The 55,413-nt window shown below is 64.2% G+C and carries 57 protein-coding genes and 3 pseudogenes (2 of these 60 running past the window's edge); 23 read left to right on the top strand and 37 right to left on the bottom strand.

The features are described 5' to 3' along the window. The 10 genes and pseudogenes from AC0L27_RS14610 to AC0L27_RS14565 all read right to left on the bottom strand — a co-directional run. Positions 1 to 324, bottom strand: partial view of a hypothetical protein gene (locus AC0L27_RS14610; RefSeq protein WP_354209777.1) — the 5' portion only. The gene continues 144 nt to the left of window position 1, outside the view; 324 of the gene's 468 nt are visible here — the first part of the coding sequence; it begins with the start codon at positions 322 to 324; its stop codon lies beyond the left edge, outside the window. A gap of 109 nt (positions 325 to 433) precedes the next feature. Continuing rightward, positions 434 to 718: a magnesium chelatase subunit ChlI family protein gene (locus AC0L27_RS14605; RefSeq protein WP_473319603.1), complete on the bottom strand. Its 285-nt coding sequence runs from the start codon at positions 716 to 718 to the stop codon at positions 434 to 436. Continuing rightward, a pseudogene (locus AC0L27_RS14600) lies at positions 703 to 1,342 on the bottom strand (ATP-binding protein); the annotation flags it as partial. The pseudogene AC0L27_RS14600 and the gene AC0L27_RS14605, both read right to left, overlap by 16 nt. A 125-nt stretch (positions 1,343 to 1,467) precedes the next feature. Beyond that, positions 1,468 to 2,085 carry a hypothetical protein gene (locus AC0L27_RS14595; RefSeq protein ID WP_473319553.1) on the bottom strand — a complete coding sequence of 206 codons (618 nt, stop codon included), beginning with the start codon at positions 2,083 to 2,085 and terminating at the stop codon, positions 1,468 to 1,470. A 452-nt stretch (positions 2,086 to 2,537) separates the two neighbouring features. Continuing rightward, a complete protein-coding gene (locus AC0L27_RS14590; protein ID WP_473319551.1) occupies positions 2,538 to 3,767 on the bottom strand; it encodes a hypothetical protein in 1,230 nt (409 codons plus the stop codon). Positions 3,768 to 4,077: 310 nt separating this feature from the next. Continuing rightward, positions 4,078 to 4,323, bottom strand: coding sequence for a hypothetical protein (locus tag AC0L27_RS14585; protein ID WP_085395250.1), 246 nt, complete (start codon positions 4,321 to 4,323; stop codon positions 4,078 to 4,080). Then, positions 4,320 to 6,410, bottom strand: coding sequence for an AAA family ATPase (locus AC0L27_RS14580; protein ID WP_473319549.1), 2,091 nt, complete (start codon positions 6,408 to 6,410; stop codon positions 4,320 to 4,322). The genes AC0L27_RS14585 and AC0L27_RS14580 overlap by 4 nt, the downstream gene beginning before the upstream one ends. Continuing rightward, positions 6,407 to 6,994 carry a hypothetical protein gene (locus AC0L27_RS14575; protein WP_473319547.1) on the bottom strand — a complete coding sequence of 196 codons (588 nt, stop codon included), beginning with the start codon at positions 6,992 to 6,994 and terminating at the stop codon, positions 6,407 to 6,409. Before AC0L27_RS14575 ends, AC0L27_RS14580 begins: the two co-directional genes overlap by 4 nt. A 70-nt stretch (positions 6,995 to 7,064) precedes the next feature. After that, positions 7,065 to 7,631 (bottom strand): hypothetical protein, encoded by a 567-nt coding sequence (locus AC0L27_RS14570; protein ID WP_473319545.1) that lies wholly within the window; start codon positions 7,629 to 7,631, stop codon positions 7,065 to 7,067. A gap of 2 nt (positions 7,632 to 7,633) precedes the next feature. After that, positions 7,634 to 8,170: a hypothetical protein gene (locus AC0L27_RS14565; protein ID WP_473319543.1), complete on the bottom strand. Its 537-nt coding sequence runs from the start codon at positions 8,168 to 8,170 to the stop codon at positions 7,634 to 7,636. Between the two features lie 369 nt (positions 8,171 to 8,539). On the opposite strand from AC0L27_RS14565, the gene AC0L27_RS14560 reads away from it, so the two are divergent. The 5 genes from AC0L27_RS14560 to AC0L27_RS14540 are packed head-to-tail and all read left to right on the top strand — an operon-like array spanning position 8,540 to position 17,999. Then, positions 8,540 to 8,662: a hypothetical protein gene (locus AC0L27_RS14560; RefSeq protein ID WP_283808821.1), complete on the top strand. Its 123-nt coding sequence runs from the start codon at positions 8,540 to 8,542 to the stop codon at positions 8,660 to 8,662. A 35-nt stretch (positions 8,663 to 8,697) separates the two neighbouring features. Then, complete coding sequence (locus AC0L27_RS14555) at positions 8,698 to 11,823, top strand: anti-phage-associated DUF499 domain-containing protein (protein ID WP_473319541.1); 3,126 nt, start codon at positions 8,698 to 8,700, stop codon at positions 11,821 to 11,823. Then, complete coding sequence (locus AC0L27_RS14550; protein WP_473319540.1) at positions 11,820 to 12,404, top strand: anti-phage-associated DUF3780 domain-containing protein; 585 nt, start codon at positions 11,820 to 11,822, stop codon at positions 12,402 to 12,404. The genes AC0L27_RS14555 and AC0L27_RS14550 overlap by 4 nt, the downstream gene beginning before the upstream one ends. 1 nt (position 12,405) lies before the next feature. After that, positions 12,406 to 15,240: an anti-phage-associated DUF1156 domain-containing protein gene (locus AC0L27_RS14545; protein WP_473319538.1), complete on the top strand. Its 2,835-nt coding sequence runs from the start codon at positions 12,406 to 12,408 to the stop codon at positions 15,238 to 15,240. A gap of 8 nt (positions 15,241 to 15,248) precedes the next feature. Further along, positions 15,249 to 17,999 (top strand): phospholipase D-like domain-containing anti-phage protein, encoded by a 2,751-nt coding sequence (locus AC0L27_RS14540; RefSeq protein ID WP_473319536.1) that lies wholly within the window; start codon positions 15,249 to 15,251, stop codon positions 17,997 to 17,999. Between the two features lies 1 nt (position 18,000). Here the strand turns inward: AC0L27_RS14540 and AC0L27_RS14535 are convergent, their stop codons facing one another. From AC0L27_RS14535 to AC0L27_RS14520, 4 genes are all read right to left on the bottom strand, one after another. Next, positions 18,001 to 18,798: a hypothetical protein gene (locus AC0L27_RS14535; RefSeq protein WP_473319534.1), complete on the bottom strand. Its 798-nt coding sequence runs from the start codon at positions 18,796 to 18,798 to the stop codon at positions 18,001 to 18,003. Further along, entirely contained in the window at positions 18,791 to 19,843 is a 1,053-nt protein-coding gene (locus AC0L27_RS14530) for a hypothetical protein (RefSeq protein ID WP_473319532.1), read from the bottom strand. The genes AC0L27_RS14535 and AC0L27_RS14530 overlap by 8 nt, the downstream gene beginning before the upstream one ends. Positions 19,844 to 19,917: 74 nt before the next feature. Then, entirely contained in the window at positions 19,918 to 20,280 is a 363-nt protein-coding gene (locus tag AC0L27_RS14525) for a hypothetical protein (RefSeq protein ID WP_473319531.1), read from the bottom strand. 3 nt (positions 20,281 to 20,283) lie between these two features. Beyond that, positions 20,284 to 20,850 carry a hypothetical protein gene (locus tag AC0L27_RS14520; RefSeq protein ID WP_473319529.1) on the bottom strand — a complete coding sequence of 189 codons (567 nt, stop codon included), beginning with the start codon at positions 20,848 to 20,850 and terminating at the stop codon, positions 20,284 to 20,286. Positions 20,851 to 20,979: 129 nt separating this feature from the next. On the opposite strand from AC0L27_RS14520, the gene AC0L27_RS14515 reads away from it, so the two are divergent. The 11 genes and pseudogenes from AC0L27_RS14515 to AC0L27_RS14465 all read left to right on the top strand — a co-directional run bounded on the left by AC0L27_RS14515 (position 20,980) and on the right by AC0L27_RS14465 (position 28,977). Continuing rightward, complete coding sequence (locus tag AC0L27_RS14515; protein WP_473319601.1) at positions 20,980 to 21,387, top strand: hypothetical protein; 408 nt, start codon at positions 20,980 to 20,982, stop codon at positions 21,385 to 21,387. Positions 21,388 to 21,405: 18 nt separating this feature from the next. Beyond that, a pseudogene (locus tag AC0L27_RS14510) lies at positions 21,406 to 21,854 on the top strand (hypothetical protein). A 4-nt stretch (positions 21,855 to 21,858) separates the two neighbouring features. Beyond that, entirely contained in the window at positions 21,859 to 22,581 is a 723-nt protein-coding gene (locus tag AC0L27_RS14505) for an SOS response-associated peptidase (protein ID WP_473319525.1), read from the top strand. An 81-nt stretch (positions 22,582 to 22,662) separates the two neighbouring features. Then, positions 22,663 to 23,703, top strand: a complete 1,041-nt coding sequence (locus AC0L27_RS14500; protein WP_473319522.1) for a hypothetical protein — start codon at positions 22,663 to 22,665, stop codon at positions 23,701 to 23,703. Further along, a complete protein-coding gene (locus tag AC0L27_RS14495) occupies positions 23,678 to 24,316 on the top strand; it encodes a GTP pyrophosphokinase (protein ID WP_473319520.1) in 639 nt (212 codons plus the stop codon). Before AC0L27_RS14500 ends, AC0L27_RS14495 begins: the two co-directional genes overlap by 26 nt. Before the next feature lie 8 nt (positions 24,317 to 24,324). After that, positions 24,325 to 25,473, top strand: a complete 1,149-nt coding sequence (locus tag AC0L27_RS14490; RefSeq protein ID WP_473319518.1) for a hypothetical protein — start codon at positions 24,325 to 24,327, stop codon at positions 25,471 to 25,473. A gap of 20 nt (positions 25,474 to 25,493) precedes the next feature. Then, the gene (locus tag AC0L27_RS14485) at positions 25,494 to 26,054 is read left to right on the top strand and encodes a hypothetical protein (RefSeq protein WP_473319515.1); all 561 of its coding nucleotides are present in this window, start codon (positions 25,494 to 25,496) and stop codon (positions 26,052 to 26,054) included. Positions 26,055 to 26,219: 165 nt separating this feature from the next. Further along, entirely contained in the window at positions 26,220 to 26,486 is a 267-nt protein-coding gene (locus AC0L27_RS14480) for a hypothetical protein (RefSeq protein ID WP_473319599.1), read from the top strand. 88 nt (positions 26,487 to 26,574) lie between these two features. Next, positions 26,575 to 26,937 (top strand): response regulator, encoded by a 363-nt coding sequence (locus tag AC0L27_RS14475; protein ID WP_473319513.1) that lies wholly within the window; start codon positions 26,575 to 26,577, stop codon positions 26,935 to 26,937. 121 nt (positions 26,938 to 27,058) lie between these two features. After that, positions 27,059 to 27,850, top strand: a complete 792-nt coding sequence (locus AC0L27_RS14470; RefSeq protein WP_473319511.1) for an alpha/beta fold hydrolase — start codon at positions 27,059 to 27,061, stop codon at positions 27,848 to 27,850. Further along, positions 27,850 to 28,977, top strand: coding sequence for a PAS domain-containing sensor histidine kinase (locus AC0L27_RS14465; protein ID WP_473319509.1), 1,128 nt, complete (start codon positions 27,850 to 27,852; stop codon positions 28,975 to 28,977). The genes AC0L27_RS14470 and AC0L27_RS14465 overlap by 1 nt, the downstream gene beginning before the upstream one ends. A 107-nt stretch (positions 28,978 to 29,084) precedes the next feature. Here AC0L27_RS14465 and AC0L27_RS14460 read toward each other — a convergent pair whose 3' ends face one another. Both AC0L27_RS14460 and ku read right to left on the bottom strand, forming a co-directional pair. Then, positions 29,085 to 29,291, bottom strand: a complete 207-nt coding sequence (locus AC0L27_RS14460) for a hypothetical protein (RefSeq protein ID WP_473319507.1) — start codon at positions 29,289 to 29,291, stop codon at positions 29,085 to 29,087. Between the two features lie 20 nt (positions 29,292 to 29,311). Next, the gene (ku, locus tag AC0L27_RS14455; protein ID WP_473319505.1) at positions 29,312 to 30,241 is read right to left on the bottom strand and encodes a non-homologous end joining protein Ku; all 930 of its coding nucleotides are present in this window, start codon (positions 30,239 to 30,241) and stop codon (positions 29,312 to 29,314) included. Positions 30,242 to 31,115: 874 nt separating this feature from the next. Between ku and AC0L27_RS14450 the strand changes: the two genes are divergently transcribed. Beyond that, positions 31,116 to 32,012 (top strand): 3'-5' exonuclease, encoded by an 897-nt coding sequence (locus AC0L27_RS14450; RefSeq protein ID WP_473319503.1) that lies wholly within the window; start codon positions 31,116 to 31,118, stop codon positions 32,010 to 32,012. A 23-nt stretch (positions 32,013 to 32,035) separates the two neighbouring features. Here AC0L27_RS14450 and AC0L27_RS14445 read toward each other — a convergent pair whose 3' ends face one another. The 9 genes and pseudogenes from AC0L27_RS14445 to AC0L27_RS14405 all read right to left on the bottom strand — a co-directional run. Continuing rightward, positions 32,036 to 32,218, bottom strand: a complete 183-nt coding sequence (locus AC0L27_RS14445) for a DUF3606 domain-containing protein (protein ID WP_473319502.1) — start codon at positions 32,216 to 32,218, stop codon at positions 32,036 to 32,038. 355 nt (positions 32,219 to 32,573) lie between these two features. Beyond that, positions 32,574 to 32,711: a hypothetical protein gene (locus AC0L27_RS14440; protein WP_473319501.1), complete on the bottom strand. Its 138-nt coding sequence runs from the start codon at positions 32,709 to 32,711 to the stop codon at positions 32,574 to 32,576. Continuing rightward, positions 32,708 to 33,013, bottom strand: coding sequence for a hypothetical protein (locus tag AC0L27_RS14435; RefSeq protein WP_473319499.1), 306 nt, complete (start codon positions 33,011 to 33,013; stop codon positions 32,708 to 32,710). The genes AC0L27_RS14440 and AC0L27_RS14435 overlap by 4 nt, the downstream gene beginning before the upstream one ends. 34 nt (positions 33,014 to 33,047) lie before the next feature. Further along, a complete protein-coding gene (gene ligD / locus AC0L27_RS14430; RefSeq protein WP_473319498.1) occupies positions 33,048 to 33,938 on the bottom strand; it encodes a non-homologous end-joining DNA ligase in 891 nt (296 codons plus the stop codon). A gap of 176 nt (positions 33,939 to 34,114) precedes the next feature. Then, positions 34,115 to 34,438 carry a hypothetical protein gene (locus tag AC0L27_RS14425; RefSeq protein ID WP_473319497.1) on the bottom strand — a complete coding sequence of 108 codons (324 nt, stop codon included), beginning with the start codon at positions 34,436 to 34,438 and terminating at the stop codon, positions 34,115 to 34,117. Positions 34,439 to 34,479: 41 nt separating this feature from the next. After that, complete coding sequence (locus tag AC0L27_RS14420) at positions 34,480 to 34,779, bottom strand: hypothetical protein (protein ID WP_473319495.1); 300 nt, start codon at positions 34,777 to 34,779, stop codon at positions 34,480 to 34,482. Positions 34,780 to 35,109: 330 nt separating this feature from the next. Then, positions 35,110 to 35,544, bottom strand: a complete 435-nt coding sequence (locus AC0L27_RS14415; protein ID WP_473319494.1) for a hypothetical protein — start codon at positions 35,542 to 35,544, stop codon at positions 35,110 to 35,112. A gap of 200 nt (positions 35,545 to 35,744) precedes the next feature. After that, positions 35,745 to 37,433: a recombinase family protein gene (locus AC0L27_RS14410; protein WP_473319492.1), complete on the bottom strand. Its 1,689-nt coding sequence runs from the start codon at positions 37,431 to 37,433 to the stop codon at positions 35,745 to 35,747. 42 nt (positions 37,434 to 37,475) lie between these two features. Next, positions 37,476 to 38,126: pseudogene (locus tag AC0L27_RS14405) on the bottom strand (magnesium chelatase domain-containing protein); the annotation flags it as partial. Positions 38,127 to 38,354: 228 nt separating this feature from the next. Between AC0L27_RS14405 and AC0L27_RS14400 the strand changes: the two are divergent. Then, the gene (locus tag AC0L27_RS14400) at positions 38,355 to 38,600 is read left to right on the top strand and encodes a PilZ domain-containing protein (RefSeq protein ID WP_007598461.1); all 246 of its coding nucleotides are present in this window, start codon (positions 38,355 to 38,357) and stop codon (positions 38,598 to 38,600) included. An 80-nt stretch (positions 38,601 to 38,680) separates the two neighbouring features. Next, the gene (locus AC0L27_RS14395) at positions 38,681 to 39,466 is read left to right on the top strand and encodes a tetratricopeptide repeat protein (RefSeq protein WP_354205567.1); all 786 of its coding nucleotides are present in this window, start codon (positions 38,681 to 38,683) and stop codon (positions 39,464 to 39,466) included. Between the two features lie 57 nt (positions 39,467 to 39,523). On the opposite strand, the gene AC0L27_RS14390 is transcribed toward AC0L27_RS14395, so the two are convergent. The 7 genes from AC0L27_RS14390 to rsmI form a co-directional block, all read right to left on the bottom strand. Continuing rightward, on the bottom strand, positions 39,524 to 40,813 hold the full coding sequence (locus AC0L27_RS14390; RefSeq protein ID WP_354205569.1) for a CpaE/TadZ family protein: 1,290 nt from the start codon (positions 40,811 to 40,813) through the stop codon (positions 39,524 to 39,526). Further along, on the bottom strand, positions 40,810 to 41,544 hold the full coding sequence (locus tag AC0L27_RS14385; RefSeq protein WP_354205571.1) for a CpaD family pilus assembly protein: 735 nt from the start codon (positions 41,542 to 41,544) through the stop codon (positions 40,810 to 40,812). Before AC0L27_RS14385 ends, AC0L27_RS14390 begins: the two co-directional genes overlap by 4 nt. A gap of 57 nt (positions 41,545 to 41,601) precedes the next feature. Further along, positions 41,602 to 43,119: a type II and III secretion system protein family protein gene (locus AC0L27_RS14380; protein ID WP_473319597.1), complete on the bottom strand. Its 1,518-nt coding sequence runs from the start codon at positions 43,117 to 43,119 to the stop codon at positions 41,602 to 41,604. A 10-nt stretch (positions 43,120 to 43,129) separates the two neighbouring features. Next, complete coding sequence (gene cpaB, locus AC0L27_RS14375) at positions 43,130 to 43,933, bottom strand: Flp pilus assembly protein CpaB (protein ID WP_354205573.1); 804 nt, start codon at positions 43,931 to 43,933, stop codon at positions 43,130 to 43,132. Between the two features lie 364 nt (positions 43,934 to 44,297). Next, positions 44,298 to 45,242 (bottom strand): glutathione synthase, encoded by a 945-nt coding sequence (gene gshB / locus AC0L27_RS14370; RefSeq protein WP_354205575.1) that lies wholly within the window; start codon positions 45,240 to 45,242, stop codon positions 44,298 to 44,300. Positions 45,243 to 45,252: 10 nt separating this feature from the next. Continuing rightward, positions 45,253 to 45,654, bottom strand: coding sequence for a YraN family protein (locus tag AC0L27_RS14365; RefSeq protein WP_275168944.1), 402 nt, complete (start codon positions 45,652 to 45,654; stop codon positions 45,253 to 45,255). Then, positions 45,641 to 46,591 carry a 16S rRNA (cytidine(1402)-2'-O)-methyltransferase gene (gene rsmI / locus AC0L27_RS14360; protein WP_275168942.1) on the bottom strand — a complete coding sequence of 317 codons (951 nt, stop codon included), beginning with the start codon at positions 46,589 to 46,591 and terminating at the stop codon, positions 45,641 to 45,643. Before rsmI ends, AC0L27_RS14365 begins: the two co-directional genes overlap by 14 nt. A 351-nt stretch (positions 46,592 to 46,942) precedes the next feature. Between rsmI and AC0L27_RS14355 the strand changes: the two genes are divergently transcribed. After that, positions 46,943 to 48,196, top strand: coding sequence for a penicillin-binding protein activator (locus AC0L27_RS14355; RefSeq protein ID WP_354205578.1), 1,254 nt, complete (start codon positions 46,943 to 46,945; stop codon positions 48,194 to 48,196). 121 nt (positions 48,197 to 48,317) lie between these two features. On the opposite strand, the gene hemW is transcribed toward AC0L27_RS14355, so the two are convergent. The 3 genes from hemW to rph are packed head-to-tail and all read right to left on the bottom strand — an operon-like array spanning position 48,318 to position 50,819. Then, on the bottom strand, positions 48,318 to 49,472 hold the full coding sequence (hemW, locus tag AC0L27_RS14350; protein WP_275168938.1) for a radical SAM family heme chaperone HemW: 1,155 nt from the start codon (positions 49,470 to 49,472) through the stop codon (positions 48,318 to 48,320). Then, entirely contained in the window at positions 49,459 to 50,094 is a 636-nt protein-coding gene (gene rdgB, locus AC0L27_RS14345) for an RdgB/HAM1 family non-canonical purine NTP pyrophosphatase (RefSeq protein WP_473319487.1), read from the bottom strand. Before rdgB ends, hemW begins: the two co-directional genes overlap by 14 nt. A gap of 11 nt (positions 50,095 to 50,105) precedes the next feature. Beyond that, the gene (gene rph, locus AC0L27_RS14340) at positions 50,106 to 50,819 is read right to left on the bottom strand and encodes a ribonuclease PH (RefSeq protein ID WP_027514789.1); all 714 of its coding nucleotides are present in this window, start codon (positions 50,817 to 50,819) and stop codon (positions 50,106 to 50,108) included. Positions 50,820 to 51,000: 181 nt separating this feature from the next. Between rph and hrcA the strand changes: the two genes are divergently transcribed. Together hrcA and grpE are read left to right on the top strand one after the other, a co-directional pair. After that, positions 51,001 to 52,089, top strand: a complete 1,089-nt coding sequence (gene hrcA / locus AC0L27_RS14335) for a heat-inducible transcriptional repressor HrcA (RefSeq protein ID WP_007598483.1) — start codon at positions 51,001 to 51,003, stop codon at positions 52,087 to 52,089. 96 nt (positions 52,090 to 52,185) lie between these two features. After that, entirely contained in the window at positions 52,186 to 52,800 is a 615-nt protein-coding gene (grpE, locus tag AC0L27_RS14330) for a nucleotide exchange factor GrpE (protein ID WP_275168934.1), read from the top strand. Between the two features lie 76 nt (positions 52,801 to 52,876). On the opposite strand, the gene pncA is transcribed toward grpE, so the two are convergent. Then, a complete protein-coding gene (gene pncA, locus AC0L27_RS14325) occupies positions 52,877 to 53,599 on the bottom strand; it encodes a bifunctional nicotinamidase/pyrazinamidase (protein ID WP_354064243.1) in 723 nt (240 codons plus the stop codon). Between the two features lie 160 nt (positions 53,600 to 53,759). Continuing rightward, complete coding sequence (locus AC0L27_RS14320) at positions 53,760 to 54,701, bottom strand: hypothetical protein (protein WP_354064245.1); 942 nt, start codon at positions 54,699 to 54,701, stop codon at positions 53,760 to 53,762. 395 nt (positions 54,702 to 55,096) lie between these two features. On the opposite strand from AC0L27_RS14320, the gene dnaK reads away from it, so the two are divergent. Beyond that, positions 55,097 to 55,413: the 5' portion of a molecular chaperone DnaK gene (dnaK, locus tag AC0L27_RS14315; RefSeq protein ID WP_007604023.1), read on the top strand. The gene runs 1,585 nt beyond the window's last position; 317 of the gene's 1,902 nt are visible here — the first part of the coding sequence; the start codon lies at positions 55,097 to 55,099; the stop codon falls past the right edge of the window.

Below are 55,413 nucleotides of genomic sequence, written 5' to 3'. Positions count from 1 at the left end.
GCCGTCGACCGGCTGCGCGGCAATCGAGATCAGGCGAGTCGAGGGGTTGGCCTGGCAGGATTCCGATTCCGAACCGGGGCCGTCGTCAACGACGGCGAAGTCGGCAGCGTCCGCGTCCTCCGTGATCTGAACCCGCACCGTGGCGCGCGCGGGATCATCGGTGAAGGCGACATGCATGCCGGCGGTCCAGAACAGCGACGTCAGCTCGACCGAGGTGTCGCCGAGGGCGATGCAGGGATGTGAGACCGATCCGATCTCACTGCGCGCGAACACCGCGGCCGCCAAAAGGGGAACAACCGAGGCCAGGATCTTGAAACGCAACATGACACGCTACTCGCCGGGCCCTGGGGAAACTCGTGGCGGGAACTGATGGGCCTTATGGTTTGCAGAGCGTAAAGGAAACTCGTTACCGCCGGGTTGATGCGCGGGATGATCACGCCAGCTGGCGCACATCCTCCGCGAGTGCGCGGTAGGACAGCGCCTCGGCGAGATGCAGCCGACCGATCTTGTCGGCGCCGTCGAGATCGGCGAGCGTGCGCGCCACCCGCAGCACGCGGTGATAGCCGCGCGCCGACAGCCGCATGGTCTCGGCGGCGTCGCGCAGCAGCTTCTGGCCTTGCGCATCCGGCTTGGCGATCTCCTCCAGCACCGAGGCCGGCGCTTCTGCATTGGTGCGAACCTTGGGCAGGCCGGCATCCGCGTAGCGCGCGAGCTGGATGTCGCGCGCGGCGGCCACGCGCGCGGCGACTTCGGCCGAGCCCTCTGCCGGCGGCGGCAGGATCAAATCGGCAGCGGTCACCGCGGGAACCTCGATGCGCAAATCGATACGGTCCATCAGCGGCCCCGAGATGCGAGCCTGGTAGTCGCCGGTGCAGCGGTCGATGCGGCCGCGCTTGCAGGCATAGCCGGGCTCGAACGCATTGCCGCAGCGGCACGGATTCATCGCCGCGACCAGCATGAAGCGTGCCGGATAGGTGACGCGGTGATTGGCGCGCGACACCGAGACCTCGCCGTTCTCCAGCGGCTGACGCAAGGAATCCAGCACGCGCGGATCGAATTCGGGGAGCTCGTCGAGGAACAGCACGCCCTGATGCGCAAGCGAGATCTCGCCGGGCCGTGCGCGCATGCCGCCGCCGGTGAGCGCGGCCATGCTGGCGGAATGATGCGGCGATCGGAACGGCCGCCGCGCCGTCAGCGCGCCGCCCTCGATCTCGCCGGCAACAGAGGCGATCATCGAGACCTCGAGCAACTCGCCCGGGGACAGCGGTGGCAGGATCGAGGGCAGGCGCGCCGCCAGCATCGATTTGCCGGCGCCCGGCGCGCCGATCATGAGCACGAGGTGGCACAATTCTCGAGCATACTCATGTCGTCTCGACGCGTTTCGAGCCGTTTGACTGGAATGAATACTTCCAAAATTTATTTCGGGGAGGACCGCCCGGACGGCTCGAATCCGGCGGCCAGACGGGCCTACGACGCTTTACCAGGCCTGCGAATCGCACCGATCCGCTTCTGGTTCGTCTTCGAGTAACGCCATAGAGCCCGGTCTAGAACGCGCAGATCAGTGCCAGTCTCGGCCGCGATCCGGCGGCACGCGGCCAGATAGTGGAGATAGTAGCCGACGGGGTAGTAGGGCGAGCGCTGCTCGACGCCGAGCGACCACAGCGCGCGGAAGTCGATGATCGTGAAGCGGCCCCCATCGATGGCCGTCATGACCGCGGAGGCCACTGGCACGTCGACGCCGACGAGGCCCGTCAGCACGGCGATGGCCGCCCGTTCCGTCCGTGCGGCCATCGCCAGGTCGAGTGCGTCGCGGATCTCGGCGTCGGCGTTGCTGGCCGGCCTGGACCTGCCCCGCCCCCGCGTCTTCCATTCGAAGACGGTCATGAAGTCCTCGCGGGCGCGGCTGCCGGCGGCGATCCGATGCCCGGCCGCGAACGCCCGACGCTCGTCGTCGTCCTCCACGTGGGCCGCGGCGAGCGCCGGGATCATCTCGACGGGAAAGCGCGGAACGAACTGCGGAGCTCCCGGAGCGCGCCGGCGCCGACGTGATGGCGTTGCGTCCATGTAGGTCGGCATCTCGTCCATGGTCCGCCTCCGCGCCCCGCAGCGGGGGGCGCTCCTCCGCTTCTAGCGCGCGCGCCGTCGCGCTTCCAGCGGCCGCCGTCGTGATCGCGACCGTCCAAAAATCGTCATCCCGCGAGCTGGACGGACCGCCCTGAAGCCAATTTCATCGCTTTCAGCCGCTCTGGAGCACGCTGAATTCCGCGAATTAAAGAAAGAACCAAAGAAAGGTTAACGCACGCGGATTTCGCGTCCGGAAACAAGCAGGCGCTTGGAAACGCCCGTCCCACGGGGTCCTGCGGGCCGTCACCGGCGCCGGCGGCCGCCGGAGCGTATCGCGGATCGTCATCGGCGGTCTCGGGGCGGCTCCGTCGCCCCTCGCCGCGAACGAAGCAGGGAGCGGCCGACATGGAAAAGGGCGCCGCGGGTCTGGCCCGGGCGCCCTCGTCTCGTCGTCGAAGGAAGGTGCGTGGGGGCTACGCCGCCTTGCGGGGGGCCGTCATGCGGGCCATCGCGGCGTGGGCCAGCTTCTGCACTTCGCCGACGTCATGGTGATCGTAGACGTGGTGGATCATGTCGAGCGACACGCCGGCGACCTCGGCGATCGCCAGGGCCGGGACCCCCTCCTCGATCGCGCGGGTGATGAAGGTGTGGCGCCAGGTGTGCAGGATCAGGCCCTCGATGCCGAGCGTGGCCATGGCCTCGTCGTGGATCACGCGCATGCGCTCCTGCCCCAACGGTCCGCTGCGGTCGAGGTTCGGGAACACCCAGGGGCAGCCGTCGTCCTGGGTCCGCCAGCCGGCGACCTCGTCCACCGCCTCGGGATTCATGTCCACCTTCGGCGAGCGCTTGTTGGGCGAGGTCTTGGTGCCGGGCTTGACCCGGTGGAACACGCCGCGTTCGAGGTCGAAGTAGCCCCCGCCGTCGATGCGCGGGTGGTAGGACAGGCCGACGTCGACGCCCGACCGGGAACCGAACGTGGCTCCGAGGAAGGTCTTCCGGCCCACGATCAGGCGGCGGTGCGCCTCGGCGACGGAGATGCAGTTCCGGGGGGCCCAGAGCTTGGTCTTTTTGTCGTAGGCGTCGTTGCCGCCCGACCAGCGCTCGATGACGGCCTGCTCCTCCCACGACACCACGCGCTTGCGGCCCTCCGCGCGCGGCGGAGCCGCGAAGGGCAGGACCGGCAGCGAGAGCTTGGCCGTGCAATACTTCCGGACCGCGGTCCGGAAATAATTGATTCCGTTCCAGAAATAGGAATACGAGTACCCCTCCTCGAGCATCGCCTCCTCGGTTTCCGCCAGCCAGTCGTTGTCGAGCTGACGCAGCTGCTTGCCCTCCAGGTGGGGCTTGAGCGCCTTCAGGGTGGACTCGATCTGGTCGGCCGAGCGCAGCTTCTGGCGGTGCACGACCTTGATGCGCTCGTCGATGACCTCCTCCGCCGAGGCGCGGCGGCAGTCCACGATGTTGTCTTCCCGAGCGTCCTCCTGGAGCTGATGGAGGTTCAGGAGGCGCTGGGCCTCCTCCCTGTCCTTCGTCCCCATGCTCTTCCAACTCTTGCCGTTCTTCCAGTAGGCCCAGTATCCGGTCTGGCTGCGGAACCGGGCTTCCCATTTGTCCTTGCGGGCGCGCTCGCCGTCGATGATCGAGGGCATCAGGATGGCCCGCTCCATCGCCGCGCGGTGCAATTCCCTATCGATGTGCTTCATGGTATAGTGTCCTCCTCGGACCGCGCGCCCGGCTGCTTTCCACGGCTAGGTCCGTGCGCGCGGTCTCGTCAGCGGCCCCGTCGAGCAATCGGCGGGGTCGTCGCACTTCCGGTCGTCTGCCCCGGCAGTTCGTCCGCCGAAGTCGTCCGGAACCTCTTCTCGCCGCCGCCAACTGGCCGACGACGCGGTGAGACGGATTCCCGATTTCTTTCGCGAAATCAAGCGCATGTGGCCGCCGCCGCCTTCGGGTCGCGCAGGGCGGGCCGCTCGAATACTCTGCGTTGCTTCGGCGATACTTGGCGGGCCGCGCTCAGGTCCGGACCTTGCGGCGCGCCGCTTCGGTCATCGCGGCGAGCCCCGCCTTGGTGACCAGGAGCTTTCTCGCGATCATCACGACCTCGAGTTCGCCCGCCCGGTAGGCGGTCCGCAGGCTCGAGGCCGTCAGCGGCCCGGACGGCCACATCAGGTCGGCGGCTTCCGCCAAGGTCATGAGTTCGTCCTCGGCCCAGTCCGCAGGATCGGGCCTCGCCGCCACGCGCCGCGTCTTCCTCGTCATGCCGGTCTCCCGTCGCTCTTGCCCCTGTGTCCGCGGCCCTGAAGGATTCGAGCAGGCTTCCCGGCTCCGCGCCCGGGGCCGGCCGAGCCGGGATGCGCGCGCACGATTCCTTCGATCTCGTCGCCGCCGAGGAAGCGTCTCTCGGCGAGCCGTTCCGCGACGGCGAGGATCGCCGCGCGGTGGTCGGCGACGAGCCGAGCCGCGCGGGCATCGAGCCGGCGCAGGTCGGCCTCGACCCGGTCGCGCAGATCGCGGTCCAGCGCGATGTGCTGCAGCAGGTCCGCCCCCGCGCCGCGATAAAGCAGGTGCTCGCTCATGCCGAAGCTGGCGTGAAGGGCCGCCGCGTCGATCGTGGCGGACCCGAGGTCCGACGCCGGATCGCCGCCGCCGCCCGTCGACGCGGCGCCCGTAAAGAGGATCTCGGCGGCTCGACCGGCGAGTGTGGCCACGATGCGGTCCTCCAGCACGGAGCGGGTCGCGATGTCCGCGTCGTCGAAACGGCAGACGGTCTGCCCGCTGCTGCCGCCGCGCTCGCGCAGAACCACGTGCCCGACCACGCCCAGCCCCAGAGCCGAAGCGGCGACGGCGTGCCCCGCTTCGTGCACGGTCATCCTGAACAAGCGCGCCGCGGGGATGGTCTCGATCGGCACCGCGGCCCGTGCGAGGTCCTCGACCGTCAGGGGGCGTCCGGCGTGCCTGGCGGCGCGGCGGGCGCCCCTAACCGCGTACATGATCTCGGCCGCGGTCGCCCCCTGCAGCAGCGCCGCGACGCCGGTCAGATCGCCCTTCAGCTGGCCATCGACATGGAATTTCACGATGTTGACGATGCCCGCGAGGTCTGGAGGCTTGATCTCGACGATCCTCTCGAGCCGACCGGGCCGCAACAACGCGGGATCGACGCGGCCGATCGCGTTGGTGCTTCCGACGACCACCACGTTAGCCCGTCCGGCGAGGGTCGAGTCCAGGAGCGTCAGCACGTCGGAGACCACGACGTTCCACCATTCCCGCGCGCGATCGGTCATGGTGTCCCGATTGGGCAGAGCGTCGATCTCGTCGAGGTGCAGTATGCTGACCGGCGCGGCCAGCGCGGCGGCGAGCGCGAAGGATTCGCGGGCCTGCTTGACCACGGAATCCAGATACCCGGGACCGTTGGCGAACCACGAGCCGACGCTGGTCGACACCAGCGGAAGGCCGCCACAACCGGCGGCCAGGATGCGGGGGTACCACGACTTGCCGTAGCCGGGAGGAGACACCAGGCAAATTCCCCGGTCTAAGTCCTTGAAGCTCTTTATGGCCCCGGCGCGGAAATCAGCGATGTCCCGCGCGAGGTTGAGACCCCACTTCTGCGCCTCCCCGAACTCGATCGCGGTGGCGAGAGCCGGCACCCGCTCGGTGGTGCCCCGAGAGGCGGCCGACGCGGCCTCGATGCGCCGAAGGATTGACTTGGCGCCTGTGCCGGGCCTGAACGCGGCGACGATCTGATGCAGATCGAGTCCCGCCGCGGCGCCCTCGGAGATCTCGCCCGGAGAGCGTCCCGCGAAGCGCCGGATGGCCGTGCGAAGCGCCTCCCCGCCGGGCGGCGGAATCCGGATCGCGATGTCGGCCCCGGCCGTCAACGCGGCCGGAAGAAGCGTGGCATCCGCGGCGATGCCCATCACCGACAAGCCGCGCGACAGGTCGCGCGCCACCTCGTCCGAACCGGTCGTGGCGTTCTGCCTGCGGTCGGTCCCGTCACGCGTGTGGAAGCACCACTGGTCGCCGAATTCGGAGCGCGCGTATGCCGCGATCGCCGTCGCCCAGGCCGCGGTCGGGACCACGACGGTCACCGCCAGCGCCCTGCCCTGCGCCAGCTTCCGCTGCAACTTCCTGGACACGGCCTGCTCGAACGTCGCGGCGACGAGGATCGCGGTCGCATTTTCCCGGGGCTTCGGTCGCGCCCGGGTCTCGGCTTCGTCTTCGGTTTCCTCCTCGGAGTCCGGCAGATCGAGCTCCGGCTCCGACGATGCCGGAAGCACGTCCGAAAACTTCTTCGGCATCGGCGCATAGGTGATCCGCTGCTCCTCGGTCTTTCCATGCTTCTTGGTCACGCGCGCTGCCTTACCGTGGTCGAGGGGCCGAGCGGCCCGGATTGCAGATCGAGTTCGAGAAGGTCGTCGCAGGCGAGCGACATCACCGACGGGGTCGGATCGACGTCGGACCTGACGTTCTCCAGCAGGCCGACGAGCTCCATCGGACCGTCGTCGCGCAGCATCTGAAGGATTCGGATGCGCAGCCCCACCGGCACGAAGCGCCGGTTATGCGACCAGACGAGATCGCGGTTGGAGCGCATCGGCTCGGCGTCCAGAGCCTCCGCCGTGACGACGAGCGGCGGCAATCCGAGCCGGGCCATGACGACCCGGACGAGCCGTTCCTCTTCGACGTCGCGGCCGCGCCGCGCGGGCACCACGTCGAGATGGAAGCGGCGGCCGCCGACCTCGACGACCGCGGCGTCGATCTCTACCTGCGCGGACCCAACATGCGCCGTCGCAACATGGGAGACGGCGCGGACCGCGGGATCGAGGCTGGCACGGACCAGCGCCGCGCGCAGCGCAGGGTGTCGCGCGGGGATCGGAGCGGGGCATTTTGCGGATACGAAGAGGTCGGGGCGACCCCGGAGCCTGCTGACGCGCATGACGACGCACTCGGATGACGGAGGACTGACGGAGCGGCGGCCGGTCGGCCTGCGTGGTGGTCTTCGTCGCTCATGGCGCGTCCTTTCGCGTCCGGTTCGGGCAGGGGATGGAGACCGCGTTCCGCACGCCGACGAAGCGGTCGGCGGCGCGGTCGTAGAAGCGGTAGCTCGCGAAGGTCCGCCCGCGGACGACCCTGCGTTCGACGTGCAGATCCTCGAATCCTTGCTCGACCGCGACGGCGGTGCGCCCCTCGGCGTGGTCGTCGCAGCGCACGGCCATCCAGCCGCCGCCGCGCAGCAGGCCGGCCCCGCCGCAGACGTCGCAGGTCGTCGCGCTGCGGGCCTCGGCCAGGTCGACGGCCTCCTCGACCCTGGCCGCCGCCGCCGGCGTCAGGCAGCCCTCCCACTGGATCCGGAGCGGCCCGAACTTCTCCTTGATCGTGGTCAGGCGGAACGGGCCGTCGTCGTCGCCCACGGCGGCGCGCATCCTGCGGCAGGCGCGCTTCAGCAGGTCCGCCCAGCCGTCGCCGACGGCCGGCCAGCCCCGGGCGGCGAGCGGATCGCCCGGCGGATGGAAGAGGTCGGCGTAGGATTCGACCAGCGCGGCCCGCCAGTCGGGACCGGAGCGTGCGGCCATGTTCATGCCTCCCGGCCGAGGGTGCGGACGTCGTCGATCTCGACGAAGGCGTCGGTCCCGAAGTCGTAGCGGGCGCCGACCACGACCCGCAGCCGGCCCTTCACCGTCACCTGGATCAGGTGGACCTGCTCCATCCCGGGACTGCGGGCCGGGACGCCCTCGGCGTGCCCGGGGCAGCGGGTCGCGAGCACGCCCTCGGCCCGGAACAGTTTCCCGCGGAGGCCGCAGAGCTCGCAGACGCAGAGGGAGCGGGCCTCGGCAAGGTCGATCGCGGTGCGGACCGCCGCCTCGCTCGCCGCCGAAAGCCGGCCGCCCCATCTGATCCGGAGCGCGCCCTGGCTCTGCTCGATGCTCTCGAAGCGGAAAGACTCGCGCGGCTCGAGCGCGGCGGCGATCCGGACGCAGCAGCGGTCGACGACGGCGGCCCAGCCCGGGCCGCACTCCGGCACGCAAGGGTCCCGGCCCGGCCGGGTGAAGAAGTCCGGAAGGATCGACGCCAGATCGGCCCGCCAATCGTCACGCTGCAGCACGCCCGCCATACCCATACCTCACGCTACACAACAAAAGGTTCTTGTTTTGTTCTCTTCGGCAAAAATGGCAGGGGTCTTAAGCAGAGTCAATCTACCAGTTGGGCAAAATGGACATATTTCATATAGGTCTATTCAGACGATTGATTTTCAAGGAAAATGGCGTCGTTTCAGGGAGATGTCGGAACGTGACTGCGAAGAGCGGCCCGCGATTGACGGGGAAACCGGGCGCTCAGCCGTTCGGAGCGCTTGCCGCGCCCCGCAACCAGTGCGACGATTCAGGCCGTCGCACAACGCGCGGGCAGGGTAATGGCGGACCGAAAACCGGCCACCAGGGGCAGAAAGCCTCCGGAGGGCGAAAAGAGACAGTTCCTGACGTCCATGGATCCGGAGGTCATCCGCCGGATCAAGGCCGCGGCCGCGCTGCGCGACAAGACCGCGTCGCTGCTGCTGGAAGAGATCTCGAGAGAGTGGCTCGACCGGCATCAGGACGGAAAGAAGTAAGCGGGGAAACCCGGCGGAGCTTGGGGCAGGAAACCATGACGTACCAGCGCATCTCGACCGTTCAGGAGCTGTGCGAACTCGACGCGAATGCGATCGATTTCGCGCTTTCAGACCAGGTCGAACATCTTACGGACCTCTTGATCGATGCCGAGAACGCGGCCGAGCAGTTCTTCGCCCGCAACTTCGTGACGCAAGGAATGGAAAGGCTGCTGCGGGAAGCGCTGCAGCGTCTCGACGGCCAATCCACGCAGGCGGTGTTCGAGTTGCGTCAGGCCATGGGAGGCGGCAAGACGCACTCCATGCTGGCCCTCGGCCTCTTGGCGAGGAATCCGCACCTATACGATCAGGTCCCCGCCAAGATCACCCAGGGTCTGAAGGGCGACAAGGCCCGGATCGTCGCCATCCACGGCCGATCCGTTTCCGGAGACAAGTTCCTTTGGGGCGACATCGCGGACCAACTCGGCAAGGGGCAGGCCTTTTCGAAGTTCTGGATCAACGGGCCCGACGCGCCTAGGGAAACCGATTGGATGGCGCTCATCGGCGACGAACCGACGCTGATCCTGCTCGACGAGCTCCCTCCATATTTCGATTTCGCCCTGACGAAGCCGGTGGGCGGCGCGACCTTGGCGACGGTGACCACATACGCGCTGTCGAACCTCCTTTCCGCCGCGCTGAAGCTGCCGAAGACCGCGATCGTGATCTCCAATCTTGTCGGTTCCTACCAAAATGCCACCAAGGATCTGGCAAAAGCGATCGCCAACATCGCGGAGGAGACGAAGCGCCAAGCTCGTTCGATCACGCCTGTCGATCTGAACACCAACGAGATCTACGACATCCTCCGCAAGCGCATGTTCACCAAGCTTCCGAACGCATCGGAGATCGAGAAGATCGCCGAGCACTACGGAGAGGCCATCGGCCTGGCGGAGCGTTCCAAGACGATCTCGCGGTCGTCCGAGCAGATCGCCGACGAGATCGTGGGTTCCTACCCCTTTCATCCGTCGGTCAAGCACATCATCGCCCTGTTCAAGGAGAATGAGAACTATCGCCAGACACGCGGGCTGATGCAGTTCGTGTCCAAGATGCTCAAGAGCGTCTGGCAGGGCCAGCAAGCCGGGCACGTCTATCTCATCGGCTGCCAGCATCTGGACCTGAAGATCTCGGACGTGCGCGAGGAGATCGTCCGCATCGGCAAGCTGGAAGGTGCGCTGACCAAGGACGTCACCAGCACCGACGGCTCCGCCCACGCTCAGATCGTCGACGAAAACAAAGGTAACAATGCCGCCACCCAGGCCGCCAAGCTACTCCTGACGGCTTCGCTCTCTGAGAGCGTAGATTCCATCAAAGGCCTGACGAAGTCTACCCTGATCGAATATCTCATCGTGCCGGACCGCAGCGTCGCCGAGTTCGACGAAGCCTTCGAAGAACTCCAAAAGGAGTGCTGGTACCTCCACAAGAAGGACAACGACGTCTGGTACTTCTCGAACATCGAGAACCTCCGCAAGCGCATCCAGAGCCGCGCCGAGGGCGCCCCCATCGGCAAGATCGAGGAGGAGATGGCGCGCCGGTTGTCGAAGATCTTCGAACCGCGGACCAAGATCGCCTATCAGACCGTGTATGCATTGCCGCGGATCGACGACGTCTCGATCGAGATATCCAACCGGGCCTTGTTGGTCCTGAGCCCGGACGCGAAGACACCGCCCGAAGCCGCCCAGAAATTCCTGGAGGCGGAGATCAATAAGAACGGATTCTGCGTCGTCACCGGCGATGGCTCCTCCATGGGCAGCCTCGAGGACAAAACCCGGCGGATCTGGGCCATCGCGAAGGTGAAGTCCGAATTGGCAGGAAATCCGGCGCATCAGCTCGAGCTCGACGAGGAAGCCGTCAGCGCCGAATTCGATTTCTCCTCGGCGCTCACGTCGCTATTCAACCGAGTCTATTTTCCGATGCCCTCCACAAAGGACAAGGGGAAGGCCGAGCTCAAGTACGCGCCGCTGAAGCTGTTGCCCGAAAAGAAGGGGGGCTCGGAGGTCGTCGTCGCCGGCGAGGCGTCCGTCCAGGAAGCCTTGAGCTCGGTCGGAGCGAAAAAACTGGTGACCGACGTCGCCGCGCAGGCCGACATGCTGGTCGGGCGCGCAGAGGATATCCTTTGGCCGGAGACACAGACGCGCATTCCGTGGAAGGACGTCCTCAGCCGCGCCCAGACCAACCCGCGCTGGCTCTGGCTGCCGCCGAAGGGGCTGGAGACCATGCGCGATCACGCCGTATCGGTAGGCCGCTGGAGCTACGACTCCGACGGGTACGTCGACAAGGCACCGAAGCCGCCGAAGACGTCGGCCTCTGTGATCGTGGACGGTTACGACGAGAAGACCGGCAAGGCGACGCTTTCGGTCAGCGCGTCGAATGCGGGCAAGAACCCCGTGATCCGATTCTCCGAAACGTCGGACGTCAAGAAGGACGGCAAGTTGTTGGAGCAGAATCCGTTCGTCACCACCGCGACGAAGCTGTGGTTCTTGGTCAGCGACCCAGAGAACAAGCACGAACAGGGCGATCCCCTCGTCTGGTCCAACAAGCTGACACTGACGCACCAGCCGCAGTTCGTCGCCGGCAAGCGCACCGTCGAGTTGACGGTCGTCCCCCGGGGCACGATCCGCTGGAACACCGACGGAAGCAACGTCAAGGAGGGCAGGCCATACAAGGGGCCGATCGAACTGCCCGGCAGCGACGAAGCCACTATCTTCGCGTACGCTGAAGATCAGGGAGTTTCGGAGGAGAAGATTTTCCGGATCGCCGGCCAGGCTGGCGAGAAGATCCTGAAGAAGGACGAAAAGGCCAAACTGCTCAAGGAAGTTCGTGGCGAGACCATCGCCGAAACCTTCCGAATCCTGGATGCGGCCGACGCCAATAAGGCCACGTTCGAAGCGGCATCGATAAACATCGGTTCGGGCACGACGAACGTCGCCATCCGCGTCGGCAGCGACGTCGTTCTGACGGCGGCCGCAACCCGAGAACTCATCGCTTCCGCGCGCAGGGCGATCGGCGACGAGAACTCCGACGTCAAATTGACCGCCAAGAAGATCAACTTCGAAACAGGCTTCGGCCTTGAGCAGTTCGCCGTCGCTCTCGGGGAGAACGTGGCGGGCACAGAGATCGACCAGTCATGAGCGATACCGACAACGTCCGCACTTTCGGTTTCGGCGTACCGGACGCTATCGACCCGCACCATTTCGTCGTGCGGATCCCGAGCGGCAACGCCGGGGACATCGAGATCATCGAGGACTTCGGCATCAACTCGCCGTCTCCGGAAGACGAGCGAATCCTTCGCTGCCGCCTTCCGCGGACCGCCTGGAACGGGATCAGGGAAGAAATCAAGCGCGTCCTGAACGACCGGCTCCGTGAGAAGAAACTGAAGTCCAGTCGCTGGTCGGCGGGCGACAACAAGGTCGAGAGGCTTCTCGGACGCGAGCTCTGCCTGTTGGCATGGGCGGTGGAGCGAGCCCGTCCGGAGGATTACCCCGTCGCCTGCGCGTCGTGGGCCGGCTTGGCCCCCGAAGAACGCTGGTGGCTGTTCCGGATGTGCGACGGCAGTGGCGGCACTGCCGACGACGTCGACGTCGGTTGGCGCAAGGCGGTGAGGATCGGTCTGACCGAAGTCGCCTCACCGGGGACCGTCAAGCGGCGCAAGGCGCAGAAGCCTTCCCAAGACACCGATCTATTCTCTCTTCCGCTCGGAAAGGGCAACTGACGTGGATCAGTGCGCCGAAACAGTCGTGCCCTTCAGCTTGAAGGATTCGCCTTCGCTCATTGAGCGAATCTTCCCTTCGTTGAAGGTCTCAGCGGAAGCTCAAAAAGAGCGGAAGGCGGTTCAGGGGCAGATACTGACCGCTCTCGGTTCCTACTGGAAGGGGCGGAAGCCCCTAATACTGACTCGCGCATGCGTCCTCGCTGCGTTGCTCCCGGCCACCGAGAACTCCGAAGCTGACCTCAACGTCTTCGAGTTGCTGATGGGCATGCACGAGAGTTCTTTCGTGCACCGCGCCAAGCGGCCCGCCGACCTGCCGAAACTGCTCGAACTGGGATACACCGACCGGGTCGGAAAGGCCCTACGTCCGGACGAGGCGAAGTCGGACTTGCTCGAGAGCGCCTGGGGCGAGATTAACGGGCACCTCAAGACCAACGCAAAGACCCTGTCCGAATTGGTCGAACAACTAGGCATCATGCGGTTCGGCCGCACGCCGAAGATGGCAGATACCTTCTCGGGGTCGGGCTCGATCCCATTCGAAGCGGCCCGAATCGGTATGGACGCGTACGCGTCGGACCTCAATCCGATCGCCTGCATGCTCAGCTGGGGTGCCTTCAATGTGGTGGGCGCCAGCGACGACGAGCGTGCCCGGATCGCCCAGGATCACGAAAAGATCTACGCCAAGATCGAAGCCCAGATCGAAGAATTGGGTATCGAGCGGGATGCCGCGGGCAATCGAGCGAAAGCCTATCTCTACTGCTTGGAGACGCGGTGCCCGGCGACCGGGTGGCTCGTCCCGATGCTGCCAACGTTCGTAATTTCGAGGGGAAAGGGCGTCATCGTCGATCTGGTGCCGAATAAGGCCAAGAAGCGGTATGCGATCGAGATACGCGTCGGCGCCAAGCTCAAGGAGATCAAAGCGGCCGAGGAAGGCACGGTCCGTTCGGGCCGCCTGGTTCATCCGATGAATGCGGATGCGTCAGGCGTATCAATCTCGTCGATTAGAGGGGACTTTTCCGGAAACGATGGCGAAAGCGGCAACGCTCTGCGGAAATGGGGCAGGGAAGATTTTGTGCCCCATCCGGGCGATACCTGGCAGGAACGTCTCTATTGCATCCAGTGGATCCGAAAGGAATCCTTTCATCGTTCGCGGCAGGAAACTTTCTTCGCGGCCCCAACATCGCGCGACCTTGCGCAAGAAAGAGAGGTCGAAGCGTTCGTCGGACAGAACCTCGCATCGTGGCAAACCGCCGGCTTTATTCCGGACATGCCCATCGAGCCTGGCGACAAGACAGACGAACCGATCAGAACCCGCGGATGGACGTATTGGCACCATCTATTCAGCGCTCGCCAGCTCCTCGTCGGCGCACTGACGAAGAAGGCCGCTCTCGAGGCCAACGCCGCTTCTTTCTACCTGGAGCTGGCCCGCTGGCTCGACAACAATTCGAAGCTATGCCGCTGGACGCCCAGCTCGGTCAATGAGGACGGAGAGGCGCTAAATGCCGACCGCATCGGACAGGTGTTCTACAACCAGGCGCTAAACACCATGTACGCCTACGGCGTTCGGGCCTCGACCTATCAGAACCGGGAATCCTACGCGGCGGCGGCGATCAGCGGCCACGCCCAGATAGTTTCCGCCCGTGCCGCCGATGTTCGCGGCGTCTGCGATATGTACGTCACCGATCCTCCCTACGCCGACGCAGTGAACTACCATGAAATCACAGAGTTCTTTATCGCGTGGTTGAGGAAAAACCCGCCCAGCGAATTCGCGGACTGGAACTGGGATAGTCGCCGCCGCCTTGCGATCAAGGGCAAAGGGGAGGAGTTTCGCGCCAACATGGTCGAGGCCTACAGGGCCATGTCCGACCACATGTCCGACAACGGCATCCAGATCGTCATGTTCACGCATCAGGACGGCAAGGTGTGGTCGGACATGGCGCAGATCTTCTGGGGCGCAGGCCTTCAAGTCATGGCCGATTGGTATATCGCGACTGAAACGACGTCGGAATTGAAGAAGGGCGGCTACGTTCAGGGGACACACATCATCGTCCTCCGAAAGCGAAAGGGTAGCGAAACTGGCTACTCGGACGAAATCACCCAGGAAGTGAAGGAAGAAGTGGCGAGGCAGATCGAGGAAATGGTCGGTCTGAACCAATCGCTCAAGGGCCATGGCCGAAGCGAGAATCTCTTCAACGACGCCGACCTGCAGATGGCGGGCTACGCGGCCGCTCTCCGCGTTCTGACGAAGTACGTGAAGATTGACGGAAAGGACATGACGGTCGAGGCGCTTCGACCTCGAGGAAAGTCAGAGCGCACGAACATCGACGAGATCATCGAGTACGCTGTCCAGGTCGCGAACGAGCATCTCGTCCCGGAAGGCATGACGGAGCAGACTTGGCGGCGCCTCACGGGCCCCGAGCGTTTCTATCTCAAGATGATGGATATCGAAACGACGGGCGCAAAAAAGGTCGACAACTATCAAAATTTCGCGAAAGCCTTCCGCGTGGCCGATTACGGATCGCTCATGTCGTCTGTCAGCGCCAACGGCGCGGCGCTCAAATCGGCTTCGGATTTCGGCAAGCGTCAGATGGGCGACGATGAGTTCGGAAGCTCCCTCACGCGGGCGATCCTCTACGGACTTTGGGAAATGGGACGGAGCGTTGCGGACGATACCGTGCTGGAGCATGTCCGGGACCTGACCCCGGACTATCTTGATCGGCGCGGTGACTTGGTCGCAATCGCCAGTTACATTGCCGGAAAGCGTTCGGAGGTCGATCGCAAGGAATCCCAAAATGCCGGAATCCTTGCCGGGCTGATCAAGAACCAACGGATAGGTTAGGCAGGAAGATGGACGATAGGTTGGCGGGCATACCCTTCTCCCGGACCGAGTTCATCACCAGATTCTCGTCCAGGCACGACAAGCTGTCGATCTTCCTCAAGGACAGGCTCAATGGGGCCGCGAGCTACGATCGGATCGCCGGATACTTCCGCTCATCGATATTCGAGTTGGTCCACGAAGAGATCGTGTCAGTCGGCAAGGTCCGCATCATCTGCAACAGCGATCTCGACCCACGGGATATCGCCATCGGAAAGGCGGCCGAGGACACCGTCCGACAGTCGCTCTTGGAGAAGTGGAATAGCGAGGACGACCCGGTCGCCTCGTTGCGGAATCGATCGCGGTTTGCCCGTCTTTACGAACTCCTCCGGGCCGGCAACGTCGAAATCAAGGTGGTGTCCCGCGACGATGCGCCGTTCCTGCATGGCAAAGCTGGGGTGATCCGGCAACCGGATGGCACCAGTTCGTCCTTCATGGGTTCGATAAACGAGACCGCATCCGGCTGGGCTCATTCGTACGAACTCGTTTGGGAGGATCGTTCGCCCGACGGTGTGAATTGGGTCCAAGCCGAATTCGACGAACTGTGGAAGATCGGCCGGCGGCTTCCAGATGCCGTCGTGGAGGAGATCGGCCGCACCGCACGGAAAGTCCAGGTGCGCCTGGAATCCTTGCCGGCAGACAAGGTCGGCCAGTCCGCCTTGGTGGAATCTCCGCTGTACCGGCGCGGCGAGGAACTGATGCCTTGGCAACGGGCCTTCGTCACGCTGTTCCATGAGCATCGCAAATTGTACGGAAAGTGCCGGCTGCTGCTCGCCGACGAAGTGGGCGTCGGGAAAACGCTCTCGATGGCGACGGCCGCGCTGGTATCGGCTCTCCTCGGGGACGGGCCCGTGCTCATCCTTTGCCCGGCCACCCTGGGCATGCAGTGGCAGACGGAGCTCCTCGACAAGCTGAATATCCCGACGGCACTGTGGCTCTCGTCGAAGAAGATGTGGCGCGATCCGCACGGGCATCTGATCCGGACGCGGGGGCCTGAGGACATCGCTCGCTGCCCCTACAAGATCGGAATCGTCTCTACCGGTCTCATCGTCCAGAACACCAAGGAGGTCGAATACCTCCTCCGCAAAAGCTACGGCATGGTGATCCTGGACGAGGCGCACAAGGCACGCAAATCACGCCCGCTCGGCGGGGCGCCGATCGACGGAAACCTGATCAAGTTCATGACCGCCATCGCGGCGAAAACCCGTCATCTCATCCTTGGTACCGCCACCCCCATCCAGACCGAGGTGGATGAACTGTGGGACCTACTGGAAGTCCTGAACAGATCAGCGACCCACGTCCTCGGACGGGAGCTTTCGCCATGGCGCCAGCCGGATCTCGTCAGGCCGATCCTGACGGGCCAGGCGAGCATCGAGGATGAGGCGCAGGCCTGGAATTTGCTGCGTAATCCTCTTCCGCCGAGAACCGACGACGGTCTATTCGACAGGATCTATCAGGATCTCGACATCGATGCCCAGGCGGAGGATTTCACCGACCGATCCTATACGGACCTGGACGACTTCACCCGCGACGACCTCCGGGACGCGCTCCGGAGCGGAGCGCACGGCATCGGGTTCTTTCAGTATCACAACCCGATCAGCCGCCATGTCGTGCTGCGGCGACGCAGGGCGCTGGAAGATGCCGGCCTGATGAAGAAGATCGCCATCGACATGTGGCCTAATTCGCGGGAGCCCAATCTGCGTCTCTTCGAAAACAACGCCGTACGCACCAGTGCGGACTTCGACCACGCATACGCTGCCGTGGAGAAGTTCACCAAGGCCCTGGCGCGGCGCATCAAGGGCGCCGGGTTCATGCAGAACTTGCTGCGTCAGCGCATCTGTTCGAGCGTCGCATCCGGACTGTCGACCTGCCGCAAGCTCATCGAAAAGCGCCAGCTCGATGGGGACGCGATCGAAGACGAGTTCGACGAACTGCTGGCGGAAATGCCGGAGGCTGCCAACGCGCTGGATGCAGAGGTGCAGCATCTGAACGAGGTCATCTATCATCTCGAGAAGAACGACAGCGATCCCAAGCTGGATTCCTGCATCTACTTCCTTCAGGAGAAAGGCTGGCTGGAGGGCGGGTGCATCATCTTCAGCCAGTATTACGACACGGCACACTGGGTCGCCGAGAAGCTGTCCCATCACTTCGAGGGGGAGACGGTAGCGGTCTATGGCGGGACCGGGCGGTCCGGCATCTTTCTCGATGGAGAGTGGAGAACCGCGGACCGCGAGGACATCAAGCGCGCGGTGCGCGAATATCAGATCAGGCTGGTCGTCGCGACCGACGCGGCTGCGGAAGGACTCAACCTTCAGACATTGACTTCCCTCATCAACGTCGATCTGCCTTGGAATCCGTCGCGGCTCGAGCAGCGCATCGGCCGAATCAAGCGCTACGGGCAGAAGCGGGACACCGTGAACATGGCCAATCTCGTCTATCAAAACACGGTCGACGAGACGGTCTACGACAAGCTCTCTTCACGGATGAAGGACCGATACGATCTGCTCGGGTCCTTGCCGGACGTGATCGACGACGAATGGATCGACGACGTGGAAGCCTTTGAAGAAGGGCTGCGCGAATTCACACGCAAGAAGAAGAGCACCGCCGACGTCTTCGAGCTCAGGTACGGAAATTTCCTCCAGGATGACGGTTCCTCCTGGCAGCTTTGCGAACAGGTCCTGGATCGAGATGAAGCCGACAAGCTGTTGAGCACCGGTTGGTAAGCTACGAAGCCTCAGTTGCACAGCGCACCGAGACCATGAATCCGGCTGCGCGGGGCTTCCTGGCGACGTGAGAATTGACCAGCGTCGGCGACGTACCGCGCATGCTGAGCGCATGATCGCCCGACCGGAAGCGAAGCGAGGCGTTCATATTCACTAGACTTTTGAAAAGCGTGCTGAATCCGCTACCTCGCTTGGCCGCCTTGCCGAACCGCGATTCTCCGTCGGTCAGGGCGCATTGCAATGCGTCGCCCTCGTCGGCCAAATAAGCGTACTCTGGGTTCGATCGAAGGCTGGTCAGCACTCCGATGCCGTCATCGGCGACGGCGAATTCGAATGACCCAGGACGGCCGCAGAACACGACGAAACCGGTCGGCGTGGCAGCGGAATGCTCCAGGACGTTGTCCGCGATCTCCCCCATGGCACCCATGAGACGGCTGACGGACTGCGGCGGAATACCTACCGTGAGCGCGGTCTTGTGGGCTTCCAGCTTGAAGGCAGTCCACCGCGTCGGCTCGGTCTTTAGCAGGTCGCATCGGAGGAGGCCCGTGCCGCTGCCGCGCGACGCCAATCCTCCCGAATCACCGGCGGCTGCGCGCAAAATCTCCTCCGTGCCGTTCAACTGCAGCCAGGGCGCCGAGCTTGGAGGAGGCAGGAGGCCCGTGCGGGCCAGCTGCACCATCTCGATCAGCGGACCAAGGTCGCCCGCGACGTGTTCCGGCACGTCGCCGAGTCGGCCTCTCGAGGCGGCGAACGCGATGCCGTCGAGCGCCGCGAACGTCAGGCTTTCGGTCTCAGGCAACTGCGATGGCCGGCGCTGGGGCCAGATCTCGGTGCATCACCTTGGCGATGGCATCGCGGGAGATCTCCCAGTTGGTCTCGAAGAGATCGTCCAGGAGCTGCCTCGCAGGGGTAGGATAGTTCCACCAGCCCACCGTCTCCCCCTTCACCGCGTGATACCTCATCATGGTCTTGAGGAAGAACGTGGTCTCCAGGAACGTGACGCCGGCGAATGCTGCGCACAGTTCCGGGAGAAGATCGCTGCCGCCCCGGACGAGGAGGTGAAGTGGCCTCCCCACCGTCTTCGCCACCTCGCACAGCCAGGCCGCATGTTGCCTGCGGCGGGTGGGGCGGCCCGTCCCGGTGGTGAACTCGAAGCTGAGATGCGTCACCTCCGCATGCCGGACGATGAATTCCGCCCATCGCTCGAAATCACGGTCGGTCCGGCCGTTGACGTGCAGCGCGGCCGGCATCCCGGCCTCGAGGAATTCGCCGTGCACGATCGCGATACGCTTCATCGCGTGAAGGTCGTCCCAACGCGGTCTGTCGACGAAGAGGCTGTAGTTCGGCGTCGTCGCCATCAGGACACCGCATTCCCGCGCCGCCTCGATGATCGTCCGCCTCCGCGCCTTTCCTAGCTCCCACCACCGTTCGAGGGGCCGGTCACGCTGGATTGCGGTGAGCAGAAGCGGCGTTTCGGCCGAGATCTTGTAGTTCGCGCTGAGTTCGTCGCGGGCGCGGTATTTCGGCAAGCCCTCCTTGCGATCGAACATGCCGTAGAGCGAGATGCTCGCGAGGGCAGGCGCAAAATGCCGTTTGCGGTTCGACCCGTGGAAGATCTCCGGAACGACCAGAGGGAGCGCCGGAGCAGGCAAGAGCGGTGCTGGCGGAAGGTCGAGCTCGAAGCCGTGAACCTCGTGAATGCGGGAGGCGTAGTCGGGATTCGTCCGGCAAACCCGGTCGCATTCGTCCGGAGCGCCACAACAGAAGTTGAGACAACTCCACACGGCCGCCTCGATGGAGAGCCCGCCGCAGAGCGGTCTCTCGGCACACCCGGCGCAGCCCATCGACATCTGATGGAGATTTCTATCGTGCCGGAGCTTGCGCTCGGCGATTTCGATTCGGTTGGTCTTGCGCGGCTCTACTGCGGTCTGGCGGTGCATAGGGAGATCTCCACGACACCGGCCATCTCATGGACTTCATCCACGATGCCCTCTGCAACACCGCAGTTTGCCCGGACCGCCTCTACCAACGCCGCGGGCGCGTCCTCACTGAGAGCGAGCTCCGTGTGCCCGCGCGACACCAGGAGACCGCGCCCCACCTTGTCGATCGTGATCCTCTCCCCCTTCTTGACGGGTGCGGTCCCGAGCAAGGTCGCTTCGAAGGCCCGCGAACTCGTCGTCGGCAGACGCGTGAAGAGATCCTGCGTGACTAGGTCGAGCCGACCTTTGTCCCAACATTTCTCGAAATGCGGAGCCGCCTTCTGCAGAAAATCCGCGCCCATAGATCAAATCCTTTCGAAAATAGGCTTGTAGCGCTTCGATCGGCCTTGGCTGATCTCCGCAACCAAACCGAGCATAGCTAAGCTCGCCAAACGATTGTTCCAGGCTGTAGGACTCTTGACCGGCTCGGTCGCGGCGAAATCCCGCATCAATTCCCCAGCGTCGGTCTCCCGGCGCTGCTGCACCAGATCGAACGTAAGGCGCTGCTTCGGATCCAGGTCTCCGATGGGAGCCGCCTCGACGACGTCGTCGCCGCGGGCGATGCAGGACATCAGCACACCGCCGCGCCTGCTCAGGAGATCTTCCAGTTCTTCGCGCACGTCGGCGTTCACGTTGGCAACCACTGGGTAGAAGTTGGACCGGCGGCTCCGGATAGCGTCCCGGAACGCCAAGACGCTCTCGCGCAGGAAGCTGGACGTCGCCACCTTCACCCACTCGAAATTCAACAACACCGGCGTGACCGTGGATGGCTCGCTCGCTGTCGCCTTGAGCAGGTCCGCCAAAACCATCCGGCCCGTCGTCGCTCCCGACAGGACTTCGCCGTCGCCCAATTGGGCCATATTCACAATCATTTTAAACCTCACGTGTGTGACGTGAGATAGGCCGAGATGCCATCACTTGCAATGGGGCGGCGCCAAAAAAATGGTTTTCCCCCGCCAGCCGGACTCGACTCCATCGTTCTTGATATGTTCTATGTTGGTATGACCTACCGTCCCGCGAGCTGGCGCATGCCGACACCCAAGCAGATGGAGAAGATGGCCCACGAAGTCGGCAGGAAGGCCATGCCGGTGCGCGGACCTGCTCCGGACGACGATCTGCCGCCTGAATACTGGCAGGCTGTTCTGGAGGACCCTCGTGCCGCTGCCAACCCGACTCGCTGCGCCTCCGGACGAACGCTGCGGCTGAGCCGGATTCCCGAGCATATTCTGAGGGTCGGCTGCCGCCGCTGCGGCCGGACGGTCGAGATCCAAAAGGTCGATGCCGTTCGGCTCTACGGTCCGGACGCAATCTGGAGGGACGTCGGGCAGCGCCTGCTGGACAACACGTGTTCGCAGCGGAGCGGGCGACATGAGGAAGACGGCTGCTGGCCGTCGTTCGACGGCCCCTAGCCCGGCGGCGGGACGGCCATGGCTCCCAAACACCACCCGACCCCCTTGTCCGGAGGCGACCGCAAGGCTCTCGCTAAGGAGCTCGGCCGCGCCCGCGCCATGACGATAATCCTGGCAGCCCAGTCCGCGGAGGCGAGAGCCAAGGGGGAGGCCTTGATCAGGACTGCGGACCGGCTGCTCTGCGAAAGCTGGAACGAGCGCATGTGGGCCGCGGGCGAGCCGATCGAACCGTCCCCCACGATCGACCAGGCCCTAAACGGGGGCTACCCATGGATCGAGATCGAGTGCCAGCGCTGCAGGACGAAGCGCGACGTCGACATGGCCGCGCTGCGTCGTCCGCCCACCACATTCGTCCACGACCTGGCGAGCCGTCTCCGCTGCAGCAAGTGTGCTAAGGCCGGTCGCCGGCCCCGGCCACGCTGCTGCAGCTGACGCAGCGGGCCCGGCATCCGGATCCGGAGACCTGACCACGTGTGCAATCTGTACTCGATCACCACCAACCAGGCCGCCATCAGCTCGCTCTTTCGCGTCGTGAACCGGTACGTCGGCAATCTGGCCCCCATGCCAGGCGTTTTTCCGGACTATAAGGCGCCGATCGTCCGCACGGGCGCCGAGGGCCGCGAGCTCGTGACGGCACGCTGGGGGATGCCGTCGTCGTCGAAAGCTTTGATGGACGCGACGAGGAAGCGGGCAGAGAAGCTGCAAGCGAGGGGCAAGACCGTCGACTTTAAGGAATTGCTTCGAATGGAGCCGGACGGCGGCACCACCAACATCCGCAACGTGAAGTCCAAGCACTGGACGCGATGGCTGGGTCCGGAGCACCGCTGCTTGGCGCCATTCAACAGCTTCAGCGAGTTCAACAAGGCCGAAGGCGGCGACGTCTGGTTCGCACTCGACGATACCCGCCCGCTGGCCTGCTTCGCCGGCATCTGGACCAACTGGACGTCGGTTCGGAAGGTTAAGGAAGGCGAGACCACGAACGATCTCTACGCATTCCTGACGACGGAGCCGAACGCCGAAGTCGGCGCAATCCACCCGAAGGCGATGCCGGTGATCCTGACGACGCCGGAAGAGGTCGAGATCTGGATGACCGCGCCGGCGGACGAGGCGCTCAAGCTGCAGCGACCGCTTCCCGACGGCGCGTTGCGGATCGTCGCCCGTGGCGTCAAGGAAGATCTCGGCAGCGCGGTCTAGCTGGCCGCATCCGACCTTCCCGCCTTCGGGCTTCGCTTTCCGTTGTGCTCGTTGACGTTGTGTCGATAGTCGGCGTAAAAAATGGGGCAAAAAGTATCGGGGGAAATTTTGACCATTCTGCACATTCACACTTTTCTGGTGCATCCAGGAAAGGCGGCGCAAAAGGCAAAAATAGTTGGCACAACGGTCTCCCTGACAGGCGGAATGTTCGATCTTCTCAATGGGGTCTATGTCAAATCGGACACCGAGTGTGATGTTGACATCACTTTCAGTCCCACCGCCGATGGTAAGCAGCAGAACGATTGCCGAGACCTGGTCGTCGCTTACATGACTAAGCCGGATCTGCCGAAGGGACGCAAGATCGCCGAACGACTCGCCGAATACAGCGATGGGCGGTCAGGACTGGGTCTGCTCTTCCTCATCGTCGGCAAGGACGGCCGCGATCACAAGATCGTCCTCTCCCGCTTTCCGACTGATAGTGCCATCTACGTCGATGAGAAGCCGGGAGCGCTTTCCGTCCAGTTTTTGGAACGCGTCTTCATGAAGAGCAAGACTTCGTACAAAGCAGTTCTTTACAGGCACCCCTCGTTACAGGGAGGTTTCTGGTCCGGCCGTGCGATCGACAAGCAATTGAATACGCTGTCCGGCGAACCGTCGAACTATTGGATCAACGATTTTCTCCTGTCAGACTTCACCACCACCCCGGCCATGGGGACGCGGCGTCTGGCGATAGCGCTCCGAGATGCCGCGAAGAAGGCGCCGCTCGACGTCAAACAGGAATTGACCGCGGCCGGGACGCTGGCGAACGGCCTCGCCGGACAGCGGTTGAACATCGAAGATTTCGGAATCCGTTTGGGATTGTCTGCGGCCGCAAGGGGCGCGATCAGGAACGAGCTCAAGTCATCCGCTGCAGCCCAGGAAGTCTTCCAGTTCGACATCGGCACGTACAAGGGTCTCGTCGCCTTCAAGTCGGTCGAACTCAGCAATGGCGCGATGCTCACCGCCGATACCGACAAGTTCGACAAGGTCTTCGAACAGGAGCCAGTCGACGGTTCGAAAGGAGAAATCAAGTTCGTGACGCGAGGTCAGGTGATCGATGAAAAACTCAAAACGGCGCGATGAAGCGCTGGCTTCGGAATACGGCGACCGCTTCGAACACGCCCTGAAACCGACGGCGCACGCCTTGCGTGATCACTTCATTGATCTCCTCCGGACAGAGCCGAGGATTGATCGGGTGACGGCCCGTGCGAAAGATCCGGCCAGCTTCCTGAAGAAGGCGCAAGCACTGACTGACGGCAAGCCGAAATATTCCGAGCCACTTGCACAGATCCAGGATCAGATCGGCGTCCGGATCATCACGTTCTTCCGAACCGATGTGGATCGGCTGGACGGCATCATCAAGAGCTACTTCAAGACAATCGAGTTTCGCGACCGGATCCCGGAATCCGAATGGGAGTTCGGTTACTTTGGCAGGCACTACGTCCTGGTATTGCCGACCGACGTCAAGGGCGACGACATCGACAAAACTGCGTTTCCTGATTTCTTTGAACTTCAGATAAAGACACTCTTTCAGCACGCTTGGTCCGAGGCGGAACACGATCTGGGCTACAAGCCGGGCTCGATGCCGCTTACCGCAGAGGACAAGCGCAAGCTCGCGTACACATCGGCGCAGGCCTGGGGCGCGGATCACATGTTCGACGAGCTCTTTCGCTCGCGCGGCCCGACGGCAACCTGAGGAGTCCGGTGACCGGCTTCAACCACTACGCGGACTGCACCTGTGGCTGGTGCGTGAACTACGGCCGCATGTCCGGCTCGGACCGGCGCAGGCTCGAATCCGACATGCGCCGCCGGGACGCCATACGCGAGTTGAAGCAGGCGTCGGCGAGATCCATCTCGGGCTGCTACCTGAATCCGAACGCGAAGTGCCCGGTCTGCGGCGCTGGCGTGTTCTTCTATGCGAACGAACACGGCAGCCGGGTCTTCTTCGACGACCTCGGCCCGCCGTGGCCCAAGCACCCGTGCACCGACATCCCGCGCGAATACGTGCCGGCCAGCCGAACGCCCATACGGAGAACCCGCGGCTCGATGCAGGAATTGATATCGGCCGCCAACGTGGCGGGCCTGTTCGCCAACAAGGTATTCGGGCGGAGGGCCCCGGACGAATGGGCCATGCTGGTCGTCACCAAGGTCGAGCGCTCCGGCGACGACAACACCGTGACGGCGGAGTTCCTGGATTCGCGCGAAGGAGAAATGACGACTTTATCCTACCGCTCGGCAATTCCGGTCATGGAGTTCGGCGACTTCATCAACATGAAGGGAGACCAGGTCTCGTTCGTTCACCGGGGCTCACTTTGGCCAATCACTTTCACTGCCGGCGGGAACATCGATATTCCTGAGGGGTCGCCCCCCGATCCGGCTCCGGCGCCCGTTGCTGCTCCATCGACAGAACAACCTTCGCCGAAGGCGCGTCTGGTCCGCCGCGTCGAGAGGAAGCAGCAGGAATCCTGGGGTCCGATGACGGAATCCGAGATGGTCCACTTCAATTCGGACGTCGTTGGCCTCGGCGATCTGTTCGCGAAGCTCGAGCCGATCGTGAAGGCCTACGCTCGCGAACAAACGCGAAAACCGCCCGACGTGTCGCATCGGCTGAATGCCGAGGGCCACCGAACCGCCGCGGGTGAAGAGTGGACGCCCCGCCTCGTCCGATTCCTGTTGGCGCTCATGTTCAACGATTCCGGAAAGAACGCCAAACCAGCGGCGACATCCCGACCCACTCCGGGCCCTCGGCCCGAAGGTCCGAAGACGCCCGCCGTCGCGATGGACGACATGGACGAGATCGCCAGGCGGCTGTCTTCCCTGGGCCGGGTCACGATGAAGAAGAAGATCGATTGACGAGACCCGGAGCAGAAGCCATGACGCAGTATCCCGAACCCCACGTCCGCCGCGCCGTGCGAGTCCTTGCCGTGGTGGGCGAACTGCACCGACGCGGATACCAGAAACTGAGAGTGATGCCGTTCATGTCGCCGAGCGGAAACCACTGGCGCTGCTGGATTGGACCCGACACGCTCTTCTATCGGGATCACGGCGCCTTCCTGCGGGACTCGGATTTCAACGAGATGCAGTCGGAAAGTCTCAGCGCGCGCTACACGTCCGGAGACGAGAACCACTACTTCGGTTGGCAGGACGCGGAGGGCGACGACGCGAGATCCCTGGCCGACAAGTTCGTGATACGGTTTGCCAGGCTGGCCGGCGAGGGGGAGGGGTGGAGCTACACCTACGCGGGCTGGTACCAGCGGCTGCTGGGCCTGGCCGAACGCGGCTGGCTGCCGGTCGTCATCTCCGACGATAGCGAGTCGTCTTTGAAGAAGATCGTCCTGCAAGATCTCCGGCCTGCGGAGTGGCGAAGCGTACGCGACTCGAACCGGTCGTTGCCGCTTCCTCCTCCCGGCAAGCTCCAAGCCGAACTCGACTGAGGCGCCGCCGCACGACTGCGCCCCGAAGGTTCTGACAGCAGGCGCAACGGCGAGACGGAACACGTGGACAAGCCCGAGCCTCTGCATTTCGGAATCCCTGACCCGTGCTAACGGCCCGGAACGAGCCGGCGGTCTAAAGGATTCGTCATGGCAGGTGTCGTTTCGATGCTGATGACGAAGGACAGACGAAAGGCGACCCGGACGCTGCGCGGCTGGGCGATCCACGTGCTGCAGGAGGCGGGCGCCATCCACGAATGCGAGGAGCACGGCTGGGCCAAGGACCGCGCCGATCCCCATGCGCGGGACCACGCGCTGAATATCGCCAGGCAGCAGCCACCTGACGGCTTGTCCCCGGACCAGGCTGTCGTGGAAGTCCGCGAAGTGCTGGATTCGATCGGCGATACCTGCCCGGAGTGCCAGCCCGAGGAGTAGCCGTTCGACCAAGAACGGCAGCAGCGGAACCTCCCCGTACCTCAGACGTTCGAAACTGATTGCGAATCAAAGTCTTGAGGGTCGTCCGGTGCGTATACTTGTAGTCGAGGACGATCCGCTCGTTCGGGAATTCGTAGTCGAGGCGCTGCGGGACGAAGGCTGGAACGTGATCGAGGCCGGAGAAGGCGAGGAGGCACTGTCACTGTGCCGAACGAAACATCCGGACGTTCTCGTCACCGACATCAAGCTGCCCGGACGTATCGACGGTTGGCAGATCGCGGAGCGGTGCCGAGAGCGCGACCCGGGGCTCCCCGTGATCTACGTGACCGGCTTTTCCCCGGTCGAGGCCAGGCCGGTCCCGGATAGTCTGACACTCCACAAACCGTACCATCCGGACCGTATCGTCGAGGCCATCAGGACGATGGGCAAGGAAAGGCCGAGCTTCGGTTGAAATCCGAGACATCCCCCTTGCCCCCCCGGTACCCCAGCCGGTCCAGGAAGAGATCTGTTGGCGAGCCACTCGGCCGCGACTACGATGACAAAAACCTCCTGAAAAAAAGAAGAGGCTACCGATGTCGGGCGTGATCGAACGAAACAATGTCCACGTCCGGGGAGCCGGCAGCAGGGGGATGATGTTCGCTCACGGCTTCGGCTGCGACCAGAACATGTGGCGGTTTGTGGCGCCCGCTTTCGAGAAGGACTTCAAGACGGTGGTGTTCGACCACGTGGGCGCCGGCGGCTCCGATCTGTCGGCGTACGACCGGAGCAAGTATTCTAGCCTGGGCGGGTATGCGGACGACGTGGTGGAAATCGGCCGCGAGCTAGATCTCCAGGACGCCGTCTTCGTCGGTCATTCGGTCAGCAGCATGATCGGGGTGCTCGCCGCTCAGAAGGCGCCCGACATGTTCGGCAAGCTGGTGCTCATCGGCCCCTCCGCCCGCTACATCGACGACGAAGGCTATGTGGGCGGGTTCAGCGCAAAGCAGATCGAGGAGCTCCTTCAGTTTCTGGAATCCAACCATATGGGCTGGTCCGCGCAGATGGCGCCGGCGATCATGGGCAATCCGGATCGCCCAGAGCTTGGAGCCGAGCTCACCAACAGCTTCTGCCGAACGGATCCCGAGATCGCAAAGGCATTCGCCCGCGTGACCTTCACCTCCGACAACCGCAAGGATCTGCCGGGCGTCAGCGTTCCGACCCTGGTCCTGCAATGTAGCGAGGACATCATCGCGTCCCAGGAGGTCGGGGACTACGTGAACCGCAGCATTCCAAAAAGCCGGATGATCGTTTTGAAGGCGACCGGCCATTGTCCCAACCTCAGCGCGCCCGACGAAGTCGTCGATGCGATGCGGACCTTTGTCTAGTGGACGACTCCGCTCCCGACTTCCAGGATCTGATCGAGAATGCACCCTGCGGCTACATCACCGTGCAGGCGAACGGCCGCGTCGAACAGGTGAACCGGACCTTCCTGGAGTGGAGCGGGCATTCCGCGGAGCAGATGATCGGGAAGCGCTTCAGCGATTTCCTCACGATCCCGGGCCGCATCTACTATGAGACGCACATCATGCCCCTCCTGCGGATGCAGGGCTCCTTCCACGAATTCGCCATAGACATGCTCGCTGCGGACGATACCCCGCTGCAGATGATCGCGAACGCGAACGAGCGCCGCGATCCGGACGGGAAGCTGCTGCTGATACGTCTTGCGCTGATCAAGGCGACGGATCGGCGGCGCTACGAACAGGAGCTTCTGGCCGCCCGCGAGCTGGCGGTCACCGCCGAGAAGGCGACCAAGGAAGTGCTGCGCCTCGAGCATCAGAGTTCCGAGTTGCGCGAGCAGTTCATCGCCGTGCTCGGCCACGACCTTCGCAATCCGCTCGCATCCATCAGCGCCGGCGCGCGCATCCTCGACCGGACCGCGCAGAGCGAAAAAGAGCACCAGATCATCGCAATGATGCAGACCACGATCATGCGGATGGCTGCGATGATCGACAACGTGCTCGACTTCGCGCGCGGTCGGCTGGGCGGCGGCATCGCTCTGGAAACAGATGCCGACAAGCCGCTCGAACCGGTCCTGACGCAGGTCGTCGATGAGCTCCGACTGGCCTCCGCGGGGCGGGAAATCCAAACCGACTTCGCAATGGATCGGCCGGTACCATGCGATCGCACCCGTATCGGCCAGCTCCTGTCCAACCTTCTGGGCAATGCTCTGACGCACGGAGCGGCAAACAAGCCCGTCGTCGTTCATGCAGCTACGGCCGGCGCCACGTTCGAGCTTTGGGTCTCCAATGCAGGAGAGCCTATCCCGCCTGACACGATGGATAAGCTGTTCGAGCCGTTTTTTCGCGGGAAGGCGCGGGCGAGCCGCCAAGGACTGGGTTTGGGTCTCTACATCGCATCCCAAATCGCCAAGGCGCATGCAGGAACTCTGACCGTGACCTCATCGCCCGAGGAGACCCGATTCCTGTTCTCGATGCCGCTAGAGCCCGCATGAGATCTGCTCGAAACCGCGGCGGATCGGCGGGGGTTGCCCCTGCTTAGGGGCGCAGTCGCTCGAAAGATCGTTAGAAGACACTACCAGCCGGCGGGCACCGCTCTCAGTCACCGACGGCGGCTAAACCACATTCCGAGCACGAAGGCGACGGCCAACGATTGGAGCGGCGCCTCGACGGTAGCCTTCCGGAGTCTATCCGCCCAACCGGCGGCAGCGTCTTGAATCGATCGCGGCCGACGCGCTTCTGCGGCCTGCTCCTGCTCGTTCACCAGCCCGGAGGCTTCCGTCATGGCCGAGGCTTCCTTGATATCCATGCCGCTCTCCTAATCTTGGGTCACGCGGACCTTCGCTGCGGCTTGCCCGCGGGCATCTTTGCCCCTGCTTCCTTCGCCGGCTTCTTGCCCGCGATCGGCATTAGCATTTCCTTCTGGCCGGCCGCAGCCTTCTTCGCCTTCTTGGCCGGCTTCTTCGAAGACTTGCTCTCCGTCGCCGCGCCGCCGACGCTTTTGCGCAACGCGTCCATCAGATCGACGACGTTCTCGCCTTTCGGCCGATCCTTCGGCACGATCGGTTTGCCGGCGCGCTTCTGGTTGATGAGCTCGACCAGGGCCGTTTCGTACTGGTCCTCGAACTTGTCGGGCTCAAAGTTACCGGCCTTCTGCTCGACAATATGTCGGGCGAGATCGAGCATGTCCTTTGTGACTTTGACGTCCTGGATCTCGTCGAAATATTCGGCCGGATCGCGGACTTCGTAAGGGTAGCGCAGCAGCGTCCCCATCAGACCCTTGTCGAGCGGCTCCAGCGCGATGATGTGCTCGCGGTTGGTCAGCACCACGCGACCGATAGCCACCTTGTGCATCTCCCGGATGGTCTCGCGGATCACCGCGAATGCGTCGTGCCCGACCTTGCCATCCGGACGCAGGTAGTAGGGGCGGATCAGGTAACGCGGATCGATCTCGGTGCGGTCGACAAACTCGTCGATCTCGATGGTCCGGGTGGATTCCAGGGCGACGTTCTCGAGCTCCTCCTTCGTCACCTCGATGAAGGTGTCGGTATCGACCTTGTAGCCCTTCACGATGTCCTCGTTGGGGACCTCGTCGCCGGTGTCGGCGTCGACCTTGAGGTACTTGATGCGATGACCGGTCGCCCGGTTCAGCTGGTTGAAGCTGATCTTCTCGGACTCGGAGGTGGCAGGGTACAGCGCCACCGGGCAGGTGACGAGCGAGAGCCTCAGAAAGCCTTTCCAATTGGCGCGGGGGGCCATGATACGCGGAACTCCGTTGAGGTGGCTCCGATTCAAGACGACTGCCGGTGCTTGGTTCCGACACGGCACGCCCGGTCCACAGTCTCATCTTTTTGATCGTGCGAGGGCATCTCTCCGTGTTGATGAAGGCGAGAGCGGTACGCTGAATGAGATTAGGCAAGACGGCTAAGCGTCTGAAGCGGTCCGTTGCGCGCGGCAGGTCAGCTAGGGCCTATGACAGGGGCCTATCTGCTCGCTTCGCGATCAACTCCGCCCGGGCCGATGCCGAGTCGGCCCGTGCAAGCCGGAGACGTGCGCGTTGTTCTCTCAAAGCGGAGAGAAGCGCGCGGGCCTCATCGCGCAACCTGCTACTGTCCTCCCGCGCGATCTGCAATTTGGCAAGTAGCGAATCTTCCATTCCGGCATTGGGGGCAAGCTGGTTGGTTCCCGCATTTAGCTAGTTTAAAAAAAGCGGCCCCGTCGGCCCTCATGCCACTATCGGAGTGACCCGCGCGTGAAATAGATCATGGCACCCGCAACGCCCAAGAGTAGAGCCGAACCGCCGCAGAGAAGCAGAATGGCCATTGGCGGAATCCTTGTCCTTGGCCCGCAAAACTTCGCCGGCTGACGCGCGTTCCTAATCTCTCGTCCGCCCCCTTTGGAAGAGCTCGCTGGGCACACTCCGTGCGGGTCACAAGCCGCCGAACGCCGCGGCGCAGGCAGAATAAAGCCGGTCGCCCCCGCACGCCACACGCTCCTGGGACGTGACAACCTCAACGCGGCTCAATTGAAGTCGGCACACCTGAAAACGCCGTGAATTCCCTGTTTTCCCGGTACCTCGTGAAGCCATCCTGTGTCACACCGGTCCGCGAACACAGCGCTGCATTGGGAATCGATGCTTCAGGACACTACCGATCTGGCCGCGATGGCCGATACTTTGGCCAGGTCACCGGACTACCGCGTGCTGCGCCGCCTGGTGCCGCGGCCGACGTCAATGCCGGCGTCAGGGCGGGAAACCCGGACCGGCATCCTGCTCGACACCGAGACGACCGGCCTCGATCACGCCATGGACGAGATCATCGAGCTCGGCATGGTCAAGTTCGAATACACCCCGGATGGTCGCATCGTCGGCGTCCGCGACACGTTCTCCGCCTTCAACGAGCCGTCAGAGTCCATCTCGGCCGAGATCACCGGGCTGACCGGCATCACCAACGATATGGTCGCTGGTCACAGATTCGATGATGCCGCCGTGACCGCCTTCGTGGAAGGTGCCGTCATCGTTATCGCCCACAACAGCGGCTTCGACAGAAAATTCGCCGAACGCTACTGGCCCGTGCTTGAGCACAAGGCTTGGGGCTGCAGCATGAGTCAGATCGACTGGCGCCACCACGGCTTCGCCGGCGCGCAACTCGGCTACCTGCTGCACGGAGCCGGATATTTTCACCAGGCCCACAGGGCCGTAGACGACTGCCACGCTTTGCTGGAGATCCTCGACTTCACGCTCCTGACGACCGGCGCGCCGGCGCTCGCGGTCCTGCTCGATAGGGCACGCCGGAAGACGGTCCGTATCTGGGCCGAGCAGTCGCCGTTCGAGCTAAAGGATTCGCTGAAGAAGCGCGGGTACCGATGGAACGACGGCAGCGACGGTCGGCCGAAGTCCTGGCACATCGACGTCTGCGAGACCGCGCTCGATGACGAGCTCACGTTCCTGCGGACCGAAATCTACCTGCGGGACGTCGAGCCGCGGCTGCAGACGCTGACCGCGTTTACCCGCTTTTCCAGCCGCGTCTGACGAGTTTGCTTGGCCGCCTCTGCCTAGCGGGCGAGACGCTTCTCGACACGCTTGCGGCTGTTGCCGACCTTCTTCACGGCCTTCTTCACCGCCGACGCCGAGCGGCCGGTCTTCTTGGATTCGTATCGCACTTCGTAGTCCTGGCCTTTAGCCACTCGGGCGCGGTCCTGTTTCCGACCACGACCGGTCTTCTTCTTCGCCACCATCTGCTTCTCCTTCCGGGAGTCTGATGGCGGTGCAACGCTTGAAGGATTCGCGGGGTTCCCCAAAGAAGCTGTTGGCGGGCCTGATCGAACCACCGTCAGCGACGCAGCATTCGCTGGCGACATGGATGCCCTATCCCTAATCTGCCCAATGCCAGTCAGCGGCCGCTTGGGTGGTCATGCATGATCGGAGCCCATCCGTCGAGCAATAGGCCGTCCAAGCCACGACGCCTTCATCCCATTTCGTCCCGTAGTTCGCGAAACATCGGCGCCCACCGAGGATTCCATTCAAACATCTGGTCATTGACTTAGTCATGGACGCGACGCGGCATATCGGGACCGAATGCATCCATCGGATTCATGGGGGATGACCTGGGCCGACGTCCTTTGGCGTGTTCTTTTTTTCGGCGACGCCGCGGGGACCGAGCTCTTCGGGCTGGATGTCATCTTCGCAGCGCTCGGGCTCGACGCCATTCATCGGCTCGTCGGGCATCATTCCATCCGTGCCTTGTCCTTCAGGTCGCGGATCCGGATCTCAGCCTCCTCTTTCGAGGTGACGATCTCCGATTCATCCGGCACCCGCGCTATCGCGCTGAGCCTCTTGAGTTCGGCGATTTGTTCTGCGGTGGGCTTTTCCATTTTCGATTCCTCGACCGCCTGCACGACGGCTTCGTCGTCGAGCACGTCCAGCAGCTGATTTATGGTCCGCTCGCAATCTCTCGGACCAGGCTCAACATACCTGGCCAGAATGCTCTGTGCCTCCGCCAAGGCCTTCGAAACTCGCCTTTCCGGATCCATGACTGGTACTCCACACACGCGCACGAAAACGCGGCTATGAACGGCGCGTTCCTTTGCTCAGCCCTTTGAAGGAGCTGGCGCGCAGAAGACCTTCCGAGGTGATGTCACGGTATTCGATGTCGGCATAAAACTTGGGCTCCACCCAGGTTGCCTTTGGCTTCCGAATGGTCTTCGTCAGCTTCTGCTTTGGACTGACTACGGTATCGAGCGCCTTGCGAATTTGCGCCGAGGTCGTCCGGCTCCATCCCGTGCCGACTTTCCCCATGTAGACCAGGTCCTTGCCTTCCCTCTTGCCCAGATAAAGCGCGGCCACGCCGGACGGGTCCTTGATGAAGCCGACCACGGGGAATTTGCCCTTTTGAACGACCTTGATCTTCTGCCAGACCTCAACCCGCTCCGAGCGATAGGGCGCATCGACGCGCTTGGAGACAATGCCCTCGTAGTTCAACCTGCTGGCCGCGGCGAACAGATCCTGACCGTCCCCTTCGTGATGCTCGCTGTAGAAGACGGGGTCCTCGAGCTTGTGCACCTCAAGCAGCTCCTTGAGCAGCTTCTTCCGCTCAATCTGCGGCTCCCTGCGTAGGTCTTTACCGCCGAGCCACAGCAGGTCGAATGCGAAGTAGATCAGACGGTCCTGATCGCCCCTGCCGAGGTCTGCCTGCAGCTCGGAGAAGTTCGTGCGTCCCTCATGAATGACGACAACCTCGCCGTCGACGATGGCCTGCCCTTCGATATCGAAGGCCCCAGCTATTCTTGAGAATCTGTTGATCCAGTTGTGGCCGTTGCGCGTGTAGGCTCGGCGATCGTCGCCGTCGATCCGCAGCTGGATGCGATAGCCGTCGTATTTGATTTCGTGAATCCATTGGGATCCCGAAGGCGCCTTCAGCTTCAGGGTCGCTAGTTGGGGCCCAATGAAGCCCGGCATGGTAGGGACCTCGGGCTGTTTCGCCCGAGGCGCCTTTGTACGCTTTGCCACTACGCAACTCACAAAAACCCACCGGCGGGTTGGGGCCGGCGGTGGGCCGTCTACCTACCTTGATCAACGAGTCTGGCAACTTCGACGGTCGTCAGCGGTTCCGATGGATTGCGTCGGTGTCGAAGTCAGATGGCTTGAAGAGCGACCTTCTCGCGGGCGGTGCCGCCTGCCTTCTTCCAGGTCTCGTGACGGTGCGAGGCCGCCCCGAAGGCGATAGCCATGGCCTCGGCCACGGCGTAGCGGGTCTTGCCGGCGTCGAATAGCCGGTAGCAGATCTCGACGCCGCGCGGCGTCAGCTTGCCATCGGCGGTCTTGTTGCGAGGGTCCTTCGGGTCGAATTCCAGGGTCTGCGGCTGGACAAGTCCGCGGAGGCGTTCGAGGTCCGACTGGATGCTGTCGATGAGACGGACGATGTCGGCGGTGGGGGTGGGGGGCGTGGCAGTCAACATGTTCTCGGGACTCCTCAGGCTGCAGGGAAAATGAAGCTGCGTCAGGCGGCCATGCCGAGCCGCTGGACGTACGTCGAGCCGCGGGTGAACTGGCACTCGTTGACCTTGATAGGGACGTCGTACTGGTCGTGGGCGTAGCCGATGCCTTCGAGCACCTGCCGCTGCAGCTTGCCCATGGTGGTCTTCTCGGCATCGGTCATGTCCGGGAACTCGGCGTTGACGAACGGCGTCGTGCCAGCGTGAGGGGGCACACCGGCGCCGATCGAGGCAGTCATGGCATTGCGGACGTCGTCCCGGGCGAAGAAGTCCAGCACGCGGGTGGTGAAGTTGGGCGAAAGCATGGGTAATCTCCTGATTCAGTAATCCTGTAAGGGAAGTGCGCCCGTCTTTAGGTAACCTCTAACGAACGTCAAGCAGAATCTTTCGGTAAGTGTGTAAAGAAGGAGCGGTATCGCAAGCACGGTGCTCAGGATGGTTTTCCAGTCGACGGAACCGACCTCGGCTGGCTCGAACGACTGCCAGCCTTTCAAGGTCACCGAGAAGAAAGGCCGGCGCACAGGTACGGCCAAATTTCGCAAGGCCGTCCGGCCTTCGAGAGAGCCCCGCTGGGGCTCGAAGAGGGAAATCGCGAGGTTGGAGAGGGTCGACGAGTTCGAGGGCGCCGGACAGGGCTATTTCCGCCGGCTCAGATTGCCGATCATGTCGTTGATGAACGCCCGGAGTTCGGCCCTGTCGATCACCCACGCGGGAACGGCTGCCCCGTCGCCGGAGGCCTCGAGGATCAACGTGCTTTCGATCAGGCCCATCTTCCTGATCCGGTCCATGACCCAGTTCGGCACGCCGTCTGCCGGCATGTTGTGACTGGGCGTCCCATCCCTATGCAGCACGGCATAGTCATTGCCCTTGAACCTGATGTGCGTGTGCGTCGTCGTTGGATCGTGGTGGGTGCGATCCTGCCGGACGCTCCACTTCTTGTCGATATCCCAAGTCTTGCCGCCTTCGATCAGATAGCTCGCGTTCGCCGCGGCTTGCAGGTCCCCGTATTCGTAGATCACCAGGACCTGCGGTCGTCTGCGGCGGGCCATGAATTCCTTGAAGGACATCATGAGAGTTCGTTCTCGCTTTGCTTGACGGTCTTGTGCGACCGCCAGCTGCAGGTTTGGCCTGCTGCAGCGTCACGACGGAGCGGTGGACACGCTTTTGCACGTAATCGCGGCCGACTTCCCGCGCAAACCGCCCTTCAGAATTGACGGCGCGTGCCTCGGCCTGGCGTCGCGGGCGACATCGGGCCGTATTTGCCCCGCGCTCACGCAAAGCGCGGACTGACAATCCCCTTGCCGCCACCGAGATCGGCCAGCTCCTCCGGATCGTCTCCGAAGAACCGGTGGTACAGGAAGAAGCGTTCGACCTTATCGATCACGCGAACTTCGACGAATCTCGACGGCAACAACCCTTTTCGGCGCCTGGGCTTCTCCGGTAGCTCGATCAGACCCACCATGGCGTGTGGGTGAAACACGACCTCATAGAACGCGGCCCTCATCTGCTGGATGAAGGCGACCCGAAGCGCCGTCCTTTCCTTTTCGGGCGCACTGGCCAGCTTCGCGACCAAAGCGCCTACAGAGCTGATGGCTGCTCGGGTGCCCGCAAGACTCGGCCGGTCCCGCTCGGCTTTCGCGATGATCTCGCGCGCCCTCTGCTTGTCTTGGATCTGCTCGAGCAGGCTTTCCGCCCGTTTTTTGAGTTCGGGAGCCAAAACGCTGTCCTCGTTGTCGACAAGGAGATCGAATGTCCTTTGCTTCCTTGCGGTCAGTTCGGCAATCTGCATGTCGCACCGCTCCAGGGGAGACGGTCCGGTCCGCTTATCCGAGGGTTCGAACGCCTCGGACACGCGCCTAGGATCGATCTGGTGGAGGAGGTGCCTCTCGACCTCCTTCGCATTCCACAGCCGCTTGTTGTCGCACTCGTGTTCGCGCACCGCGGCCGAGCAGACGTAGTACCGGCCGCCCTTGGGCGGGGGGCCCTTGTTCAGAAACAGCATCCTTTTGCCGCAGCTACAGTGCGCGAGACCGCGGAGGAGGTTTGCCGCCTCGGCGCTTGGCCGGCCACCTGCGTTCTTGCAGCGGACAGCCACGGCGGCATTGGCCCGATTCCAGAGGGCTTCGTCGATCACTGCCGGATAGTAGCCCTTGATGGGGTCGCCGTCCGGGATTCGGTTTCCGTCTTCGTCCCGGCGATGCGGCTGGTATTCGCCGACCGTCGTGCGGCTCCGGATGATCTTGATCACGGACGACGGCTGCCAGCCGGACTGAGAGAGAAAGGAAGGCACGTCACCACGATTCAGATTCTTGACGATTGCCCTGCGCCCTAATCCTTGCTCCGTTTGCTCGAATATCTGACGGACGGCCGCGGCCTTCTTGTCATCCGGCGTGAACGTCCGCCGGCCGGTCGCGTCTCGCTCGCAGATGAGCCATCCGGGAATCCGGTCCGTTAGGGGGACGGACTTTTCGCGCGCAGCTAGGCGTTTCCGCGCCCACACCGCCGCCACCCGCTGGCCCTTCAGAGCGGACTCTTCGTTGGCCCGGGTCATCACCATGAGGGTGATCAACAGCATCGACCGGTCCTGCTTCATGGTCGCCTTGGTATAGAGCTTCCGGTCCGACAGCGTCAGGATTCCGATGCCCTTCTTGATGATGGCCAGAAAGACCATCAGGGCATCTTCGGGCTCCTGACGCGACATGCGGTCCAGGCTCTCCAGGATCAGGACTGATCCCTTCGGCAACTGGTCAGCAGCGACATCGCGAAGGAACTCCGCGAATTGACCGCGCTTGACGTTGGCGCCGCGGTAACTGCTGACACCGAGGTCTTTCCAGGTCTTCGCTATTACATAGCCTTCTTTTTCGGCCCACTCCTGCGCCATCACGCTCTGACGTTCGAAGCTGTCTCCCCGTGCCTGCTCGGGAGACGAAAAACGGATGTAGGAAAATGCCTTGTTCATGATTAGATATTAGTCGATTCAAGTTGTCCTTCAGTAAATGTAGCCTCTTCTCAGCAGGTGATGGCCGCCGGCGGCCGCGATCTCCAGCGCCCGCTTGGCGCTCTCCTGGCCCTTGATGTCGCGCAGGTCGAGCGGCGAGCTTGCTGCTTCATGCACCTTCGGCACCGGCCGCGACAGCACCTGCGTTCCCTTGAAATGGTTGGCGATCTGGATCAGTGAACTTGCGGCGATGATCTGGATGTCCGGGCTCGCCCACGCCGCTTCCGAGCCGCAAGCCGCCGGGCAGATCAGCCCCTCCTCGCGCACATTGGCGCCGATCGCGGCGGGAAGGACCCCGGCCACCGGCGCAATCGATCCGTCGAGGCCAAGCTCACCCAGAACGGTGAAGCCGGTCAGCGCATCCGGGGGGATCGCGCCGATCGCTCCCATCAGCCCGAGCGCGATCGGCAGGTCATAATGGCTGCCCTCCTTGGGCAGATCGGCGGGCGCGAGATTGACGGTGATCCGCCGCGCCGGCAGCGCCAGCCCCGAGGCGATCAGCGCCGAGCGGACCCGCTCGCGCGCTTCCGACACCGCCTTGTCCGGGAGACCGACGATCGCGAAGGCCGGCAGACCCGGCGCGACCTGCACCTGCACGTCGACCGCGCGGGCCTCGATCCCCTCAAAGGCGACGGTAGAAACCCGCTGAACCATGCCCGAACCAGCCTGCCCTTTTGCGCAATTCGGGGTAGCAGAGCGCACCCCTCATGGCAAGAACAATACGGGAACGTGCCGAGGGGGGCCGCAAGGCCCTAACCCATCGTAAACACGACGAAGACACTACGCCTCGAATGCAAACTGCTCTGCTCAGCACATTCCAACGAATGTCCGCTACTCCTAGGGCTGCGGGATGGGCCGTGGTCTAACGGGTGAACAATTCAAATGCTTGCAAATCGCCGGAGAAGCGAACGAAGGATGTGCACGCGGCTCGCCAAGATTCATTTTGGCGCGGGTTCGCTGCCGCGGGACTGCACGATCACGGATATTTCGGATGGCGGCGTGAAAGTCGTCGCGGAATTTCTGGAAGTGCCGCCGCAATTCACCATCATCTTCGCGCCCGACTATTCCCGCCAGTGCCGCCTGCGCTGGCGCATCGGCTGCGAGTTCGGCGCTGAATTCACCGACTGAGCTATCGGAAGCGGCCCGCCTTAACGGGACTTTAGCGTTAATCGGTAAGCATCTCTGATCAGTCGCCGAGTGATCAGAGTATGTCCAAGCGTTCGTCCGTCGCCTCTCCTCCGGCGAGATATCTGTTTTCCGCGCTTCTGATCCTGGCCCTCGGCGGCTGTCAGACCACCGGCATCGAGGACGTCACCGGCGCGCTCGGCGGAAAGTCGGAAACGGCTGGCAGGGCCGAGGCCAAGCCGGAAGCAAGGCCGGACATGGATGCGCTGCGCGAGCGCTATCGCGCCAAGCCTGGCGATCCCAACGTCGCACTCGAATACGGCAAGGCGTTGCGCCAGACCGGCCAGCGCGCGCAGGCGCTCGCGGTGCTGGAGCAGGCCGTGCTCGCCCATTCCACCAACAAGGCGCTGCTCGCCGGCTATGGCCGCGCGCTTGCCGACAGCGGCAGTTTCCAGCAGGCGTTCGACGTCCTCGGCCGCGCGCATTCGCCCGAGGATCCCGACTGGCATATCCTGTCGGCGCAGGGCGCCGCGCTGGATCAGCTCGGTCGCAACGAGGAGGCGCAGCAATACTACGCCGCCGCGCTGAGGATCGTGCCGGACGAGCCGTCGGTGCTGTCCAATCTCGGACTGTCGTACATGCTGCAGAACAATCTGCCGCGGGCAGAGGAAACGATGCGCCGGGCGCACGAGCGCAATCCCACCGATTCCCGCGTGCGCGCCAATCTCGCGCTCGTGCTGGGACTGCAAGGAAAGCAGGCCGAGGCCGAAACCATGGTGAAGGCGGACCTGCCGCCGGATCAAGCGGCGGCAAAGGTCACGGCGCTGCGGCAGTTGCTGGTGAAGAAGCAGCAGCGGGCCGAGAAGTAACCCGCCCGCGCGCGTGTCAGGATGTCTTGGTCAGAACGCCTCGATCAGGATCCTTGGTCAGGACGCCTTGCGATGCGGGGCTGACCCGCGCCCCGACCTGCCCTTCAGCCTCTTCAGCAGCGGCCCGAGCAGCGAACGCTTCGGCTTCTTCACCTCGCCGCGCCCGGCGAGGCGGTTCGCCATGTTCTGGAACAGCTCGGTGGTGCGGTGGCTCTTGGAGACCTCCGCGATCATCTGGCCGTTGTTGGCCGCGGTCGAGAACAGCTTCGAATCGAACGGGATCACCGCGATCGGCTGGCTCTCCATGGTCTTGGCGAATGCCTTGACCTCGATCTCCGCCCGCTTGGGCATGCCGACCTGGTTAATGCAGTAGAGCGGTGGCCGGTCGTTCGGCCGCGCCGCCTTCAACACGTTCAGCATGTTCTTGGTGTTGCGCAGGTTCGCAAGATCGGGCTCGGCCACGATCACGATGTCGTCCGCGTTGACCAGCGCACGCCGCGTCCAGCCCGACCATTGGTGGGGAACGTCGAGCACGATGCAGGGCGTGGTCATGCGCAGCGTGTCGAACACCGCGTCGAAGGCCTCCGCGCCGAAATCGTAGACGCGGTCAAGGGTGGCGGGCGCAGCAAGGAGGCTGAGACGCTCGGTGCATTTGGAGAGCAGGCGCTCCATCAGGGCCGTGTCCGGCCGATCCTGCGACAGCACCGCATTGGCGATGCCCTGCGCCGGGTCCTGGTTGTAGTCGAGACCCGCGGTGCCGAAGGCGAGGTCGAGATCGATCACGACGGAATCGAGCGCGAGGTCGCGGGCGATGGTCCATGCCACATTGTGCGCGACAGTGGAGGCGCCGACACCGCCCTTGGCGCCGACCACCGCGATGACGCGGCCAGTGATGATGGTTTCGGATGCCGAGAACAGGCTGCAGATCGAGCGGACGACGTCGAGCGTTTCGACCGGTCCCACCACATAGTCGTTGACGCCGCGGCGGACCAGCTCGCGATAGGGCGCGGTGTCGCTGGGATTGCCGATCACGACCACACGGGTGCCGGGATCGCAGACGCCGGCGAGATCGTCGAGGCCCTCGAGGATGTCGCGCGTGCCGTCGGATTCGATCACGATGACGTTCGGCGTCGGCATCGTTTCATAGACTTCGATGGCCGCAGCGAGGCCACCGTCCTTGGCGGTGAGATGCGCCTTGGCGAGACGGCGATCCTGCCCGGCCGCGGTCACCGCGGCGAGCGTCTGCTCGGTCTCGCAAAAGGCCTGCACGGAGATGCGAGGAACCGGCGCAATGTGTTCCTCGGGGTGCTGCGGATCGTCCGCTTCTTCGTCGTGGACGCGTGTCATCTGCCTGTGTCGCTGAGTTTGGCCTTGTCGGCGTCTGGATTCATGGTCGCGATCGGCGTCCCCTTGCGATAGCGCTCGAAGGCCATGTCACGCCGTGCGTTATAGGCGGGCGTCTCGGACCGCGGCTGCTCGAGGTCGGCCGGATTGTCGATCATTGCCGCGAGGTTGCGCTGGTTGGCGCAGCCCAGATTGAAATAGGGCCGGTTCTCGTTGTAGCCGGGGTCGAGGATGGAGGGGCCGATATCTTCCGGCCACAGCCCGCAGGGGCCGGCGACCGCGGCGATCCGGGAATAGCTCAGGCGGATGGTGGGCAGCAGTCCGGGATCCTCGGGCCGATAGGGATGCTGGACGATGGCACGCGCGGGCACGCCGCCGGATGCGAGCACGGAACGGATCTCGTGATAGGTCGCTGCCGCCGCGCGCGAATTCGCGGCGTGGACGGGGACGTCGACGACGACCGAGCCGGTGCCTTCGCGCACCCAGTCCCGGGCAATGCCGGCGACGTCCGCATGCTGCGCGGCCGAGAGGCCGCCGCGAGCCTTGCCGACGAAGATCACGATCGACTTCTTGGCTTCCTCGACCGCGATCGGGTGACGCTGGCGATAGTCGGTCGGCACCGTCTGGGTGACGATCTCGCCGGTGGTGTTGCAGGCGCCCAGCATGACGGAGAGCCCCGTCAGCGTCAGCGCGACGCTCAACTTGTGACGTCGCTCGGCCATGGTCTTCGTCATCGCTTTATCCCCTCTTGCCCCGTCTCTTGCCCCGTTCCCCAAGCCGTCCGTTCGTCATCAGTCGATGATGAAGCCGAAATCACCCGGCGTGCCCGGGATCGGATCGACGCGGCGAGCGATGCCATAGAGGCGGTTCATGCGGCCGAGCAGCGCTGTCTGTGCGTCAGACGCCGGCGCGAAGCCGTCGTCGGGCCGGGACAGTTCCTTCTGAGCCACCGCGCGCACCACATAGGGGGTCACGATCACCATCAGCTCGGTCTCGTTGTTGACGAAGTCCTGGCTGCGGAACAGCGCGCCGATGATCGGCACCTGGTCGACGCCGGGCAGGCCGTTGATCGCCTGTTTGGTCTGCTGCTGGATCAGGCCGGCCATCGCCATCGAACCGCCCGAGGGAATTTCCAGCGTTGTTTCGGCGCGGCGGGTCTGGATCGAGGGGATGGTGATCGAGTTGGTCGAGGTCGAGGACAGCGCCTGGGTAACCGTGATGGCGCTCTGGTTCGACAGCTCGGACACCTCGGTCATCACCCGCAGGCTGATCCGGCCCTCGCTCAGCACGACCGGGGTAAAGTTCAGGGAGATGCCGAACTTCTTGTAGGTGATCTGGGTGGTGCAAACGTGGGTGACGGGATCGCAGGCGTAGCCCGACGGAATGGGGAATTCGCCGCCGGCGATGAAGGTGGCGGATTCGCCGGAGATCGCGGTCAGGCTCGGCTCGGCGAGCGTGCGCATGACACCGGCACTTTCCATCGCGCGCATCGTGGCGCTGACGGTCGCGAACCCCTTGGTGAGGCCGGCGACACCTAATCCGTTGTTGCTGACGATCGGTCCGCCGCTGACCGAGAACGGGTTGGAATTGTTGAAGTTCACCACCGCGGTGCCGGCGTTCAGGCTGGCGCTGAGATCGACGCCCAACTGCTTGACGATATCGCGGCGCACTTCGCCGACCACGACCTTGAGCATCACCTGGTCGCGGCCGCGCACGACGATGTTGTTGACCACCTTGTCGGAGCCGCCGACCAGTTTCGCGGCGACGTCGCCGGCCTGCTGGGCCTCGACCGGGCTCGACACCGAGCCGGTCAGCATCACGCTGTCGCCGACGCCTTCGATCTGCACGCCCGGCAGCGCCTGACGCAGTGCCGTGCGCATGCCGTTGAGATCGCGCTTCACCGCGATGTCGTAGGCGGCCACCTGCTGGCCGTCGGCGGCGAAGAACACGACGTTGGTCTGGCCGACCTGTCCGCCGATGATATAGGCGCGTTGGGCCGAGCGGATCACGGCATTGGCGATCTTGGGATCGGCGACCAGCACGTCCTTGACGTCGCGCGGCAGATCGATGACGGCGGACTTGCCGACGCCGAGCGACAGGAAGCGCGTCTTCGCCGGCACGATCGTCCCGACCGGCGACAGATCGAGATCCGTTGCCTGCATCGGTGCCTGGTCGCCGACCGGTGCATCTGCGGCGCTGGCGACATCGGGGGCTGCGAGGAGCCCCAGGATCAGCATCGTCCCCGTCCAGAACGAGCGTGCGCGATTCCCCCGAATGCGCATGCTCGTCCGATCATCCCCAAAGTTCATCATATCCCCATCACTTCTGTGACGTCAGTTGCCGCGCCTGTACGCCGTAGCGGATCACGTTGACCCCGCCGGACCGCTTGCTCGCCTGGTCCTCGGGCGCGCTGTCGATCGAGTTGGCATCGACGATGCTGCGCAGCGCGAGTGTCAGCGTGCCGCCCTGGCGCGCTGCCGATAGCGTGGCGACCTGGTCGGGTTTGAGCTCTAGCGTGACGGTCCTGCCGACGACGGCGTTCTGGCCGTCTTTTTCCTTCGGCGCCTGGTCGATCGCGAGCACGCGAATATTGGTCAGGATCGCTTCGGACAGGATGAGGTCGTTACCGCCGGCCCCGTCAGGATTCTTCAGGCGGCGGGTCAGCATGATGTCGACGCGGTCATTCGGCAGGATGAAGCCGCCGGCGGCAGTCTCGGCTGAAATCTCGGTGGAGACGGCGCGCATGCCCGACGGCAGGATCGCGGCCATGAAGCCGGAGCCGTCGGCCTTGACCAGCTTCTGCTCGCGGATCGGCTCGCCCTGCATCAACGGCACGCGTGCGATCGAGCCTGCGATCTGGGTCTGCGCCTCGGGCCTGTTGTCGCGGCGGATGAAGGCGCTGCTCGCGGTCGCCGCCGGCCAGACCTGCCATTGCAGGTCCTCGGGCTTCACGGCTTGGCCGAGCTGGATGTCGTTCTTGGCGACCAGGACCTCGACCGTCGGCAGCTTCTCGGCGACGGGGAGAACGGGCGCGGGCTTGTTGTCATAGCCGCTCGCCAGATACGCAGCGACGCCGCCGGCGCCCAGTGCGATGACGAGAACGACAATGCGTGCGGTGTTCATACGCTTCTACTCTTACGCGGGGCACTCGAACCGCACCTGGCGGGTTCCCCGTGTCGATGAGTAGGCAGTAAAAGTATAAGCGGTGTTGCGAGGCCGAACGTGATCGACGGCCGCGCTGTGGTCTTTCGGCAGATGGTGAACGTCGCGTTAGCCGGTCGGCCACTGGCCCCGTAGTTTCACGCAGTGCTGCCGCTGCGTTCGAATGATGCGCGCCGCGTCATGGTGAATGGGTCGTTAGTGATGGGTGAGGTGATGCCGCGCATGCATTACGTAGCCCGGATGGAGCGAAGCGCAATCCGGGGCCGCTGAAGATGGTGTGGCATCCCGGATTTCGCTGCGCTCCATCCGGGCTACGGGCCAATGCCTACTTCGTCCGCTTCCGCTCGATCACGTCCCAGAGCTTTGCGGCAACGTCCGGTCCGCCGAGCCGCGCGATGGCGCGGATGCCGGTCGGCGAGGTTACGTTGATCTCGGTCAGATTGCCGTTGATGACGTCGATGCCGACGAACAACAGCCCGCGCTCGCGCAACGCCGGACCGACGGTGGCGCAGATCTCGCGCTCGCGCGGCGTGAGCTCGGTCTCCTGCGCGGCGCCGCCGCGCACCATGTTGGAGCGGAGGTCGTCGGCGGCCGGGACGCGATTCACCGCGCCGGCGAACTCGCCGTTGATCAGGATGATGCGCTTGTCGCCGTGCTTCACCTCGGGAATGAACTGCTGGATCACCCAGGCTTCCTTGAACGTCACCGAGAACATGTCGAACAGCGAGCCGAAATTCATGTCCTGCGGCATCACGCGGAACACCGCCGCGCCGCCATGGCCGTGCAAGGGCTTCATCACGACGGCGCCATGCTTGTCGCGGAAAGCGTTGATCTCGTCGAGGTCGCGCGAGATCAGCGTCGGCGGCATCAGCTGCGGAAAGTTCATCACGAACAGCTTTTCCGGCGCGTTGCGCACGGAGGCGGGATCGTTGACGACGAGTGTCTTCGGATGGATGCGTTCGAGAAGGTGCGTCGAGGTGATATAGGCGAGATCGAACGGCGGATCCTGGCGCAGCAGCACCACGTCGAAGCCGTTGAGCGCCTCGCGCCTGGGTTCGCCCAGGGTGAAATGGTTGCCCGGCTCGTCACGCACGGTGAGCAGCTGAACGGGAGCGACGATCTCCTCGCCGACCATCGAGAGCTTGTCGGGCGTGTAATAGGACAGGCCATGGCCGCGCTTCTGCGCCTCCAGGAGCAGCGCAAAGGTGGAATCGCCCTTGATGTTGATGCGGGCGATGGGGTCCATCTGGACGGCGACGTTCAGTTTCATGGTCTGCCTTTCAGGTCGAGGCGTCGAATGCCGCCAACACATGGCGTGGAAGTGACCGCGGCGCAATCAGCATGGCATCGAATCGCATTTCAAATTCCGCATGCTCGGGATGCGCGACGAGCCAGCCTTGGGCGGCATCGATGATGCGCTGCTGCTGGCGCGGTGTCACCGCGAAGGCGGCGTCGTACAGCGTCGCGCGCGCCTTGACCTCGACGAAGGCGATCAAATTGCGGCGGCGCGCCACGATGTCGATCTCGCCATGCGGCGTGCGGAAGCGCTTGGCGAGGATACGGTAGCCCTTGGCCATGAGATAGGCCGCGGCGCGGCTTTCCGCAGAGACGCCGGTGCGAAACGCGGCGACGCGCTCGGGCGAGGCGATTTTCGGTTCCGCCGGGACGTTAGTCTTCGCCATCGCCGCCCCGCAGATCTTTGGCAAGCTCGAGCGCGCGGGCATAGACCTCGCGGCGCGGCCGGCCCGAGAGCGCGGCCGCATGCGCCACCGCATCCTTGACGCTGTTGGCGGCGAGCTGCTCGCGCAGAACGTCGTCGAGCGCATCCGATGTCAGCATCTCGGCATCCGCCGCAGGCGGAGCGATCACCAGCACGAATTCGCCGCGCGTCTCCAGCGTGTCGGCATCGCGCGCGAGCTCACGCAGCGTCGCGCGCGAAATCTGCTCGTGCAGTTTCGTCAGCTCGCGGCAGATCGCGGCTTCGCGGGTCCCCATGATCTCGGCCAGCTCGGCGAGCGTGTCCTGTACGCGGTTGCCGGAATCGAACATCACCAGTGTCGCATCGATGCGCGCCAGCTCGGTCAGGCGCGACCGCCGCGCGGCCGATTTCGCCGGCAGAAAGCCCTCGAAGAAAAAGCGGTCGGTCGGCAGCGCTGCGACCGACAGCGCCGCCAGCACCGAGGACGGGCCGGGCAGCGCGTAGACGGCGTGGCCGGCGGCGCAGACCTCGCGCACCAGCTTGTAGCCGGGGTCCGAGATCAGCGGCGTGCCGGCGTCCGACACCAGCGCGATCGAGCCGCCCTGCGAAAGCCGCTCCAGGATCTTTGGGCGGGCCGCTTCCGCGTTGTGCTCGTGATATTGCTTGAGCTGCGCGGAGATGTCGTAGCGCTCGGTCAGGCGCCGCGTGATCCGGGTGTCCTCGCAGGCGATGATATCGACCCCGGCGAGGGTCTGCAGCGCCCGCAGCGTGATGTCACCGAGATTGCCGATGGGGGTCGCGACCAGGTGCAGGCCCGGCGCGGCCTTCGGCGCAGCAAGCCGATGGGCGTCGATGGAGAAACCGCGCGAGGCGGGCTCCATCGTCTCAGGTGTATTTATCGGGGACGGCTTTGCGCGCATAATCAGACGAACTTAGGCATGATCCCCGGGGCTGGGAACCGGTCCCCGGAAAAAGATCGTGCCTGGGCAAGGGCGAGGCAAGGGGCGAGGAAGGACTGGAATGTGATCCATTCGGCATCACATTCCCAAGGGAATGAAGCGTCAGCGCCATATTCGCGGCGGAAACGCCGCCTTGATGCTGGGTGACGGACGGCGGACAGCTAGCCAGAACTTGAGAGGAAGCCGCGTTAAGCGGGCATTATCCTTTTGTTTGAGTTAACTATTTGCCGACAATATGCCTGAATCCATGGCTGGTGTCGTGGAAAGAATATCGTGAGCGGCTGGCGACGGTCGGTCAGAAGAGAAACTGTCATGACGGGCCCACGTGATCCCAGATCTTCCTTTTCGGAGGAGTCTCCCGTTCAGGGGCCCCTGATATCGGGGGCAACCCGGCGAAGCGCGCTGGGCCTGTTGCTCGGTACGCCGCTGCTGTCGGCCTGCGCCGGCGTGCAGCAGAGCCTGAGCCAGTTCTCCAATCCGTTCAGCAGTTCCTCCCCGCCTCCGGCCCAGCCGGCCGGCCCGCCGCAACAGGCGACCACCGCCGGCACCGGCGGGGTGAAGGTTGCCGTGATCCTGCCGCTCTCGGCATCCGGCAATGCCGGCCTTGCCGCGCAGTCGATGCGCAACGCCGCCGAGATGGCGCTGGCCGAGTTCCAGAATCCCAACATCCAGCTCCTGATCAAGGACGACAATGGCAGCCCGCAGGGCGCGCAGGCGAGTGCGCAGCAGGCGGTCGACGAGGGCGCCGAGATCATCCTGGGGCCGCTGTTCGCGCAGTCGGTGCCCGCGGTGGCGCAGATCGCGCGCACGCGCGGCATCTCGGTGATGGCGTTCTCGACCGATTCCAGCATCGCCGGCCGCGGTGTCTATCTGCTGAGCTTCCTGCCGGAGTCCGACGTCAACCGCATCGTCGAATATTCCGCCAGCATCGGAAAGCGCTCCGTCGCCGTGCTCGTGCCTGACAATGCCTATGGCAATGTGGTCGAGGCCGCGGTGAAGGCGGCGGTGCCGCGCCGCGGCGGGCGCATCGTCGCGTTCGAGAAATACGGCGCCGATCGCGCCACGCCGGCCCGGACCGTGGCGCAGCAGCTCGGCAGCGCCGATGCGCTGTTCATCGCCGATGATGGCGACGCCGTCGTCTCGGTCGCCGATGCGATGAGCTCGGCGGGTGCTAATCTGCGCAATATCCAGCTGCTCGGCACCGGCCTGTGGGACAGTCCACGCGTCTATGCCAGCTCAAGCTTGCAGGGCGGCCTTTACGCCGCGCCAGACCCGGCCGGCTTCCGCGCCTTCTCCGGCCGCTATCGCACCAAATACGGCGCCGAGCCCGTGCGCACCGCAACGCTCGCCTATGACGCCGTCGCACTGGTCGCCGCGCTGGCGCGTACGCAGGGCACGACGCGCTTTTCGTCGGACGTGCTCACCAATCCCTCCGGCTTTGCCGGCATCGACGGCCTGTTCCGCTTCCGCGCCGACGGGACGAACGAGCGGGGCTTGGCGGTGATGAAGGTCACGACGGGCGGCGGCGTTGCGGTGGCGGGCTCGCCGAAAAGTTTTGGAGCGTAGCTCAAGACGACGGTGCCGTAGGGTGGGCAAAGGCGCGCTTTGCGCGCCGTGCCCACCATCTTTCTGCACATGTGGTAAAAATGGTGGGCACGCTTCGCTTTGCCCACCCTACGACAGCTCGCTACGCCGCGAGATCCGCGACCACTGCGTCCAGCACCGGAAAACCGCTGCTGGTCACGCGCAGCCGACCCGTTGCATCCACCGTGATCGCGCCTTCTTCGCGCAGCAGCGTGATGCGCTTGGGATCGAGCGAGCGGCCTGACAGTGCGCGGTAGCGCTCGGGGTCGATGCCCTCGGCGAGGCGAAGTCCCATCAGCAAAAATTCGTCGGCGCGCTCTTCGCTGTTGAGGAGGTCGTCGGTGACGTTGCCATGGCCGTTGGTCTCGACCCGCATCAGCCAGGCTTCGGGACGCTTCTCGGTGGCGGTTGCGTGCCTGATACCATCGATATCGAGCCGGCCATGGGCGCCGGGGCCGATGCCGGCATATTCCTCGCCGCGCCAGTAGACCAGATTGTGCCGGCACTCGGCGCCGCGCCGCGCGTGATTTGAAATCTCGTACGCGGGCAGGCCGAGCTTGTCGCAGGTCTCCTGCGTGACGTCGTAGAGCGCGCGTGCGACCGCTTCATCCGGCGTCTTCAGCTTGCCGGCTTGATGCAGGCCGAAGAACGGCGTGCCTTCTTCGATCGTCAATTGATAGAGCGACAGATGCTCGGCCGCCTCGTCGATCGCGAGACGCAATTCATCGGCCCACATCGCCGGCGTCTGGTCGGGACGGGCGTAGATCAGGTCGAACGAATAACGATCGAACGAGCGGCGCGCGATGGCAACCGCGTCGAGGGCCTCGCGTGCGCTGTGCATGCGGCCGAGCGCCTTCAGCGAGGCATCGTCGAGCGCCTGCACGCCGAGCGAGACGCGATTGACGCCGGCGGCGCGATAGCCGGCGAAGCGCGTAGCCTCGACGCTGGTCGGGTTTGCCTCCAGCGTGACTTCGACGTCTTTCGCCACGGTCCAGTGCTTGCCGATGGCGTCGAGCACAGCGCCGACGGTTGCAGGCTGCATGAGCGAGGGCGTGCCGCCGCCGAGAAAGATCGAGGTGACTTCGCGGCCGGGCGAACGTTGCGCGGTCGTTTCGATCTCACGTGCGAATGCTGACGCAAAACGCGCCTCGTCGATCGCGGCGTGGCGAACGTGGCTGTTGAAGTCGCAATAGGGGCACTTCGACAGGCAGAACGGCCAGTGCACGTAGACGCCGAAGGCTTCCTTAGCGCGGCTCAAGGCAGATCTCCGCCAGTTTCACGAAGGCGCGGGCACGGTGCGACAGGCCGAGACCGAGCGGCGGCAGGCCGTGCTTCTCGATGCTCTCCATCTCGCCGAAAGTGCGGCTGTGGCCGTCGGGCAAAAACATCGGGTCGTAGCCGAAGCCGGCGGTGCCGCGCGGCGGCCACACCAGCGTGCCGTCGACGCGCGCCTCGACCTCTGCGAGATGATCGTCGGGCCATGCAACGCAGAGCGCGGAAACGAAATGCGCCTTGCGTTTGGCGGGCGTGATCGCGCCGCGCTCCTGCAACAGCCGCTCGATCCGTGCCATCGCCGCGGCAAAATCCTTGTTCGGCCCGGCCCAGCGCGCCGAGTAGATGCCGGGCGCGCCGTCGAGCGCGTCGACCACGATGCCGGAATCATCGGCGAAAGACGGCAGCTTCGTCGCCTGCGCTGCCGCGATGGCCTTGATCGCGGCATTGCTGCGGAAATCGTTCCCGGTCTCTTCCGGCTCGGGAAGGCCTAATTCGCCGGCTGACACCGCGTCGATGCCGTAAGGCGCGAGCAGCTCCTTTATCTCGGCGAGCTTGCCGGGATTATGGGTCGCGATGACGAGCTTTCCGGTGATTCGGCGATGCATCGGCCTATTGACTACGCTACCGCCAGTTTCTGCAAGTCCACGAGACGCGCGACGCCCTTGCGCGCCAGCGCCATCAGCGCCAGGAACTCGGCTTCCGTGAACGGCTCGCGTTCCGCGGTGCCCTGGACTTCGATGATGCGGCCATCGCCCGTCATGACGAAATTGGCGTCGGTATCGGCTTCGGAGTCCTCGGCATAGTCGAGGTCGAGCACGGGCGTGCCCTTGTAGATGCCGCAGGAGATCGCGGCGACGTTGTCGCGCAACACATTGGCTTTGACCATGTTGCGCGCCTTCATCCAGGTGATGCAATCGGCGAGGGCGACCCAGGCGCCGGTGATCGAGGCCGTGCGGGTGCCGCCGTCGGCCTGCAGCACGTCGCAATCGACCGTGATCTGGCGCTCACCGAGCGCTTCGAGATTGATGATGGTGCGAAGCGAGCGGCCGATCAGGCGCTGAATTTCGACGGTGCGGCCGCTCTGCTTTCCGGCGGAGGCCTCGCGGCGGGTGCGTTCCGAGGTCGCGCGCGGCAGCATGCCGTATTCGGCGGTAACCCAGCCACGGCCTTGGCCCTTCAGCCATGGCGGCAGGCGGTCTTCCAGCGTGGCGGTGACCAGCACGTGGGTGTCGCCGAATTTCACCAGGCACGAGCCTTCCGCATATTTGACCACGCCGCGCTCCAGCGTTACGGGGCGCAATTCGTCGGGCGCACGGCGGCTTGGCCGCATGGGAAATCCTCCAAAACTCTCGGAAAAGGGCTGTTGGCGGTGCTTGTAGGTGGGGTGAGGGTGGGCGGCAAGGGGGAAGATCGAGGCCTTGTCCACCCCCGATTTTCAATCCGCGAACGCCACGCTTGTCAGAAGCCCCAGGGATAGACAAATTACCTGTATCTGAGAGGAGTTACCGTCTGTGGCCCATCACGATCCGATCCATCTGATCGCGCCGCGCGCGGGCCTCGCCCAGCTCAACGAGCGTTCCCGCGACATCTTTCGTCAAATCGTCGAAAGCTATCTCGCGACCGGAGAGCCGGTGGGCTCGCGCAATATTTCGCGCCTGATCGCCATGCCGCTGTCGCCCGCTTCGGTTCGTAACGTCATGGCCGACCTGGAACAGCTCGGCCTGATCTACGCCCCGCACACCTCCGCCGGCCGGTTGCCGACGGAACTCGGCCTGCGCTTCTTCGTCGATGCCCTGATGCAGGTCGGCGACCTCAATGATAGTGAACGGCAGGCGATCCAGAGCCAGTTGACCTCCGTCGGCCACGCGCAATCGGTGGAGGCTGCGCTCGAGGAGGCATTGACGCGGCTCTCCGGCCTGACCCGCGCAGCCGCCGTCGTGCTGACGCCGAAATCCAATGCGCGGCTGAAACATATCGAATTCGTCCGCTTGGAACCGGAAAAGGCATTGGTGATCCTGGTCGGCGAGGACGGGCAGGTCGAAAACCGCGTGCTGACGCTCCCGCCGGGGGTTCCATCCTCGGCGCTGACTGAAGCCGGCAACTTCCTCAATGCACGTATCCGTGGCCGGACCCTGGCCGAGGCCCGGCTGGAGCTCGAGACCGCGCTCGGAGAGGCGCGGACCGAGCTCGATCAGCTGACGCACAAGGTGATCTCGGCCGGTATCGCCAGCTGGTCGGGCGGCGAAAACGAGGATCGCCAGCTGATCGTTCGCGGCCACGCCAATCTGCTCGAAGATTTGCATGCGCTGGAGGATCTCGAGCGCGTTCGCCTGCTGTTCGACGATCTCGAGACCAAGCGTGGCGTGATCGACCTGCTCGGCCGGGCCGAAACCGCGGAAGGCGTGCGAATCTTCATCGGCAGTGAGAACAAGCTGTTCTCGCTGTCGGGCTCGTCCACCATCATCTCGCCCTATCGGGATGCCGCCGGCCATATCGTCGGCGTTTTGGGCGTGATCGGGCCGACACGGCTGAATTATGCCCGCGTGATCCCGACCGTGGACTACGCTGCCCGCATCGTCAGCCGGCTCCTGGGGGGCTGACCGGCGTCTCTCCCGATCACGGGCGCTTGATTTTCGGCGCCCGAAGCACGATATCCGGGCCAGAAACCCCCTGAGACGAATGCGAAAAGAGAGCCGATGACCGATCGAGACCGGCAACCCGAAGACACGAGTGCTGCGGCCGGCGAGCCCGTGGTGTCAAAACCCTACATCATGCCCGACGATCCCGAGCCCGGCTCGGTCGAGCTCCTGCAGAAGGAAGCCGCCGAGGCGCGCGATCGCATGCTGCGGACGCTGGCCGAGATGGAGAATTTGCGCAAGCGCACCGCCAAGGAGGTCGCAGACTCCAAGCTCTACGGCGTCACGGGCTTTGCCCGCGACGTGCTCGACATCGCCGACAACCTCCAGCGCGCGCTCGATGCCGTTCCGGCCGAAGCCCGTGCGGCGGCCGATGCAGGCTTGGCTTCGCTGATCGAAGGCGTCGAGCTGACCGAGCGCTCGCTGCTCAGCGCGCTGGAAAAACACGGCGTGAAGAAATTCGACCCCTTGGGCCAGAAGTTCGACCCCAACTTCCAGCAGGCGATGTTCGAGGTGCCCGATGCGTCGGTGCCCGCAGGCACCGTCGTGCAGGTCATGCAGGCCGGCTACACCATCGGCGAGCGCGTGCTGCGTCCCGCCTTGGTGGGTGTCGCCAAGGGCGGCGCCAAGGCCGCGCCCGCCAACAGCAACGAGCCGAACGGCGCGGCCAACTGATCGATCCTCATGGTGAGGAGGCGCGCGCGAAGGGTGCGCTCCTCAGGATGAGGGTCTGGCAGTTCGGTCGCGCCTCTTACGCGCTCGCCGCGATATCCGCGGACTGAATCCGCTTCACGCCGGCCTTGGCCATATCGGCCCAGGCTTTTGCGAGCGAGCCCTGATTGTCGATGCCGCGGCAGGCGTCTTCCACCACATAGACCTCGAAGCCCGCCTTGCGCGCGTCGAGCGCGGTCCAGGCGACGCAGAAATCCGTCGCCAGCCCCGCGACGAAGACGCGCTTGATCTTTCGCCCCTTCAGATAGCCGGCGAGACCCGTCGAGGTCTTGCCGTCGGCTTCGAGGAAGGCCGAATAGCTGTCGACGTCCTTGTGAAAACCCTTGCGGATGATGAGCTCGGCGTGCGGGATCGCAAGGTCCTTCGACAGCGCGGCGCCGTCGGTGCCCTGCACGCAATGGTCTGGCCACAGCACCTGCTTGCCGTAGGGAAGATCGACGGTCTCGAACGGCTTCTTGCCGGCGTGGACTGACGCAAAGGAAATATGGCCCTGCGTGTGCCAGTCCTGCGTCATCACCACGTTCGAAAATGCTTTCGAGATCTTGTTGATGACGGGGACCACCTGCTCGCCTTCCTTCACGGCAAGGCTGCCGCCGGGAAGGAAGCAGTTCTGTACGTCGATCACGAGCAGCGCGGATGCATCGTCCGGCTTGATCGATGCAGCTGCCAGAATTGCGGTTGGCGCGAGGGCCACGAGAGCGCTCGTCCCGAGCGCCGCCAAGACTTGTCGCCGATCCAGCATCATTCGCCTCCCTCCAGGATGAACTCAACGGAAGGGGAGCCTAGTTCCGTTCGTATACGAACAGAAGCCCGAAAATGCAGCCGGCTTTGGTGAGTCGTTGGGCTGCTGACCGGATATCATCGTCGTCCCGGCGTAGGCCGGGACGACGGTTAGTGTCGGGTCAGCCCTTCGGCTGGATGCCGTCGCGGACCGCGCGGAAGCGGGTGAAGGCGGCCGGCCACTGCTCGCGCGGGGCGCTGGCGATGATGCGCAGCGAGGCGCCGCCGCTGCTGAAGCGGATCCACTGCACCACGGTCACCGGCGTCTTGTCCTTGCCGCTGACGCCGTCGATCCGGGTCTCGAAACCCTGCTGGCCGCTGATGCGGATCGGCTCGGACATGGTGACGCGCGACTCCCGCACGCCGGGAATCTGGAGCGCCGCCTCCTGGGCGAAGCGGGCGCGGTCGTCGGCCTGCTGCGGGGTGGCGCCGATCACGCCGAGGATCATGAATGGCTTCGATTCATAGCCGGTACTCTCGTCGCCGTCGGCCAGGATGATGCTCGAGCCCGGCGCCAGCGTGCGAACGTCCTTGAAGTCGGCGAGATCGGTGATCTTGAACGGCATCAGCGCGATCTGCTCTTCGGCCGAGACCTGCTTGCGGGTGACGACGCTCGCGAACATCTGCCGCACCGCCTCGTCGGTGTAGATCTTGATCGCATTCTCCGGGATCTGCACCGCGACATAGCCGGAGAAGCCGGCGCCCGGCACGATCATCGAATAGCGCCGCACCGGCGTCTCGCCGGCCTTGCCGCTCTCAGTGGTGAAATAGGCAAGACCGGCGGGCGTCTCGATCTTGTCCTGCTTGACGCCGTTGGCTCCGGCCGGATTGGAGTTGAAGGCGCTCACGACTTCGCCATAGGCCGCCGGCGGCAGCTCTGTGATCAGCACCTTGACGCTGCCGTCCTCGCTCTCGAAGCCGGGAAAGGTCTTGGCCGTGTTAAGACCGACCAATGGCACCATGCCGAGGCGCAAGCCAGGCGGGAAAACGGCGTCGGCAGCCAGAGCCGGAAGCGCAGAGGCGACGAGGAGGGCGAGCGCAGCGAGGGGGCGGATCAGCTTCATGGGCACTCTGATTGGTTCACATTGAGGCCGTTCGATGGTGGCCGGCCGGTCGCTTTGTCGCGCGAGGCAGCCCGATGACGAGCCCAACCGGCTGCCCGCCTTTTAGCGGGTTTGGACTTGCCGCAACAGGGCGGGGCGGAATGCGACAGCGGAGGCCGGTCGATCGCGGCACCTGTTAATAATTCCTCACCCGCAAGGGCGGTGCAGCCCGGATATGTTCTTCCAAAACCCAATGTTTTCACGGCCGAAACTTGCGTTCGGTCCTTGCGGGCACCTCCCCCCCTCCTATATGACCCCCAACCATCGCAATATCGCGAATGTTTGATCTTAGGGGGTTTCGGTTCGGGTGCCTTCTGGGCCCAGCCAGCCTGCCGCAAAAACAAGGATATAGGACCATGGGAAAGGTCATCGGGATCGACCTCGGCACCACGAATTCGTGCGTCGCCGTAATGGATGGCAAGAACGCCAAAGTCATCGAGAATTCCGAAGGCATGCGCACGACGCCTTCGATCGTCGCCGTGACGGACGACGGTGAGCGCCTCGTCGGCCAGCCGGCCAAGCGCCAGGCCGTCACCAATCCCGAGCGCACGTTCTTCGCAGTGAAGCGCCTGATCGGCCGCCGCTACGACGACCCGATGGTCGAGAAGGACAAGAAGCTCGTTCCGTACAAGATCGTGAAGGCTTCCAACGGCGACGCCTGGGTCGAGGCCGA

It is taken from the genome of Bradyrhizobium sp. Ken51 (assembly GCF_055807435.1).
Note: the sequence above shows the minus strand (reverse complement) of the source record. Positions and strands in the feature narration are given on the sequence as shown.

Coding starts and splice junctions, on each gene's coding strand:
- AC0L27_RS14595 (WP_473319553.1), bottom strand. CDS start 2,085: ATGGACGAGATGCCGACCTACATGGACGCAACGCCATCACGTCGGCGC.
- AC0L27_RS14590 (WP_473319551.1), bottom strand. CDS start 3,767: ATGAAGCACATCGATAGGGAATTGCACCGCGCGGCGATGGAGCGGGCC.
- AC0L27_RS14585 (WP_085395250.1), bottom strand. CDS start 4,323: ATGACGAGGAAGACGCGGCGCGTGGCGGCGAGGCCCGATCCTGCGGAC.
- AC0L27_RS14575 (WP_473319547.1), bottom strand. CDS start 6,994: ATGCGCGTCAGCAGGCTCCGGGGTCGCCCCGACCTCTTCGTATCCGCA.
- AC0L27_RS14570 (WP_473319545.1), bottom strand. CDS start 7,631: ATGGCCGCACGCTCCGGTCCCGACTGGCGGGCCGCGCTGGTCGAATCC.
- AC0L27_RS14565 (WP_473319543.1), bottom strand. CDS start 8,170: ATGGCGGGCGTGCTGCAGCGTGACGATTGGCGGGCCGATCTGGCGTCG.
- AC0L27_RS14560 (WP_283808821.1), top strand. CDS start 8,540: ATGGATCCGGAGGTCATCCGCCGGATCAAGGCCGCGGCCGCGCTGCGC.
- AC0L27_RS14555 (WP_473319541.1), top strand. CDS start 8,698: ATGACGTACCAGCGCATCTCGACCGTTCAGGAGCTGTGCGAACTCGAC.
- AC0L27_RS14550 (WP_473319540.1), top strand. CDS start 11,820: ATGAGCGATACCGACAACGTCCGCACTTTCGGTTTCGGCGTACCGGAC.
- AC0L27_RS14540 (WP_473319536.1), top strand. CDS start 15,249: ATGGACGATAGGTTGGCGGGCATACCCTTCTCCCGGACCGAGTTCATC.
- AC0L27_RS14530 (WP_473319532.1), bottom strand. CDS start 19,843: ATGGGCTGCGCCGGGTGTGCCGAGAGACCGCTCTGCGGCGGGCTCTCC.
- AC0L27_RS14525 (WP_473319531.1), bottom strand. CDS start 20,280: ATGGGCGCGGATTTTCTGCAGAAGGCGGCTCCGCATTTCGAGAAATGT.
- AC0L27_RS14520 (WP_473319529.1), bottom strand. CDS start 20,850: ATGATTGTGAATATGGCCCAATTGGGCGACGGCGAAGTCCTGTCGGGA.
- AC0L27_RS14515 (WP_473319601.1), top strand. CDS start 20,980: ATGACCTACCGTCCCGCGAGCTGGCGCATGCCGACACCCAAGCAGATG.
- AC0L27_RS14500 (WP_473319522.1), top strand. CDS start 22,663: ATGGGGCAAAAAGTATCGGGGGAAATTTTGACCATTCTGCACATTCAC.
- AC0L27_RS14495 (WP_473319520.1), top strand. CDS start 23,678: ATGAAAAACTCAAAACGGCGCGATGAAGCGCTGGCTTCGGAATACGGC.
- AC0L27_RS14485 (WP_473319515.1), top strand. CDS start 25,494: ATGACGCAGTATCCCGAACCCCACGTCCGCCGCGCCGTGCGAGTCCTT.
- AC0L27_RS14480 (WP_473319599.1), top strand. CDS start 26,220: ATGCTGATGACGAAGGACAGACGAAAGGCGACCCGGACGCTGCGCGGC.
- AC0L27_RS14470 (WP_473319511.1), top strand. CDS start 27,059: ATGTCGGGCGTGATCGAACGAAACAATGTCCACGTCCGGGGAGCCGGC.
- AC0L27_RS14460 (WP_473319507.1), bottom strand. CDS start 29,291: ATGGATATCAAGGAAGCCTCGGCCATGACGGAAGCCTCCGGGCTGGTG.
- ku (WP_473319505.1), bottom strand. CDS start 30,241: ATGGCCCCCCGCGCCAATTGGAAAGGCTTTCTGAGGCTCTCGCTCGTC.
- AC0L27_RS14450 (WP_473319503.1), top strand. CDS start 31,116: ATGCTTCAGGACACTACCGATCTGGCCGCGATGGCCGATACTTTGGCC.
- AC0L27_RS14445 (WP_473319502.1), bottom strand. CDS start 32,218: ATGGTGGCGAAGAAGAAGACCGGTCGTGGTCGGAAACAGGACCGCGCC.
- AC0L27_RS14440 (WP_473319501.1), bottom strand. CDS start 32,711: ATGATGCCCGACGAGCCGATGAATGGCGTCGAGCCCGAGCGCTGCGAA.
- AC0L27_RS14435 (WP_473319499.1), bottom strand. CDS start 33,013: ATGGATCCGGAAAGGCGAGTTTCGAAGGCCTTGGCGGAGGCACAGAGC.
- ligD (WP_473319498.1), bottom strand. CDS start 33,938: ATGCCGGGCTTCATTGGGCCCCAACTAGCGACCCTGAAGCTGAAGGCG.
- AC0L27_RS14425 (WP_473319497.1), bottom strand. CDS start 34,438: ATGTTGACTGCCACGCCCCCCACCCCCACCGCCGACATCGTCCGTCTC.
- AC0L27_RS14420 (WP_473319495.1), bottom strand. CDS start 34,779: ATGCTTTCGCCCAACTTCACCACCCGCGTGCTGGACTTCTTCGCCCGG.
- AC0L27_RS14415 (WP_473319494.1), bottom strand. CDS start 35,544: ATGATGTCCTTCAAGGAATTCATGGCCCGCCGCAGACGACCGCAGGTC.
- AC0L27_RS14410 (WP_473319492.1), bottom strand. CDS start 37,433: ATGAACAAGGCATTTTCCTACATCCGTTTTTCGTCTCCCGAGCAGGCA.
- AC0L27_RS14400 (WP_007598461.1), top strand. CDS start 38,355: ATGCTTGCAAATCGCCGGAGAAGCGAACGAAGGATGTGCACGCGGCTC.
- AC0L27_RS14395 (WP_354205567.1), top strand. CDS start 38,681: ATGTCCAAGCGTTCGTCCGTCGCCTCTCCTCCGGCGAGATATCTGTTT.
- AC0L27_RS14390 (WP_354205569.1), bottom strand. CDS start 40,813: ATGACACGCGTCCACGACGAAGAAGCGGACGATCCGCAGCACCCCGAG.
- AC0L27_RS14385 (WP_354205571.1), bottom strand. CDS start 41,544: ATGACGAAGACCATGGCCGAGCGACGTCACAAGTTGAGCGTCGCGCTG.
- AC0L27_RS14380 (WP_473319597.1), bottom strand. CDS start 43,119: ATGAACTTTGGGGATGATCGGACGAGCATGCGCATTCGGGGGAATCGC.
- cpaB (WP_354205573.1), bottom strand. CDS start 43,933: ATGAACACCGCACGCATTGTCGTTCTCGTCATCGCACTGGGCGCCGGC.
- gshB (WP_354205575.1), bottom strand. CDS start 45,242: ATGAAACTGAACGTCGCCGTCCAGATGGACCCCATCGCCCGCATCAAC.
- AC0L27_RS14365 (WP_275168944.1), bottom strand. CDS start 45,654: ATGGCGAAGACTAACGTCCCGGCGGAACCGAAAATCGCCTCGCCCGAG.
- rsmI (WP_275168942.1), bottom strand. CDS start 46,591: ATGCGCGCAAAGCCGTCCCCGATAAATACACCTGAGACGATGGAGCCC.
- AC0L27_RS14355 (WP_354205578.1), top strand. CDS start 46,943: ATGACGGGCCCACGTGATCCCAGATCTTCCTTTTCGGAGGAGTCTCCC.
- rdgB (WP_473319487.1), bottom strand. CDS start 50,094: ATGCATCGCCGAATCACCGGAAAGCTCGTCATCGCGACCCATAATCCC.
- rph (WP_027514789.1), bottom strand. CDS start 50,819: ATGCGGCCAAGCCGCCGTGCGCCCGACGAATTGCGCCCCGTAACGCTG.
- grpE (WP_275168934.1), top strand. CDS start 52,186: ATGACCGATCGAGACCGGCAACCCGAAGACACGAGTGCTGCGGCCGGC.
- pncA (WP_354064243.1), bottom strand. CDS start 53,599: ATGCTGGATCGGCGACAAGTCTTGGCGGCGCTCGGGACGAGCGCTCTC.
- AC0L27_RS14320 (WP_354064245.1), bottom strand. CDS start 54,701: ATGAAGCTGATCCGCCCCCTCGCTGCGCTCGCCCTCCTCGTCGCCTCT.